Origin of the sequence: Pseudarthrobacter sp. YAF2, assembly GCF_052113345.1 — a bacterium.
Taxonomy (GTDB): domain Bacteria; phylum Actinomycetota; class Actinomycetes; order Actinomycetales; family Micrococcaceae; genus Arthrobacter.
Genome location: NZ_JBFRDA010000027.1, coordinates 1 through 40,604 on the forward strand (window position 1 = coordinate 1; position 40,604 = coordinate 40,604).

Annotated in this window: 29 protein-coding genes and 1 pseudogene; 14 read left to right on the forward strand and 16 right to left on the reverse strand. The window is 67.6% G+C overall.

Annotation, left to right across the window (positions count from 1 at the left end; translation table 11 throughout):
• Positions 1–331, forward strand: a 331-nt coding sequence (locus AB4Y79_RS20550) for a hypothetical protein (protein WP_441865879.1), incomplete at its 5' end; no start/stop codon positions are given.
• Between the two features lie 16 nt (positions 332–347).
• On the opposite strand, the gene AB4Y79_RS20555 is transcribed toward AB4Y79_RS20550, so the two are convergent.
• The 4 genes from AB4Y79_RS20555 to AB4Y79_RS20570 are packed head-to-tail and all read right to left on the reverse strand — an operon-like array spanning position 348 to position 5,775.
• Positions 348–1,076, reverse strand: a complete 729-nt coding sequence (locus AB4Y79_RS20555; RefSeq protein WP_441865881.1) for a thymidine kinase — start codon at positions 1,074–1,076, stop codon at positions 348–350.
• A complete protein-coding gene (locus tag AB4Y79_RS20560; protein ID WP_441865883.1) occupies positions 1,069–2,304 on the reverse strand; it encodes an alkaline phosphatase family protein in 1,236 nt (411 codons plus the stop codon). Before AB4Y79_RS20560 ends, AB4Y79_RS20555 begins: the two co-directional genes overlap by 8 nt.
• Position 2,305: 1 nt before the next feature.
• A complete protein-coding gene (locus AB4Y79_RS20565) occupies positions 2,306–3,049 on the reverse strand; it encodes a DUF5998 family protein (protein WP_308931295.1) in 744 nt (247 codons plus the stop codon).
• A gap of 41 nt (positions 3,050–3,090) precedes the next feature.
• A complete protein-coding gene (locus AB4Y79_RS20570) occupies positions 3,091–5,775 on the reverse strand; it encodes a bifunctional acetate--CoA ligase family protein/GNAT family N-acetyltransferase (RefSeq protein ID WP_441865886.1) in 2,685 nt (894 codons plus the stop codon).
• Positions 5,776–5,851: 76 nt separating this feature from the next.
• Here AB4Y79_RS20570 and AB4Y79_RS20575 point away from each other — a divergent pair, with 76 nt between their 5' ends.
• On the forward strand, positions 5,852–8,368 hold the full coding sequence (locus AB4Y79_RS20575; RefSeq protein ID WP_441865888.1) for a DNA gyrase/topoisomerase IV subunit A: 2,517 nt from the start codon (positions 5,852–5,854) through the stop codon (positions 8,366–8,368).
• 27 nt (positions 8,369–8,395) lie between these two features.
• Here the strand turns inward: AB4Y79_RS20575 and AB4Y79_RS20580 are convergent, their stop codons facing one another.
• A complete protein-coding gene (locus AB4Y79_RS20580) occupies positions 8,396–9,178 on the reverse strand; it encodes an ABC transporter permease subunit (RefSeq protein WP_441865890.1) in 783 nt (260 codons plus the stop codon).
• A gap of 7 nt (positions 9,179–9,185) precedes the next feature.
• Entirely contained in the window at positions 9,186–10,172 is a 987-nt protein-coding gene (locus tag AB4Y79_RS20585) for an ABC transporter ATP-binding protein (RefSeq protein WP_441865892.1), read from the reverse strand.
• 70 nt (positions 10,173–10,242) lie between these two features.
• Here AB4Y79_RS20585 and AB4Y79_RS20590 point away from each other — a divergent pair, with 70 nt between their 5' ends.
• Complete coding sequence (locus tag AB4Y79_RS20590) at positions 10,243–10,761, forward strand: DinB family protein (protein WP_441865894.1); 519 nt, start codon at positions 10,243–10,245, stop codon at positions 10,759–10,761.
• Between the two features lie 49 nt (positions 10,762–10,810).
• Here AB4Y79_RS20590 and cydD read toward each other — a convergent pair whose 3' ends face one another.
• The 3 genes from cydD to AB4Y79_RS20605 are packed head-to-tail and all read right to left on the reverse strand — an operon-like array spanning position 10,811 to position 16,981.
• Positions 10,811–14,281 (reverse strand): thiol reductant ABC exporter subunit CydD, encoded by a 3,471-nt coding sequence (gene cydD, locus AB4Y79_RS20595; protein WP_441865896.1) that lies wholly within the window; start codon positions 14,279–14,281, stop codon positions 10,811–10,813.
• A gap of 1 nt (position 14,282) precedes the next feature.
• The gene (cydB, locus tag AB4Y79_RS20600; RefSeq protein ID WP_441865898.1) at positions 14,283–15,332 is read right to left on the reverse strand and encodes a cytochrome d ubiquinol oxidase subunit II; all 1,050 of its coding nucleotides are present in this window, start codon (positions 15,330–15,332) and stop codon (positions 14,283–14,285) included.
• Positions 15,333–15,376: 44 nt separating this feature from the next.
• Positions 15,377–16,981, reverse strand: a complete 1,605-nt coding sequence (locus AB4Y79_RS20605; protein ID WP_441865900.1) for a cytochrome ubiquinol oxidase subunit I — start codon at positions 16,979–16,981, stop codon at positions 15,377–15,379.
• Positions 16,982–17,242: 261 nt separating this feature from the next.
• Here AB4Y79_RS20605 and AB4Y79_RS20610 point away from each other — a divergent pair, with 261 nt between their 5' ends.
• Both AB4Y79_RS20610 and AB4Y79_RS20615 read left to right on the forward strand, forming a co-directional pair.
• The gene (locus tag AB4Y79_RS20610) at positions 17,243–17,626 is read left to right on the forward strand and encodes a BlaI/MecI/CopY family transcriptional regulator (RefSeq protein ID WP_441865902.1); all 384 of its coding nucleotides are present in this window, start codon (positions 17,243–17,245) and stop codon (positions 17,624–17,626) included.
• A 6-nt stretch (positions 17,627–17,632) separates the two neighbouring features.
• Positions 17,633–18,625 carry a M56 family metallopeptidase gene (locus AB4Y79_RS20615; protein ID WP_441865904.1) on the forward strand — a complete coding sequence of 331 codons (993 nt, stop codon included), beginning with the start codon at positions 17,633–17,635 and terminating at the stop codon, positions 18,623–18,625.
• 89 nt (positions 18,626–18,714) lie between these two features.
• Here the strand turns inward: AB4Y79_RS20615 and AB4Y79_RS20620 are convergent, their stop codons facing one another.
• Positions 18,715–20,823, reverse strand: coding sequence for a DNA gyrase/topoisomerase IV subunit B (locus AB4Y79_RS20620; RefSeq protein WP_441865906.1), 2,109 nt, complete (start codon positions 20,821–20,823; stop codon positions 18,715–18,717).
• 256 nt (positions 20,824–21,079) lie between these two features.
• On the opposite strand from AB4Y79_RS20620, the gene AB4Y79_RS20625 reads away from it, so the two are divergent.
• On the forward strand, positions 21,080–21,301 hold the full coding sequence (locus AB4Y79_RS20625; RefSeq protein WP_013600696.1) for a DUF7455 domain-containing protein: 222 nt from the start codon (positions 21,080–21,082) through the stop codon (positions 21,299–21,301).
• 162 nt (positions 21,302–21,463) lie between these two features.
• Here the strand turns inward: AB4Y79_RS20625 and AB4Y79_RS20630 are convergent, their stop codons facing one another.
• The 4 genes from AB4Y79_RS20630 to AB4Y79_RS20645 all read right to left on the reverse strand — a co-directional run bounded on the left by AB4Y79_RS20630 (position 21,464) and on the right by AB4Y79_RS20645 (position 26,843).
• Positions 21,464–22,777, reverse strand: a complete 1,314-nt coding sequence (locus tag AB4Y79_RS20630; protein ID WP_441865909.1) for an RNA polymerase sigma factor — start codon at positions 22,775–22,777, stop codon at positions 21,464–21,466.
• Positions 22,778–23,082: 305 nt separating this feature from the next.
• Complete coding sequence (locus AB4Y79_RS20635; protein WP_441865911.1) at positions 23,083–24,411, reverse strand: DUF4192 family protein; 1,329 nt, start codon at positions 24,409–24,411, stop codon at positions 23,083–23,085.
• 95 nt (positions 24,412–24,506) lie between these two features.
• Complete coding sequence (locus AB4Y79_RS20640) at positions 24,507–25,853, reverse strand: MFS transporter (protein WP_441865913.1); 1,347 nt, start codon at positions 25,851–25,853, stop codon at positions 24,507–24,509.
• 51 nt (positions 25,854–25,904) lie between these two features.
• Positions 25,905–26,843 (reverse strand): proteasome assembly chaperone family protein, encoded by a 939-nt coding sequence (locus tag AB4Y79_RS20645; protein WP_441865915.1) that lies wholly within the window; start codon positions 26,841–26,843, stop codon positions 25,905–25,907.
• Between the two features lie 256 nt (positions 26,844–27,099).
• Here AB4Y79_RS20645 and AB4Y79_RS20650 point away from each other — a divergent pair, with 256 nt between their 5' ends.
• The 5 genes from AB4Y79_RS20650 (at position 27,100) to AB4Y79_RS20670 (ending at position 33,207) form a co-directional block, all read left to right on the forward strand.
• Positions 27,100–28,623 carry a leucyl aminopeptidase gene (locus tag AB4Y79_RS20650; protein ID WP_441865917.1) on the forward strand — a complete coding sequence of 508 codons (1,524 nt, stop codon included), beginning with the start codon at positions 27,100–27,102 and terminating at the stop codon, positions 28,621–28,623.
• 254 nt (positions 28,624–28,877) lie between these two features.
• On the forward strand, positions 28,878–30,260 hold the full coding sequence (lpdA, locus tag AB4Y79_RS20655; protein WP_308931312.1) for a dihydrolipoyl dehydrogenase: 1,383 nt from the start codon (positions 28,878–28,880) through the stop codon (positions 30,258–30,260).
• A gap of 114 nt (positions 30,261–30,374) precedes the next feature.
• The gene (gene sucB, locus AB4Y79_RS20660; RefSeq protein ID WP_441865920.1) at positions 30,375–32,105 is read left to right on the forward strand and encodes a 2-oxoglutarate dehydrogenase, E2 component, dihydrolipoamide succinyltransferase; all 1,731 of its coding nucleotides are present in this window, start codon (positions 30,375–30,377) and stop codon (positions 32,103–32,105) included.
• Between the two features lie 154 nt (positions 32,106–32,259).
• A complete protein-coding gene (locus AB4Y79_RS20665; protein WP_441865922.1) occupies positions 32,260–32,628 on the forward strand; it encodes a hypothetical protein in 369 nt (122 codons plus the stop codon).
• A gap of 150 nt (positions 32,629–32,778) precedes the next feature.
• Positions 32,779–33,207, forward strand: coding sequence for an OsmC family protein (locus tag AB4Y79_RS20670; protein WP_308931315.1), 429 nt, complete (start codon positions 32,779–32,781; stop codon positions 33,205–33,207).
• 84 nt (positions 33,208–33,291) lie between these two features.
• Here AB4Y79_RS20670 and AB4Y79_RS20675 read toward each other — a convergent pair whose 3' ends face one another.
• A complete protein-coding gene (locus AB4Y79_RS20675) occupies positions 33,292–36,834 on the reverse strand; it encodes a S41 family peptidase (protein WP_441865924.1) in 3,543 nt (1,180 codons plus the stop codon).
• Between the two features lie 73 nt (positions 36,835–36,907).
• Here AB4Y79_RS20675 and AB4Y79_RS20680 point away from each other — a divergent pair, with 73 nt between their 5' ends.
• Complete coding sequence (locus AB4Y79_RS20680; protein WP_441865926.1) at positions 36,908–37,810, forward strand: TIGR01777 family oxidoreductase; 903 nt, start codon at positions 36,908–36,910, stop codon at positions 37,808–37,810.
• A 43-nt stretch (positions 37,811–37,853) separates the two neighbouring features.
• Here the strand turns inward: AB4Y79_RS20680 and AB4Y79_RS20685 are convergent, their stop codons facing one another.
• Entirely contained in the window at positions 37,854–39,512 is a 1,659-nt protein-coding gene (locus AB4Y79_RS20685) for a protein kinase domain-containing protein (protein ID WP_441865928.1), read from the reverse strand.
• A gap of 137 nt (positions 39,513–39,649) precedes the next feature.
• Between AB4Y79_RS20685 and lipB the strand changes: the two genes are divergently transcribed.
• A complete protein-coding gene (lipB, locus tag AB4Y79_RS20690) occupies positions 39,650–40,318 on the forward strand; it encodes a lipoyl(octanoyl) transferase LipB (RefSeq protein ID WP_441865930.1) in 669 nt (222 codons plus the stop codon).
• Positions 40,315–40,604 (forward strand): annotated as a pseudogene (locus AB4Y79_RS20695) (lipoyl synthase); the annotation flags it as partial. The gene lipB and the pseudogene AB4Y79_RS20695, both read left to right, overlap by 4 nt.

Consider the following 40,604-nt stretch of genomic DNA (forward strand, 5'->3'; position numbering starts at 1 on the left):
CCAGTACGCACCCGATCTCCGCCGCGACCGCCATCTCCTGCGCCACCACCGGCACCCCCGGCCCCGCAACAACACCGGCAGCATCCGCATACCCCACCGCAGCCCTGGCTTTCAGACCAGCGACCCTGGCCTCCACCTCACGGACACCGGCCAAGACTTCCAGGCACCCATCCGCCAACCCCGCCAACGGATCAGCAACCGAAAACGACTCCGCACCACACCCGTCGACCTCAGCAAGAAGCACGGCAAGGGCAGCACGGATATCCTCAAACGCCCCCACCACCGCCGCTTTCCCCATACACCAATCATCACCAAGGGGTACGACATTTAAGGCCGCCAGGACCATGCTAGATCCCGCGGGGCTCCCCCGGCCCGCCTGAACCGCGCCAGAGGCAGGCGTCCACCTCGAAGGGCAGCAATTGATCCTGCTGTGCCATCAACTTGGCGCCGTGCGCGGTCACCCTGCGCATGAAATGCCGCCGGCACAGCGTCTCGTACCCCACCACGGGGACGTGCCCGGCTTCCGGGGCGGCTGCGTCAGCCACCATGTCCACGTCGCCGACCACCACCTGCGCACCTTCGGTGACCATGACGCCGTCGACCGTCCTGGCGTTGTGCGTGGCCCGGCGGCCGCACCAGCACAGCGCCTCCACCTGGAGCACCTGTACCCGGTCCGCCAGCTCGATGAGGCGTTGGGACCCGGGAAACAGCCGGGTGCGGAAGTCGGCGGTGATGCCGAAAGCGAAGACGTCGACGTCGATCTCATCCACCACCTTGGCCAGCTGCTCCACCTGCTGAGGGGTGTAGAACTGGGCTTCGTCACAGATGAGGTAGTCCACCCGCCGGCCTTGGGTGCGGCGGACCATGACTTCCTCCCAGAAGTCCGTGGTGTCCAGCACCTCTACGGCGTCCGTCTCCAGGCCCAGCCGGCTGGAGATCCGGGATTCGCCGGCGCGGTCGTTGCGGCTGAACCGCACGCCGCCGCGGCCGCGTGCCCGGTGGTTGTAGTCCATCTGCAGGGCCAGCGTTGATTTTCCGCAGTCCATGGTCCCGGAGAAGAAAATGAGTTCAGCCACGCCGGCGGCTCCTTCCGTCGGCCGTGAAGCAGAGCAGCGGGACCTCCCGCTCGGCCTTGGTCAGGGAGCCGTGCTGGCCCACCACTTCCATGGCGGTCGGCCGCATGCGCCGGCCGTCATAAAGGGCGACGGCGTCCCGCGCCGCGATCATCACGTCACCGATCCTGCCTTCAACGGCAGGCCGGACGTCACCAAAAAGGCCTCCGGCGATTGCCTCGTCCCGGGTGAAGGCCCACACCCGGTCGCCGAACCGTGCCTTCCAGGCAGCCAGCAGCCGTTCCCGGCCGGCAGTACCTTCACGGTGCATGTCTTCCAGGTACAGGTGGACCATCCGGGGTTCGCCGGCCGTATGCCGGACACCGTCAACCAGGGCGGAGTCGGCGGAGAAGTCGATGCGCTGTGATTCGGGAATGTCCAGCATCCCGTGGTCCGCGGTGAGCAGGATCGTGGTCCCGGCGGGCAATGAGGAGTTGAGCCGCTTGACCGTGGCGTCGAGCTCCTCCAGTTGGTGTTCCCACTGCTCCGACCGGCAGCCGTAGCGGTGGCCGGCCTTGTCCAGCTCGTTCACATAGAAGTACATGAGGGACGGGCCGGCGGCCGCCATGGCATCGGCGGCAGCCCCGGTGCGCGCATGGGCGGTTGTTCCGGAGATGAACCTGCCCCCGCGCAGGGCGGCGCGGGTCATGGGCGAGCCGTCGAACTGGGCGAGGCTGACGGTACTGACGTCCACCTGCCCGGCCACCCGCTCAAATACGGTGGGGAACGGCTGCCACGTGGCCGGGTCAACACCAGGGTCCCAGTTCCCCAGGAGGTTGACTACCTTGTCCTGCCCGGGGTCCAGGACGTCGTAGCCCACCATGCCGTGCTGGCCGGCCGGCAGCCCGGTCCCAAAGCTGGCCAACGCCGCCGCTGTGGTGGAAGGAAAAGCCGAGTCCAGCCACACGGGAACATCGCCCTGCCCTGCCTGCACCACGGAACGCAGGAAGGGTGTGTGCGCGGCTTTCTGCTTCAGGAGGTTCCTGCCCAGCCCGTCGGCGAGGACCACGCAGACGCGGCTTGCAGCGGGGAGTCCCAGGGTGTTGTCGAAGCCTTCCAGCCCCAAACTCGCTGCGGCGCTGGTGAGGACTTCGGCGACGGAGCGGCGCCCATAAGCGGGGGCGGGCGGAAGATCGGGACTCTGCCCGGAGGCGGCGGGAGTGTGTACGGCTTGGTGGCTGGCTTCCGGCATCTCAGCGCTGCTGGTGCCCGCGGCTGAGCCGGTTTCCGAACACCCCGGACCGCGGACGGGGTGCCATGGACTGCACGTGGGGTACGGGAGCTGCCGAGCCGGTGTTGACGGCGCGCAGGGCACGCGCAAAAAGCTTGGCGTCCTGCACGGCCTGCAGCCCGTCGGCCTCAGCGCTGATGCGGAGCACGATGTCTTCCTGCGCGATGGTCCCGGTGTAGCCGTGGTCCGCTTCGCACTGCGGGTCCCCGCAGCTGGCGGGCCCCATGTCCAGCCGCTGGCCGCCGGACCACGCAATGGACAGGGTCAGTTCGCGCACGGGATCCGAGGGCTTGTAGTTTTGCGGCTGGGCGTACATGTAGCTCAGGACCACCGAACGGATCTGTGCCACAGGAACCGATTCGGTGGAGATTTGCGCGACGATCTGCTCCCCCGCCTCGTCCAGCTGCTGGTCGTCCACGTGGGTGATCACCAGCATGTCCGCCGTCAGCACCAGCACGGTGATGTGGCGCCGCACCTCTGCCCGGTCAAAGTGGGTTTCCAGGTGCACCAGATGGGCCACACAGTCCCGGCCGTCCAACGCGTCGTCAACGACGTCGGAGACCAGGCGCGGGTAGAACCCGGCCTTCTGCAGCGCGTCTTCGAGGCTCTGGCCCTGGAGTCCGTGGTTGTGTGAGCTGTGCTGGCGGAGTGCCTGGTTTTCATTGCCGGGCGTTTCGGGCGCCGACGCGGGAGGCTGGAAGCTCATGCCCCCATTTTCACAGATCGGCCGGTCACTTGCTAACCGCCTCAGCCCAGCATTGCCCTGCGGGCACTGTCCGTCCGCTGCGCCGCGTTGCCAATCCGCACGTCAGCGGCGAGGATCGCGGCCCCGGATGTCCCACACAGGACGGGGTTGAATTCCACGAGTGCGATCTCCGGATGGCTGTCCTTCATCCAGGCCAGCCTGGCGGCCAGGTCCTCCAGCGCCTGCACGTCAACAGCCGGGAGCCCCTGGTAGCCGAACAGCTTCCGTGATGCCCTGGGCGCACGGATGAAGTCGTGGACGTCAGCCGCGGAGAGCGGCGGAACCCGGTGGGCCCAGTCGTCGAGGAGGTTCACGGCGTCCCCGGCGAGGCCGAACGAGATCACCGGGCCAAGCAATGGGTCTTCGATGGCCCGGAAGGTGCAAGCCTGACCGACCGATGCCATGGACTGGACTTCAAGGGCCGGGTCTCCGTAGGCGGCGAGCGCACGCCGCATCTGCACCACGTTCTGGCGCAGCGATTCGGCGTCCTCGATACCAAGGCGTACCCCGCCCAGGTCCAGCCGGTGCCGGAGGGCGGGGTCCGTGGTCTTCAGCACCACGGGCCAGCCGAGGGCCTCCGCTGCCTGCACGGCCTCATCCGGCGTCGTAAAGGCGGCCGATGGCAGGACGGAGATGCCGTAATGCCCCAGCAGGGAAGCGGCTGCTGCCGGCTCCAGTTGCTTGAGCTGTTCACCCGTGACGTCCCGGAGCAGTTCGTCGAGTTCCGCTTCCGCCTTGCGCGGATCGCACCCTGCCGGTTCCACGAACTGTCCCTGGTCGCGGGCAGCCCATTCCGCATACCGCACCACGGCGGCGAGCGCCGCAACGGCGGCACCGGGGTTGGAGAAACAGGGGACGGTGCACCCATCGGCGCCTGCCAGGCCCTCCACATTGATGGCGGGGTCCAGGATGCCGGTGAAGGCTGCCATCACCGGTTTTCCTGCCTCTGCCGCACACTCCGCCAGGACCCGGGCCACGGCGTCAACGGTCAAGCCCCTGGCCGGCAGGAGGGCTGCGATGGCGGCGTGCACGGAATCCGAGCCCAAGGCGTCAAGCAGTGCCGTCCGCAGGGCGGGCAGCGCCACCGACTGGCCGGTGTCGAGGTCAAGCCCGGACACCACCCGGGCCACGCCCAGCCCGTGCGCCACGGCACTGTCCGCCACCACGTTGCCGAGGGCCTGGGAGTTGCTGAAGATGGCGACGTCGGGCCCGGCCGGAAGAGGCTGGCCGGACACCACCTGGGCGACGTCCACGAGCTCTTCCACGGTTTCCACGCGGATCACGCCCGACTGGCGCAGCATGGCGTCCAGGGCGCCGGCCGGTGCCTGGGTGGTCCGGACGGCGTGTCCGGGCGGCAGCCGCAACCCCATGGTGTCCGATTTGGCGACAATGACCGGCTTGGTGCGGGCCAGGCGCCTGGCGATCCGGGAGAACTTGCGCGGGTTGCCAATCGATTCCAGATACAGGCCCACGGCGGTGGTATCGGCGTCGTCCTCCCAGTACTGCATCATGTCGTTGCCGGAAACGTCTGCCCTGTTGCCGGCCGAGAGCAGGCTGGAGAGTCCCAGCCGGCGCCGGCTGGACGCGGCGTACAGCGAGACGCCGATCGCCGCCGACTGGCTGAACAGGCCCAGGCCGCCGCGCAGCGGCATGGTGGGCGCCATCGACGCATTCAGCGACACGTCCGGGTGCGTATTGGCGATGCCCAGCGACGCCGGCCCGATCACGCGCATCCCGTTGGCCCTGGCTTGGCGCACCAGGGCGCGCTGCCGCAGCAGGCCGCGTTCGCCGTCGTCCGCGAAGCCTGCCGTGGCAATCACCACGCCCTTGACCCCGGCGGCCGCGCAGTCTTCCACGACGCCGGCCACCTCCTCATAAGGCACGGCGATGATGGCCAGCTGGACGGGTTCGGGAACCTCGGACAGCTTGCCGTAAGGGATCATCCCGGCCAGTTCCAGCGCATCCGGGTTGATGGCGTAGACGGACCCGTGGAAGCCGCCCTCGATGATGTGCTCCAGCAGCTGGTATCCCACGGTTCCCCATTTGCGGCTGGCTCCGATGACGGCAACGGACGACGGCGTCAGCAGGTCCCGGACGCTCCTCGCCTCCGCGCGGTGCTCGCGGGATTCCATCACGGCGCGCGACTTCTCGGTGGGCTCCACGTTGAACTCAAGGCTGACGACGCCGTCGTCGAAATGCCGCTTGACGTCGTAGCCGGCGTCGGAGAACACCATCAGCATCTTCCGGTTCTCCGGCAACACCTCGGCGGTGAACTTGCGGATCCCGTTTTCGTGCGCAGCGGCCGCCAGGTGCTCCAGCAGGATGGAGCCGATGCCCCTGCCCTGGTGTGCGTCGGCAATGTTGAAGGCCACCTCCGCCTCCGTGGGATCGGTAAGCCGGTCATAGCGGCCGATGCCGATGATCTCACCGTGGATGGTGATGACGAACGCCACCCGGTCCTTGTAGTCCACTTCGGTGAAGCGCTTGAGCTCCTTGGCCGACAACCTGGCCTTGAACGCGAAGAAGCGCATGTAGATTGAATTTTGCGACTGCCCGGTGTGGAAGGCCTGGACGGCGTCGGCATCCGACGGGTGGATGGGCCGCAGGTGCGCAGTTCCGCCGTCACGCAGGACGACATCGGCCTCCCAATGTTCCGGATATTCGCCGTCCCCGGGCTGATCCACCATAGGCTTAGCCTAGCCAAGAACTAGCGCAGCATGCCCGAAACGCTGCCAGCACCCCCAGAAGGATTCACCAAACCCCATGGCCCGCCGCCAAAGTTCAAAACCCATCGTGGACGACAACTACACGGAAAACATCGTCGATATCGATGTCACGTCCGAAATGCAGGGCTCCTTCCTGGAGTACGCGTACTCGGTGATCTACTCCCGGGCGCTTCCGGATGCCCGCGACGGGCTCAAGCCGGTGCAGCGCCGCATCCTGTACATGATGAGCGACATGGGCCTTCGCCCGGACCGCGGCCACGTCAAGAGCGCCCGCGTGGTGGGCGAGGTCATGGGAAAGCTGCACCCGCACGGTGACGCCGCCATCTACGACGCCATGGTGCGCATGGCCCAGGACTTCTCCCTGCGGCTGCCCCTGATTGACGGGCACGGCAACTTCGGCTCGCTCGACGACGGCCCGGCAGCACCGCGGTACACCGAGGCCCGGCTGGCGGCAGCGGCCCTCACGCTCACCAACCACCTCGACGAAGACGTAGTGGACTTCGTCCCCAACTATGACAACCAGCTGACCCAGCCGGACGTCCTTCCCGCCGCCTTCCCCAACCTGCTGGTCAACGGCGCAACCGGCATCGCCGTCGGCATGGCCACCAACATGGCCCCGCACAACCTGGTGGAGGTGATATCGGCCGCCCGGCACCTGATCGCCCAACCGGACGCCACGCTGGAGGACCTCATGCGGTTCGTCCCGGGGCCGGACCTGCCAAGCGGTGGCAGGATCGTAGGCCTGGACGGCATCCGGGACGCGTATGCCACCGGCCGCGGCTCCTTCAAGACCCGGGCCAAAGTGGAAATCGAGCAGCTCACGGCCCGCCGCACCGGCCTGGTGGTCACCGAACTGCCTTACATGGTGGGCCCGGAAAAGGTGATCGAGAAGATCAAGGACGCGGTCAACGCCAAGAAGCTGACCGGTATCAGCGACATCGTGGACCTCACGGACCGCAAGCATGGACTGCGGTTGGTCATCGAACTCAAGAACGGATTCAACCCCAACGCGGTCCTGCAGCAGCTGTACCGCTACACGCCGATGGAGGACTCCTTCGGCATCAACAACGTCACGCTGGTTGACGGCCAGCCGCAGACCCTGGGCCTGGTGGACCTGCTGAGGGTCTACGTAGACCACCGGATCAACGTGGTGCGGCGCCGCACCACGTTCCGGCTGGGCAAGAAGAAGGACCGCCTGCACCTGGTGGAGGGCCTGCTCATTGCCATCGTGGACATCGATGAGGTCATCCAGGTCATCAGGTCCTCGGACGAGGCCGCCGCCGCCCGCGAACGGTTGATGTCCATCTATGACCTCACCGAGGTCCAGGCCAACTACATCCTGGAACTGCGCCTTCGCCAGCTCACCAAGTATTCCCGGATCGAGCTGGAAAAGGAGCAGGAGGAGCTCCGCCGCGAGATCGCGGAACTGCAGGCCATCCTGGACTCCGAGGAACTGCTCCGCACGGTGGTCTCCGACGAACTCGGTGCGATCGCCGAGGAACACGGCACCGCGCGGCGCACGGTACTGCTCGAATCGGAGGCCGTATCCCCCACCGTCGCTGCCGAGCTGGCAGCGGTCCCCGGCAAGAACGGCAAGGCGGCACCGCTGGCGCTGGAGATCGCCGACGACCCCTGCTGGGCCATCCTCACCGCGTCCGGGCAGGTGGCCCGGACCAGCAACCAGGAGCCCCTCGCCGAAGCAGGGCCCCGGAACAAACACGACGTGTACGCATCGGTGGTCAAGACCTCTGCCCGCGGCGAGATCGCGGCCGTCACCTCGCTGGGCCGGATGCTCCGTCTGCAGGTCATGGACATGCCCGTCCTGCCGCCGGTATCCGGGCTGCCCAACCTGGCCGGCGGCGTACCGGCCAAGGAGTTCCTCACCCTCGTCAAGGGCGAATCCCTGGTGGCGTTCGTCCGTCTGGATGAGGTCCTGGCCGTCGGCACCGCCCAAGGCGTGGTCAAGCGCGTCCAGCCGGACTACCCCTTGAACCGCGAAGACTGGGAAGTCATCACCCTCAAGGACAAGGATTTCGTGGTGGGTGTGTCTCCCGCCGCCGCTGACGACGCCGAACTGGTCTTCCTGACCAGCCAGGCCCAGCTGCTGAAGTTCCCCGCCGCCGTCGTCCGCCCCCAGGGGCGCACCGCAGGTGGCATGGCCGGCATCAAACTGGCTGCCGGGGACCAGGCGATCTTCTTCGGCGCTGTCCGGCCCAACGACGAGGCCGCCGTCGTGGTCACCATCGCGGGGACCAACGGCGCCCTCCCCGGCACTGCCCCGGGGACCGCAAAGGTCACCGCCTTCGATGAATATCCTGCCAAGGGACGTGCCACCGCGGGTGTCCGGGCACACCGGTTCCTGAAGGGCGAGGACACGCTGCTGCTGGCCTGGGCAGGACACGGCCCGGCCAAGGCGTCATCCGCCGCAGGCGTGGCGCGGTCGCTGCCGCAGGAGCATGGCCGCCGCGATGGTTCGGGCGTCCCGCTCTCCCAGGCCGTGGAGGCCGTGGGACCAACGATGGCGTGGACCGAGGAACCGGCACCCGAAAGCTAGCAGCCGCGGCCCGGGCACGCCAGGGCTTTACCCCGCGACGTCCCGGCGGCGGAAGCCGGCGACGGCGAGCGCCAGGAACACGGCGATGGTGGCTGCCGACACCACGACGCTGTCCCAGGCGGTGCCCTGCCGGAGCGGATCGTGGCCGATGTACTGGAAGAACGGCGATACCTGCCGGATCCGGTCGAAGGCGTCCACCATTGGGGCGAGCGCGTTCACGATGTAGGCGAGCACCGCCAGCACGGCGGGTATCCCGCGGCTGAGCCCGCTCCGTCCCGTGGCCGCTGACAGTGCCAGGGCAACGGAGCCAAAGACGACACCCAGGAGGGCAAGGTGCAGCATGGCGGCAGCCACCTTGTCCGCCGGCAGGACCAGGTCCACCATGCTGCCCTCGAGCACCAGCGAAACGCCCATGACGGCGGCCAACAGGAAGGTGCCGAACGCCATGGCCAGGAACTTGTCCAGCACCACCCTCCCGCGGCTCACGGGGTTGGAAAGCAGCAGGTCCATGGTGTGCCGGTCCTCTTCCCCGCCAATGGCACCCGCGCCGGCGCTGACGGCGTAGATCAAAACCGCGATCGGCCCCATAAAGGACATCAGCTCCACCTGGATGTATCCGGTGGGAGTGGACATGTCCGCGCTGGAGGTGGCGAACAGGGAACGGAACGCCTCCGGCATCTGGTCGATGAAGCCGCTGATGGAAGGCTGGGACTGGACGATTGGCCACACTGCGGCGTACATGGCCACGATAAGGGCCAGGGATACGGCCCACGCCAGCAGTGTCCTGCTTTGGTCCCGCAATGTCTTCATTAGGACGTTAGCCAGCATGGCGGACCCCCGTCACGGCTGTGTCCAGGGTGTTGCTGCCGCCCTGGTCCGACCCGTAGTAGCTCAGGAAGGTTTCCTCCAGCGGCGCCTCCGAGCACTCAAAGTCCTCCACGTCCCGGGCACTCACCAGCTTCAGGAGCGCATCCAGGGCAGACTGCGGGGCGTTGCAGCTGAGCAGGCGGCCATCCACCATCAGGTCCCGCACCCCCGGGACTCCAGTGAAGTCGGCCGGGGCCACTGCTGCGGCGAAACGGGCCCGCACCCGGTGCAGGGACCGCGCCGCGAGGTCCTGTAACCGTTCCACCGCCACGAGCTTTCCCGCCCGGACCACCCCGATCCTGTCGGCGACGCGTTCCACCTCACCCAGGACGTGCGAGGAGAACAGCGCCGACCCGCCGCCGGCCGTGTGCTCGCGGAGGATGGAATGGAACACCTGCTGGACCAGGGGATCGATCCCGCTGGTGGGTTCGTCCAGCACCAGCAGCCGCGGCCTGGACATCACCGCCAGGACAACGGCAAGCTTTTGCCGGTTTCCGCGCGACAGGGTCCGCGCCGGCCGGCTCAGGTCCAGGTCGAGCCGGTCCGCCACCTCGGCGGCACGCGGCGCATCGTCCCGGTGCCGCAGGTGGGCGCAGTAGGCCACGTGCTGGTGGCCGGTCAGGCGGTCGTAGAGCGCGGGCTCCCCGGGGACATAGCCCACAAGGCGGTGGACGTCCCGGGCCTGCAGCCAGGCATCCAGCCCCAGCACCGACGCGGTGCCGGACGTGGGCCGCAGCATTCCCATCAGGAGCCGGATGGTGGTGGTCTTGCCTGCCCCGTTCGGGCCCAGGTAGCCGAACACCTCGCCGGGCCCGATGGTGAGGGTCACGTCGTCGAGCGCTGTGTTCCGGCCGAACCGCTTGGTCAGGCCGGACAGCTGCACCATGCTCTCCGCATCCATCCGGGAATCCACATCCGGCTGGCCGTCCGCGCTCATGCTGCAAGGCTATGCAGGCGCTTCCCGGCGTCCCAGAGTCTTTCGGCCCGGAGGCCCATAGACTGCTCTCATGCCTATCGTTCCTGATGAAAAGGACTGGACCTGGGTCTTGTCCCGGCCCTGCCCGGAATGTTCCTTCGACGCTTCCACCACGACCCCGGCAACCGTTCCCGGCGTCATCGAGAGCATGCTGCCCCGGTGGCGGGCCGTCCTGCGCCGGCCGGATGCCGCTGAGCGCCCCGACGACCAAACGTGGTCACCGCTGGAATACGCCTGCCATGTACGGGACGTCTTCAGCCTCTTCGACCACCGGCTCAACCTGATGCTGGCCGAGGACGGCGCCCGCTTCGACAACTGGGACCAGGACCTGACAGCGGCGGAAAAGGACTATGCCAATGCCGACCCGGCCGAGGTGAGTGCCCAACTGGCCGCCGAAGGACACCAGGCTGCGGATTCCTTTGCCGGTGTCCGGGAAGAGGACTGGGGACGGAAGGGGCTGCGCAGCAACGGATCCGGGTTCACCGTCCTGACGCTCGCCCAATACTTCCTGCACGACGTCGTCCATCACCTGCACGACGTCGACGGCTAGCAGCAAGGGCAACTGGGCCCGGGCACCTGCCGGAGCGCCGGCAACATGCTCAGCGTGAGACTGCCAGGCGGTCCGCGGGCCGCCCGGCAGCGGCCGGAAGTTCCAGCCGGGCGTCGTCGGCGGCAATGTCAGCCCCGTTGTGGGTGACCAGGATGACCGTACGGTCCCGCAGCCCCCTGCGAAGGTCTGCCAGCATGGCCGCGGCCGCTTCGGCGTCCAGGTGGGCGGTGGGTTCGTCCAGCAGGATCACGTCCGCACCGGTCAGCAAAGTCCGCGCCACAGCCAGTCGCTGGCGCTCGCCGCCGCTGAGGAAGGCACCGCCAGGGCCGATCCGGGTGTCCAGTCCGGCAGGCAGCCCGTCCACCAGCCCGTCAAGTCCGACGGCGGCCAGCACGGCATCCAATTCACCGTCACCAGCCGGCAGTTCACCGTTCCCCGCGGGCCTCCCCAACAGCAGGTTGCCACGGATGGTGGAATCGAAGAGGTGGGCCTCCTGCGGGCACCAGGCCGCACGTCCGGAGACCTGCGCCCGCCCCGCCGCCGGCGCCAGGAATCCAAGCAGGACCGAGAGCAGGGTGGATTTTCCCGAACCGGACGGACCGGTGACAACCAACCAGCGCCCGGGCTCTGCCACGGCGTCCAGCCCTGTGAAGACCGGGGGTCCATCCGGCCATGCTGCGGCCAGGTCCACCAGGGCAATGCCCGGGGCACCGCCGTCCCGGCCGGGGACGGCTTGCAGCCCGCCGGTGTCGCGGTCCGGGGAAGCCACGCGCGCACCGCGTCCTGACGGACCGCCGTCGAGGGCGCCGGACTCCCCCACCCGCCGCAGAACCTTGCGGAGTGCCGGGAACTGGCGTACCGCCGTCGTCATGGCTGCGTACGGTTCCACCAGCGCCAGCAACAAGAGGACCACCACGGCTGCCGTGGCCGGGGCAACCCGGCCCGCGAGGACGTCGGGGGCCGCCAGCCAGGCAGCGGCCAGTGCTGCGGCTCCGCAGCCGGCGGTGGCAACGGCGTGTCCCAGCCCGTCCGCCCAGGCGGAGCGCCTTGAGGCGTGCGTGGCGCCCCGGTCCTCCGCCCGGAGTGCCTCGAGCACATGCGGCGCCAGGCCGTTTGCGTGCAGTTCGGCGCGGGCGTCCAATGCGGCTGCTATCCGCCGCAGGACGCCGGAGCGCAGGGACTGCTCAGCGGCGGCCGACCGCCGGTCCCCCCACAGGGCCGCCGCAGGCGCGAGCAGCAGGCCGGCGGCAGCCGCGCCCATCACGGCGGGCAGGGCAGCGGGCAGCAGGACCCCGGTGGTGGCCAGGGCCAGGACGGACACCGCGAGCGCGGTAAAGGGCGGCAAGACCACGCGCGGCAGGAGGTCGCGGATGGTGTCGACGTCGTCAATCACCGTTCCCAGCACGTTGCCGCCCTGCAGGAGCCGGCGCAGGGACAGGGCCCTGCGGCTCAGGGATTCCCAGAGCCTGCCGCGGAGGCGCGTGAGGGCGGCGAAGACCGCATCGTGGAGCAGCAGCCGTTCCCAGTAGCGCAGTACGGCACGGCCGATACCAAAGAACCGGACGCCCACGATGGCGGTCAGGAGGTAGAGGATGGGCGGCTGTTCGCTGGCCCGGATGATGAGCCAGCCCGAGAGTCCGGACAGCGCGACGGCGAAGATGGCCGCCAGGGTGCCGACGATGGCCGCCGCCGCGAATTTGCCGCGGACCGGCGCCAGGAGGGCCGCGAGGAGTCCGGCGGCCCCGGAGGCGGCCCGGGTGGTGCGGTTCTCCGATTCACCTGCCGGGCCGCTGCGGTCGGTGGCCCGGCCGTTGGACGCGGGGTTGCCGGACGCGGGGTCGCTGGAAGCGGAGTTGCCGGTGGAGGTGCTGGCGAACAGGCCCGGGGTGGGTGCGGGCACCTGCGGTTCCACAGCCTGTCCGGGGCGTTCCACCGGAACCAGCAGGTCCGCAAGGTGCCGGGTGCGCTGGTTGTGGGCCACCAGGATGACGGTGACCTGGCCGCGGAGCTTGCGAATGGCGTCTTCCACGATGGCCGCGGAGGCGTCGTCCAGGTGCGCAGTTGGCTCATCGAGCAGCAGGATCGATGCCCCTGCATCAATCCTGGCCAGTCCCCGGGCAAGCGCCACCCGGCGCAGCTCGCCCGGGCTCAGCTCCGCCTGGTGCTTGGCCGCCAGGTGGCCTGCGCCGGCCCGCTCCAGGCAGCTGCGCGCAGCCTCCTCGGCCGCAAACCGGTCCGGGCCGTGGCCCGGGTCCCGTGTGAGGTACAGCAGCACCTCGTCCAACACGGTCCCGGCCACCATCACAGGGTGTTGCGGCACCCAGGCAATGGCGCCGCGGTCCAGGCCCCTGATCGATCCGGAGATGCTGGTGCCGTTGCCGGCGCCGATGGTCCCGGCCAGCACGCCGAGGATGGTGCTCTTGCCTGAGCCGCTGGGGCCGTCCAGCGCGGTGATCCGGTCCTGCGGTGCGGTGAAGGTGAGGGGGCCGACGGCGGTTCCGGCCCGCCCTGCGTAGCGCACCGTCAGGCCGGTGACTTCGAGGGGGGCGCCCGGCCTGCCGGCTTTGGCAGCAGGCAGCGGTGCCGTCTCGTCTGCTCCGGTCACCGCCGCGGCTTCGGTCAGCGCCACCCGGCCGTCGTCGCTGGCGTGGTGGGCGGTGCCCAGCTCGCGGAGCGGGAGGTAGCAGTCCGGTGCCAGGATCAGTGCCAGCAGGCCCGCCTCCAGCGGCATGTCGCCGTGGACCAGGCGGACGCCGATGAACACCGCCACCACTGCCACCGAGATGGTGGCGATGAGTTCCAGGGCCAGCGCGGAGAGGAACGCGGTGCGGAGGGTGCCCATGGTGCGGGAGCGGTATTCCTCGGACATCTCTTCCAGGGCCTTGCGCTGGGCAGTGGCGCGGCCCAGGCCCACCAGGACCGGCAGGCCCTTTGCGAGTTCGAGCATGTGCGCGGACAACCGTGCCAGCGACGCCTGGGCCTGGCGCACGCTGTCCTCGGTGTAGCGGCCTATCAGCACCATGAACACCGGGATCAGCGGCACCGTGAGCACGATGACCACCGCGCTCACCCAGTCCGCGAAGAGGATCCGAGCCCCCAGCAGCAGCGGGATGGACGCGCAGTTGACCAGTGCCGGCAGGAACTGGGTGTAGTAGCTGTCCAGTGCGTCCAGGCCGCGGGTTGCCAGCACCGCCAGGCCGCCGTCGCCGGGCCCGGATCCGCGGACGCCGGTGCGGAGGGCATGCTCCAGCAGCCCGGCGCGCAGCTCTTCCTTCACCCCCAAGGCGGCGCGGCGGGCAGCGACCGCCTGTCCCCAGACGGTCAGGGACCTCAGCAGGACGCCGATCAGTCCGGCGGTGATCTGGGTCCCCCACGCGGGGCTCCCGGCAACCAGTCCGGCCAGGACGGACGCCACGGCCTGGCCGACCAGGACCAGGGACAATGCCTTGAGCGCTGCGAGGACCCCCAGCCAGTAGATGGCGGAACGGGTGGCCGGGCCGGCGGGGAACGTTGGCCGCACGTCAGCCCTTGGTGGTGAACGCCTTGGCGGCCACCGCCGGGAGGAAGCTGTGGGCTTCCGGGATGTGGTCGGCGCTGACGCGGCGGCGGAACACCCAGTAAGTCCAGGCCTGGTAAGCGATCACCAGGGGAAGGCCAAAGGCGGCGACGATGCTCATCAGGCCCAGGGTGTAATCCGAGGAGGAGGCGTTGGAGATGGTCAGGTCAAAGGCGCTGTCCAGCGTGGAGGGCAGCACCACCGGAAACACGGCGCCGAAGATGGCAGCGGTTCCCAGCACCAGGAAAGCGCCCATTGCCAGGAACGCCCGGCCCTCGGAGCCGGCCCGGGCCAGCAGCCACGCGATAACGGCCGCAGCCACTGCCAGCAGGACGGCGGCCCAGGTCCAGGGCTTGCCGTCCATGAACTGGACGGCAAGGGCCCACGCTGCGATCGGCAGCAGCAGGAACGGCAGGAACCGCACGAACCACCGGCGCGCACGGTGCCGTACCTCGCCGTCGGTCTTCAGGGCCAGGAACGCCAGGGCGTGCAGCAGCGAGAACCCCACCACGGCCGCACCGCCCAGCAGGGCGTAGCCGCTGAACCAGGCCAGGGCGCCACCTACCCGGTCGCCGTTGGCGTTCAGCGGCAGGCCGGTGGTGGTCAGGGCCAGGGCGGCGCCCACGCCGAAGGCCGCGAAGAAGGACCCCAGCGCAATCGCCCAGTCCCACCGGTTCCGCCAGCTGTCGGTGTCCACCTTGCCGCGGTATTCGAAGGCCACGGCACGGAAGATCAGGGCCAGCAGGACCACCAGCAGGGGCAGGTAGAGCGCGGAGAACAGGGAGGCGTACCAGAGCGGGAAGGCCGCGAAGGTTGCGCCGCCGGCGGTCAGGAGCCACACCTCGTTGCCGTCCCAGACGGGTCCGACTGTATTCAGGAGCACCCGGCGCTCGGTGTTGTTGCGGGCGAAGATCTTCATCAGCATCCCGACGCCCAGGTCGAAGCCCTCCAGGAAGAGGTAGCCGGTCCAGAGCACCGCGATGGCGATGAACCAGATGGTGGGAAGCAGTTCCATTGTTCGTTTCCTCTGCTCTTTGGAACCCGTAGGGCCCGGTGCGGCTAGTAGGCGAAGGCCAGGACGTCGTCGGCGGGCTTGGCTTCCCCGGTGCCGCCGGCGCCGGGGGTTTGGTCTTCATTTTCGTCCGCCGGCGCGTGGGCGAGTTCGGGCATCGCGGAGACCACGCCGCCCCGGATGTACTTCACCAGCAGTTTCACTTCCACCACCAGCAGGACGGCGTAGACGGCGGTCAACGCCACCAGGGAAGCGATGAGCTCCCCCGCGGAGACGCCCGGTGAAACGGCGGCAGCGGTGAACATGAACACCTGGTCGATGCCGCTGGGGTCCGGGTTGGGGGCCACGACGAACGGCTGGCGGCCCATCTCGGTGAAGATCCAGCCGGCGGCGTTGGCGCCGAACGGTGCCAGGATGCCGAACACTGCCAGGCGCATCAGCCAGCGTGATTCCGGCACCGTCCCCTTGCGGGTGATCCAGAGTGCCACCAGCGCAGCCAGGGCGGCGAGTCCGCCAAAGCCGATCATCATCCGGAAGCCCCAGTAGGTGACTTCCATGACGGGGACGTACTGGATCTCCTGGCCGGCGCGGTCCCCGTAGATCGGGTTGTCCGGCAGGGTGGTTCCGTATTTCTCCTTGTACTCGGGCAGCAGGCTGTTGACGCCCTTCACCTCGGTGGTGAAGTCACCCTTGGCCAGGAAGGAGAGGATGCCGGGGACTTCGATCACTGCCACGACGTCGTCGCAGTTCTTGGAGCCCACGTTGCCGACGCTTAGGACGGAGAAGCCCGTGCCGTCGTGGCAGGCGGCCTCGGCGGCCGCCATCTTCATGGGCTGCTGCTGGAACATGAGCTTGCCCTGGAGGTCGCCGGTGACGGCGGTGCCCGCGAACGAGATCATGGCCACCACGGCGCCGATGCGCAGGGACCGGATCCACACGCTGTAGTCGGTGCGGTCGCGGCCGGGGATGCGGGCGTCCGCACCGGGGATGACCCGGCCGTCGGCACCCACGGCGTCGACGCCGTCGTGCCGCCTCCGCCACAGGTGGTACCAGGCGATGCCAAGGAGGAAGCCGCCGGCAACGGCGAGGGCGCCGAACAGGGTGTGCGGGACGGCCACCAGGGCAGTGTTGTTGGTGAACACGGCCCAGGCATCGGTCATGACGGGCCGGCCGTTCACCATTTCCACGCCCACCGGGTGCTGCATCCAGCTGTTGGCCACGATGATGAAGTAGGCGGAGAGGGCTGAGCCGATGACGGCCACCCAGAGGCACGCGAGGTGGATGGCCGGCTTGAGCTGTTTCCAGCCGAAGATCCACAGCCCCAGGAAAGTGGACTCGACGAAGAAGGCCAGGAGGGCTTCCAGTGCCAGTGGGGCGCCGAAGACGTCGCCCACGAACCGGCTGTACTCGCTCCACGCCATACCGAACTGGAACTCCTGCACGATGCCGGTGGCGACCCCCATGATGAAGTTGATGAGGAAGAGCTTCCCCCAGAACTTGGTCATCCGCAGGTACTCAGGCTTGCCGGTCCGGTGCCAGGCGGTCTGGATCACGGCTACCACCAGGCCCAGGCCGATGGTCAGGGGCACCATCATGAAGTGGTAGACGGTGGTGATGCCGAATTGCCAGCGTGCGATTTCCAAGGCGTCCATGGCAGTCCCTACTGTTAGCAGTGCAGTTTTCTACGCTCCGTAGAATTCTAACTTCTACACAGTGTAGAACATTGGAGGTGGCGTCGAAAAACCGGCTGCCCCTCCCCTAGGATGGCGTGTCACTGCCCGACGCGCCAGATGTTCTACCATATGTAGAAAGAAGTACTGTTTCGGGGTAAATTTAGTTCTGTAGTTGAACAACCGCGTGACGTCACCGGCGCTGCGAAAGCGTACGGTGCGGGGAAATAAAGGAAAAGTGAAATGGCTAGTCTTGGTGAACTGGAACGGGCGGTCATGGACCTGCTCTGGGCGGGCCACGAAGCGGCTACGGCCAATAACCTGAGGGACCAGCTGGCGCGTGCGTCGGCGGCACAGGGCGGGGCGGGCCACGAAGGCAAGGAACTGGCTGTCACAACGGTACTCACCGTCCTCTCCCGCCTGGAAAAGAAAGGGCTGGTGGAACGCGAACGCGGCACCCGCCCGCACCGGTACCAGGCAGTATCCAGCCGCGCCGACCACACTGCCGAACTCATGCACGAGGTCCTTGGTTCAGCACCTGACCGCGAGGCTGTCCTCGCCCGCTTCATTGGATCCGTCTCCGAAGGTGAAGCCGCTACGCTGCGCAAACTGCTTGGCCACCTCTAGCAGACCATGTTCTGGGCCTCGTACCTGCTGGCGGTCTTTGCGATAGTCCTTGCCTGGCCGGTTCCGATCCTCCTGTCACGGGCACAATGGCCGGCTAGGTCGCCGTTCACGGCCATGCTGCTGTGGCAGGCGATCGCCCTTGCAGGTGGCTTGTCCATGATCGGCGCCATGCTGGTCTACGGCCTGGAACCGATCGGCGACAACCTGGTTGCCGGCCTCCGGGCCCTTGCCGGCATGGTGCTTTTCAGCGCCCCCACCACCGCACTGGGGTTCTGGCACATCTTCGCCTTGTCCGCCGCGGCCCTGCTGACCGCCCACCTGGTTTTCACCCTGCTGCTCACGTACTACAAGATCCAGCGGCAGCGGCGCCGGCACCGCGAGCTCCTGGCCCTGCTGGCCTCACCGTCCGGGCAGGGCACCGGAACGCTGGTCATCAGCCACGATTCCCCGGTGGCGTACTGCCTGCCGGGAGGGGCCCGCTCGGTGACCGTCCTGTCGGACGGCTTAATGGCCGCCCTCGAACCTGCCGAACTGCGCGCAGTGCTCATTCACGAGAACGCGCACCTGAGCCAACGGCACCACCTGCTGCTCTGGGCCTTCGCCGCCTGGCGGCAGGCGCTGCCCTGGCTGCCCACCACCCGGCTTGCACAGGAGTCGGTCAACTCACTCATCGAAATGCTGGCCGACGATGTCGCCCTGCGGACCGAAAGCAAAGCAACCCTGATCAAGGCCATCGCCATCGTCGCCAGCGGCTCGGCGGCCAATTCCGGCACCGGTGACATTCGGCCGTCCTCACCCAGCCTGGCGTTGTCCGGGCTGGAGGCCGCCTCGGTGGGTCCGGGCTCGGACGCGGTCCGGACCGCGGCATCAAGGGTCAGCCGCCTGTTGACGCCGCAGCCCCAGTTGCCGGCCGCCGTCCGCAGTGCCGTCCTGGCCGGCTGCATCCTGCTGCTCGCCCTGCCGACGGCGCTGCTCGTGGTTCCGGGACTGCTCGGCTGACCTGCCGCCGTCCCGGTGGTTGAGCCTGTCGAAACCCGGGCACCGTCAGCCGCATCCCGGTGGTTGAGCCTGTCGAAACCCGGGCACCGTCAGGCGTCGATGCGCTCCCGGTCCAGGCTGGACGCTCCGGCGATAATGAAGTCCTTGCGCGGGGACACGTCCGAACCCATCAGGAGGTCGAAGATCTCCTCTGCCTGCTGGGCGTTCTCGATGCCCACCTTCCGCAGGGTCCGGTGGCGGGGGTCCATGGTGGTCTCGGCCAGCTGTTCGGCGTCCATTTCACCCAGGCCCTTGTACCGCTGGATCGGCTCCTTGTACCGCTTCCCTTCCTTGGCCAGGCGCGCGAGCAGCACATGGAGCTCGGCCTCGGAGTAGGTGTAGATCATCTCGTTGGCCTTCTGGCCGGCGTTGATGACCTCCACCCGGTGCAGCGGCGGTACCGCGGCGAAGACCCGGCCTTCGAGGATCATGGGCCGCATGTACCGGAAGAAGAGGGTCAGCAGCAGGGTCCGGATATGGGCGCCGTCCACGTCGGCGTCGGTCATGAGGATGACTTTCCCGTACCGGGCGGCGGTGATGTCGAAACTGCGGCCGGAGCCGGCGCCCACCACCTGGATGAGGGCTGCGCATTCGGCGTTGGACAGCATGTCCCCCACCGATGCCTTCTGGACGTTCAGGATCTTGCCGCGGATGGGCAGCAGGGCCTGGAAGTCGGACGAGCGGGCGAGTTTGGCGGTACCGAGGGCCGAGTCGCCTTCGACAATGAACAGTTCAGAGCGTTCGACGTCGTCCGTGCGGCAGTCAGCGAGCTTGGTGGGCATCGAGGAGGTTTCCAGGGCGTTCTTGCGCCGCTGCGTCTCCTTGTGCACGCGAGCCGAGATGCGGGACTTCATTTCGCTGACGATCTTTTCCAGCAGCAGGGCCGACTGTGCTTTGTCGTTCCGGTTGCTGGAAGTGAGCTTTGCGGAGATCTCCCGTTCCACCACCCGGGAAACGATGGCGCGGACGGCGCTGGTGCCCAGGATTTCCTTGGTCTGGCCCTCGAACTGCGGCTCGGCGAGGCGGACGGTCAGGACTGCGGTGAGGCCGGCAAAGATGTCGTCCTTGTCGATCTTGTCGTTGCCGGCCTTGAGCTTGCGGGCGTTGGTCTCCACGGCTTTACGGAACGTCTTGACCAGGGCCTGTTCGAATCCGGACTGGTGCGTGCCGCCCTTCGGGGTGGCAATGATGTTAACGTAGCTGCGGACGGTGCTGTCATAGCCGATGCCCCAGCGAAGGGCCACATCCACTTCGCAGTCCCGCTCGACCTCTGCCAGCTGGCTGTGACCCCGCTCGTCCAGGACAGGGACGGTTTCCTTGAACTTGCCGGAACCGTGCAGCCGCCACACGTCGGTAACGGCCGGGTCGGCGGCCAGGAATTCCACGAACTCGGAGATGCCGCCGTCGTGGTGGAACACCTCCTCATGCGGGCCCGCCTCACCGGGGGTTCCCGGGAGCTTGCGTTCGTCGCGCACGGTGAGCTTGAGTCCTGGGACCAGGAATGAGGTCTGCCGGGCACGGGCCGCGAGGTCTTCGTAGGAGAATTTCGCGTCCGGGGTGAAGATCTGCCGGTCCGCCCAGTAGCGGATCCGGGTTCCCGTGACGCCGCGCTTGGCCCTGCCCGTGACGTCAAGAACAGAGTCGTTGACGAACGGCGTGAACGGCGCTGCCGGATCCAGCCTGGACCCGGTGTCCTTGAACCGGCCGGGTTCGCCGCGCCGGAACGACATCTTGTAGGTCTTCCCGCCCCGGTCCACCTCCACATCCAGGCGTGCAGAGAGGGCGTTGACCACTGACGCGCCGACGCCGTGGAGGCCGCCGGATGCGGTGTACGACCCGCCGCCGAACTTTCCGCCCGCGTGCAGCTTGGTGAAGACCACTTCGACGCCGGTGAGCCCCGTCTTGGGTTCCTTGTCGATCGGAATGCCGCGCCCGTCGTCGTGGATTTCAACGGAGTTGTCCGCGTGCAGGATGATGCGGATGTCGTGGCCGAAGCCGGCCAGGGCCTCGTCCACCGAGTTGTCGATGATCTCCCAAAGGCAATGCATGAGGCCGCGCGAGTCGGTTGAGCCGATGTACATGCCCGGACGTTTGCGGACAGCTTCGAGCCCTTCCAGGACGGAGAGGTGCCGGGCGGTGTACTCAGAGCTTGGTGCCACTGGTGATGAACTCCTTCAGGGACGCGGGTGCGGGACTGGAACCGCTCCCTCTAGGGTAGTCGGCGGCAGCGACAGGAGCCGGGTGCCACACCCGCCGGCCGGTGTGCGGCGCGCCACGGGCCGGGCCCCGGCAGGGCACTGGGTCATTCTTGACCCAACCTTGCGGATACGCGCACAGCGAACTTGCCCCATCCTTGCGATGGATTGGATACGAATACTGGTTATATAGATGTACTGATCTACTAAGGAGGCCGACATGACAACAGCAGTGGCAGACCGCACGCTTAACGCACTGGACCGGTGCGACCGTTGCGGAGCTCAGGCATATGTCCGGGTTGTACTCGAGTCCTCCGGCGGTGAGCTGCTGTTCTGCGGCCACCACGCCCGTGCAGTGGAGGCAACGCTGAAGCCGTTGAGCTCCGACTGGCACGACGAGACGGGAAAGCTTCACGAGAAAGCTGCCGTCGAAATCGACTAGATGAGGCATCGGTAACAACGAACCCGGTGGGACCTATCCAAATGGATGGGTCCCACCGGCGTTTAACCACTCTTCCGGTGACACGCACCGGTTAAACGGCCGGGCCGTCCCGGGCCCACCGGGGGGTGGGATCGGGACGGCCCGTTTCGTTGCGCCGGAGACTTAGTCCAGGTAATCGCGCAGCACCTGCGACCTCGAGGGGTGGCGGAGCTTGGACATGGTCTTCGATTCGATCTGGCGGATCCGCTCGCGGGTGACGCCGTAGACCTTGCCGATTTCGTCTAAAGTCTTCGGCTGTCCGTCGGTCAGGCCAAACCGCATGGCCACGACGCCGGCTTCGCGTTCGGAGAGCGTATCCAGCACCGAGTGCAGCTGCTCCTGCAAAAGGGTGAAGCTCACAGCGTCCGCAGGGACCACCGCCTCGGAGTCCTCGATCAGGTCGCCGAACTCGGAATCGCCGTCCTCACCGAGGGGGGTGTGCAGCGAAATGGGTTCGCGGCCGTACTTCTGGACTTCGACAACCTTTTCCGGGGTCATGTCCAGTTCCAGGGCCAGTTCCTCGGGCGTGGGTTCGCGTCCGAGGTCCTGCAGCATCTGGCGCTGGACGCGTGCCAGCTTGTTGATGACCTCAACCATGTGCACCGGGATGCGGATGGTGCGGGCCTGGTCGGCCATGGCGCGGGTGATCGCCTGCCGGATCCACCAGGTGGCGTACGTGGAGAACTTGAAGCCCTTGGTGTAGTCGAACTTCTCCACCGCGCGGATCAGGCCCAGGTTGCCTTCCTGGATGAGGTCCAGGAAGAGCATGCCGCGGCCGGTGTAGCGCTTGGCCAAGGAAACCACCAGGCGGAGGTTGGCCTCCAGGAGGTGGTTCTTGGCGCGCTTGCCGTCATGGATGATGAATTCGAGTTCGCGCTTGTACTTGGGGTCCATGGTGTCCCCGTCGGCAGCGATTTTCTCCTCGGCGAACAGTCCGGCTTCGATCCGGAGCGCCAGGTCGACTTCCTGCTCGGCGTTGAGCAGTGCCACCTTGCCGATTTGCTTGAGGTAGTCCTTGACGGGGTCGGCGGTGGCGCCGGCGGACATGACCTGCTGGACCGGGGCGTCGTCGTCGTCTGCGTCGGAGTAGACAAAGCCCTTGCCGCTGCCGGCGGCTCCCTTGACGGGATCGGCGTCGGCGTCCTCGGCCGCGTCGGGGCCTTCGAGGACGATGTCGTCAATGTCCTCCTCGACCTCCTCGACGTCGTCCGGGTCAACGTCCCCGGCGGACTTTCCAGCAGCCTCTGCTGCAGCCTTGGCGCCGGGCTTGGGCCCGCGCTTCTTCGGCTCGCGCTTGCCGTCCGCTGCAGCTTCGCCGGACGAAGCCTTATTGGCTGCCCGCGTAGCTGCCCGCTTGGCGTTGGTCGCGGCCTGCTTCTCCTCAGGGGACACGACGTCCTGGGCGGCAGAATCCTTCTTCGTGGAAGACGGGGTCACAGAAAACCTTTCTAGCGGTGGTCTGTGGAATCACCATACGGGCAACACCACTATGACCCTGTCAAGTCCGTGATGAAAACCAAGCGCCACCACGGCCGGCAGAGTCACTTAAGACAACTCCCGGAGCGGCTGTAATGTTCCCTCGCGGGCACGGTTACAAGCACTCGATACACGGACCCAACCGGGTCTCGGCATCCATTGTCTCATGATTTGGCCGAATCCGGCCTCTCGTGCCGCCATCCGTTACCGCTGCCCCGCCTCCAGCACCCCCGCCGGGTGGGCTCCGTGACCACCGACGCCGGTTGTCAGCCAGCCGCTCCCCCGCCTGGCGCCAAGGGATCTCCGCGGAACTTCTGCCAGGCCGCTTCCTTCCGCGCCGCCCAGCCGCAGAGCGTTCCGCGGGCCACGATGTCCAGCAGCAATTCCGCCAGCCGGTACCCGGGCTCAAGGTGCAGTGCCTCCCCCAGGTAGGCGGCCGAGTACGATCCGCGGCCACGGCACCAGGCCACCCAGCCCCTGCCGGTCAAGGCTGCAGCTCCCGCCCGTCCGCCCGGCCCTGCCAGTTGTTCGAGGACGCAGTCCAACACTTCCAGGGCCGCCCAGTCAGGCACCTCCGGGGCGGTTCCCATCAGGATCTCGCCGTACCCGGCCGCCGGGCAGCCGGCGGGAGTCAGCGCACGTGGCTCACTGTCCCGGTCCAACCGTGCGGGCGCCGTGGCTGCGCCGAGCCCCGATTTCCGCAACCGTGCTGAAGTGTCCCGCCATGTGGCAGGAGCGGCCAGCGGCGGGGACACGGCGGAATCGCCGCCGGCACCCGGATCATTGATGTCGTCCAGGACGCCGAAATGTTCCGCCCCTGCCTCCGCCGCGTTCCTGCCCGCCGCCGCCATGACCAGGACGGCGTCGCGCCAGGTCGGAACGGCGAGGGTGGCGCGAAGGAAGGCATCGCGCTCAGCGTCCGGGATCCAGGCAGCCCCGTCTGGCCGGGCCAGGATCATTTCCCAGAAGTCGAGCACGGCGCTGAATTGTGCCCTGCTCCGGGTCCGCGCAGCCAGTTCCTCCATCCAGATGTCCTCCCCTTCCAGGACGGAGGCCACATACATGGCAGGGAGCGGCGGCCCGGGCGCGGTGCGGGTTTTCGGCGCTGCCCCAATGCTGCTGCCCCGGTACACCATCTCGGTATTCAGCATGCTGTCCCTGATCTGCTGCACCGGGCGGCCGGGCAGCGGGCAACAGGAAGAATCCCGGCAAAGCGCGTCCCGCCAGTACTCGTCGCCCACGAACCAGGCGTCGCGGACGGGCATGCCGGCCTGGTCCAGGACTGATTGCACCTCGCGGACCAGTTGGTCGTACGCGGTGGGCGGTGCCGCCCCGGCGTCGGTGGTGAAGATGGCCAGCAGCGAGCCGTCGGCACCGACGTCCGACTGCAGGTAGCGGCGGACGGCCCGGGCGAACCCTGACGGATCCACCTGCGCTTCCAGACCGGGAAGGTCAAGCCGCAGCGTAGCTCCCAGTGTTGTGCCGCGCATGGTCATGGCCACGAGGCTTGATGCCGGCCAGTATCCCAACGAATGCGGGATAAAGCCGAGGATGTCTTCGGGGCCGCGCACTGTCAATCGTTCTGAAGCTGTCATGGCTCCAGCATTCGCTCCCGGCAGCGCAGCGCGCAGTGGGCAGCTCAGCTATGTGGGAAACCTCCGCGGTGGAGGACCAGTGCTGTCCGGCGACCTTAGTCGTCGGTGCGTGCCGCCTGCCGGCGGCGCGCCAGGCTCTCGCGGCGCTGCCGGGCAAGGGCGCTGCGCAGCGGTGGCACGACGATCCCCTGCGCCGCCATCTGCCGGCGCACCTTCCGCCGGGAGGCGACGATGGCGGCCGAGCCAACCGCCAGCAGCACGAATTGGACGCTCAGGGCCAGCCGGAACGGGTCCAGGCCGTACAGGACTCCCTGCGAGAACCCGGTGGCATAGAGCAGGTCCAGCACCAGGCCGATCAGGAAGATCGAGACCAGGGCGGCAATGAAACCGCCGACGTTGACAATGCCTGTGGCAGTTCCGATCCGGTGGGCCGGGTTGAAAGTCCGCGCGAAGTCGAAGCCGATCATCGAACCGGGGCCGCCAATCGCGAGCACAACCACCAGCATTGCCAGCAGCCACAGCGGGGCGCGCCCCGGCAACAGCAGCACCGCAGCCCAGGCCGCGGCTGTGGTACCGGCAATGAGCAGGACCATCGTGGAGCGGCGCAGCGGGTGGCGCGAGACGAAACGGCCAATGAACGGGCCAACCGCCATGGCGGCAGCAACATACAGCGCCATCAGGGCTGCGACGGTCCCGGCATCCAGCCCCTGCCCGGAGATCAGGAACGGGTAGCCCCAGGTCATGGCGAACACGGTGCCGCTGAACTGGATGGTGAAGTGGCTCCACATTCCCAGCCTGGTCCCGGGCTGGCGCCAGGCACGGGCCAGCGAGACGCCGGTGGCTTTCAGCCCCTGCCGGGCATCCGGGCGTTCGGTGCCCGGGGGTACGTCCTGCAGCAGCAGGAGGACCAGTACGACGGCGAGGGCTGACATCCCGGCCAGCATCAGGAAGGCGGGGGTCCAGCCCGACAGGTGCAGGACGAAAGCGAAGGGAAGCACGCTGAAGAGCTGTCCCAACTGGCCGGACATGCCGGTCAGCTGGGTGACCAGCGGGACGCGGGCCGGCGCAAACCACAGCGGGATGAGCCGGATCACCGAGATGAAGGTCATGGCATCGCCGGCACCCACCAGCACGCGCCCCAGGACGCCGCCCGGGATGCTTTCGGCAAAGGCAAGCTGCAACTGGCCGAGCCCCATCAGGACAGCGCCGCCGGCGATCATGGCCCGCGAGCCGAACCTGTCCACCAGCAAGCCAACGGGGATCTGCAATCCGGCGTAGACCAGCAACTGCAGGACCGTGAAGAAGGAGATAGCAGAGGCGCTGGCGTGGAAGCGCTCGGTGGCCTCAAGTCCCACCACCCCGAAGGAGGTCCGTTGCGCCACGGCCACCAGGTACCCAAAAATTCCAACGGTCCAAATAAGCCAGGCGCGGGGTGCAGTCACAACTTCATTATGCCCGGACGGGCCCGGCTCCCCCGAAGCCGTGACGCGCCGCTACTGCCTTGGATTTTCCCTGGCCAGATAAGCCTCCACCGCGGCGCCGAGGTCGTCGGCGTCGGGAAGCTCGTCGTTCTCGTTGGCCAGGAGCGAACGCCGCACCATGCCGTCCGCCTTCTCGTCGTAGCGCGTTTCAAGGCGGGAAACCACCTGCTGGACTTCCTCGGAGGCCTCGATCTGCTCGGCGATCTGGCGGCTGACGTCCCGGCCCGATTCGCGCAGCCTGTCGGTTGGCAGCATGAGCGAGGTCGCAGCACCCAGATATTCGAGGCCGGCGACGGCGGCCGTGGGGTACTCGGCCTCGGCGAGATAGTGCGGAACGTGGATGACGTAACCGGCGACGTTGCGTCCGGCTTCGACGAGGCGCAGCTCCAGGATGTGGCCGACGGCGGCTGGAACTTCCACCGTAGGCTTCCACACCGAGATGCCTTCGATCAGCTCAGGCCGGTTTCCGTGCACGGTGACGCCAACGGGACGGGTATGCGGAACCGGCATGGGGATCGAGTGGATCCACGTGACCAGGTTGACATCGAGTTTCTCCACGATGTTCACCACGGCGCGGGCAAACCGCTCCCATTGCAGGTCCGGTTCGAATCCTGCCAGGAGGAGGAACGGCTTTCCCAGGCCGTCAACGAGGCGGTAGAGGGCCAGCCGCGGCTCCTGGTAGTCCTGGATGTGGTCTTCCACGAAGCTCAGGTGCGGCCGGCGGGACCGGTAGTCGATCAGCTGGTCGGCATCGAAGACGGCGACGGGCTGGGCATCGAGGGTGTCCAGCAGCTCGGCGTTGATCTGCTTCACCACGTGGCCTGCGTCGGCGAAACCGGTGAATCCCATGACCATGTTCAGCCCCTGGAGGTCGGGGCTGTGGAACAGCTCGATGTTGCTGGCGTAGAGCGCGTCGGGGTCCAGCAGGGAGCCGGAAATCCGTTCAAGCACGGCGTGTTCCTTTCAGCGGTTCAGGTGGACATCTTGCATAACGCAGCGGGGGTTCCGGGCATTCCGACACCACGTGTGGTGCAGGTCTCAGGAAATTCTTCCGCCTTGGTGCGGAAGGGCTACGATCGGAACTGGCCTGCCAGGCGGGCTTGCACGCACCCGGAGCGGTCCAACAACGGCCGGAACCGGGCCACCATGGCAGAGCGCCCAACATGCATCCCTGCCCGAACGTTTCGAGAATTGAGGACTCATCCCTGTGGTCAAGAATACTGAAATCAACCTTAGTACCGTCTCGCGGGACTTGAAGAAGAGCCCCAGCGACGCAGTGGTCATCGGGGTGGGGCAGGGAACCGACGGACCCGTCCTCTTGGACAACCCGTTGACGGCAAAGTCCGCTGAAGCCATCACGGACTCCCTCAAGGCGCTCGGCGTCACCGGAGCCGCAGACCAGCTGGTGCGCCTGCCGGGCCTGCCGGAAACCGGAGCCGGAATCCTGGTCCTCGCCGGGGTGGGCAAGGTCGCGGCCATGGAGCCCCTGTCAGGCGAGTCGCTTCGCCGCGCCGCGGGCTCGGCGGTCCGGCAGCTTGCGGGCCTGGCCACAGTCACCTTGGCGTTTCCGACGGCGACGGTGCAGGACGTCGCGGCTGTCGCCGAGGGTGCAGCGCTGGGCGCCTATGCCTTTACCGAGTTCCGGTCTTCAACGGACGGGCTTAAGGATCCTGTCCGCAACGCCGTGATCTTCACCGGGCTGGCCGGCAACGGCGGTGTGGACTCCGCGCTGAAGCGGGCCGGCCTGGTGGCCAAGGCAGTGAACGCAACACGGTCCCTGGTCAACACCCCGCCCAGCCACCTGTACCCGGAATCGTTCGCAGAGGCCGCCAAGGACCTGGCCAAGGGCCTGCCCGTGAAGGTGACCGTGTGGGACGAAAAGCGCCTGGAAAAGGAAGGCTTCGGCGGCATCATGGGCGTTGGCAAGGGCTCCTCGCGCCAGCCGCGGCTGGTCAAGGTCGAGTACTCCCCCGCCAAGGCCACGTCGAAGATCGCGCTCGTCGGCAAGGGCATCACGTTCGATACCGGCGGTATTTCCCTTAAGCCGGCCCTGAACATGGGCGACATGAAGAGCGACATGGCGGGCGCCGCCGTCGTCCTTAACACTGTCCTGGCCATCGCCGGGCTGGGCCTGCCCGTGAAGGCGACCGCCTGGCTGTGCATCGCCGAGAACATGCCCGGCGGTAGCGCCTCCCGCCCCGCCGATGTCCTGACCATGTTCGGCGGCAAGACCGTGGAAGTGCTTAATACGGATGCCGAAGGCCGCCTGGTCATGGCGGACGGCATCGTCGCCGCCAGCGGCGAATACCCGGACGCCATTATCGACGTCGCCACCCTCACCGGCGCGCAGCTCATTGCACTCGGCAACCGCACCGCCGGCATCATGGGCTCGGACAGCGTCACGGGCCCGCTCAAGGCTGCGGCCGACCGCGCCGGCGAACTGGTCTGGCCCATGCCCCTGCCGGAGGAACTGCGCCCCAGCCTGGACTCCCAGGTGGCGGACCTTGCCAACATCGGCGAACGGCATGGCGGAATGATGACCGCAGCGGTGTTCCTGCGCGAGTTCGTGGGTAAGGACAAGGCGGGCGCACAAATCCCCTGGGCGCACATCGACATTGCCGGGCCGTCGTTCAACAACGGCAGCCCGTACGGTTACACCCACAAGCAGGGCACCGGCTGCACCGTCCGGACCCTGGTTGCGTACGTCGAGGACATCCTCGCCGCGGCCTGATCACGGGCTGATGCACGGTGCCACGCGGCTTTGCGGCGGGGGTGATCCCTCCACCACAAAGCCGCGTGACACTGGCCACAAGCGCTCCACAAACGCGCCGCCAAGGTGGAGCATGGATAGGTGGTTCGCTAAGGTGAACCACGGTAGTCACAAATGCAAGAGAGTTGCCCTGCTGACATAATCACGGCAGTGCAAGTTCCAAGACCAGATGATGCGCGCTGATCGCGTCATCGTTCACGCGAGGGAGCGTTTTAGTGGCCGATCAGGCAACTGCGCAAGAATTCGACATCCTGGTACTCGGTGGCGGCAGCGGCGGGTACGCCGCGGCGCTGCGGGCGGTACAGCTGGGCCTTACCGTCGGCCTCGTGGAGAAGGGCAAGCTGGGCGGCACCTGCCTCCACAACGGCTGCATCCCCACCAAGGCCCTGCTGCACTCAGCAGAGCTGGCCGACCACGCCCGTGACTCCGCCAAGTACGGCGTGAACGTCACCCTCGACAGCATCGACATCAACGCTGTCAACGCCTACAAGGACGGCATTATCGCCGGCAAATACAAGGGCCTGCAGGGACTCATCAAGTCCAAGGGCATCACCGTCATCGAGGGCGAAGGCAAGCTGCAGGGCACCGACACCGTCGTCGTGAACGGCACCGCCTACAAGGGCAAGAACATCGTCCTGGCCACCGGATCGTACTCCCGCACCCTGCCCGGCCTGGAAATCGGCGGCAAGGTCATCACGTCGGACCAGGCCCTCACCATGGACTACATCCCCAAGAGCGCCATTATCCTCGGCGGCGGCGTCATCGGCGTCGAATTCGCCTCGGTCTGGAAGTCGTTCGGCGTGGACGTCACCATCGTCGAAGGACTCCCCTCCCTCGTTCCCAACGAGGACGCGACCATCGTGAAGAACTTCGAGCGCGCCTTCAAGAAGCGCGGCATCAAGTTCTCCACCGGCATTTTCTTCCAGGGCGTCGAGCAGAATGACGACGGCGTGAAGGTCACCCTCGTGGACGGCAAGACCTTCGAAGCCGACCTGCTGCTCGTGGCCGTTGGCCGCGGCCCCGTCACCGCCAACCTGGGCTACGAGGACGCCGGCATCACCATTGACCGCGGCTTCGTGATCACCAACGAGCGCCTGCACACGGGCGTCGGCAACATCTACGCCGTGGGCGACATCGTTCCCGGCGTGCAGCTGGCGCACCGCGGTTACCAGCAGGGCATCTTCGTTGCCGAGGAAATCGCGGGCCTGAAGCCGGTGGTCGTTGAGGACATCAACATCCCCAAGGTCACCTACTCCGAACCCGAAATCGCCACCGTTGGCTACACCGAAAAGGCTGCCAAGGAAAAGTTCGGCGAAGACCAGGTGCAGACGCAGGAGTACAACCTCGCCGGCAACGGCAAGAGCTCCATCCTGGGCACCTCCGGTCTGGTCAAGCTGGTCCGCCAGAAGGACGGCCCCGTGGTGGGTGTCCACATGATCGGTGCACGCATGGGCGAGCAGGTGGGCGAGGCCCAGCTGATCGTGAACTGGGAAGCCTACCCGGAGGACGTGGCCCAGCTGGTGCACGCCCACCCCACCCAGAACGAGGCCCTCGGCGAAGCCCACCTGGCGCTGGCCGGCAAGCCGCTGCACGGCTGATTTTCCACAGTATTACCAGGCCCGGTGCACCCGGCCGCGCAGACCGCGTGCACTAGGCTTCCACCATGGCAGCAATCATTCGCACTAAAGATCAATAAGGAGAACGGGGACGACATGTCTGAATCCGTTAACTTGCCCGCCCTCGGTGAGAGTGTCACCGAAGGAACCGTCACCCGCTGGCTCAAGCAGGTAGGTGACCGGGTAGAGGTGGACGAGCCGCTGCTCGAAGTCTCCACCGACAAAGTAGACACTGAAATCCCCTCTCCTGTAGCTGGCGTGATTGAAGAAATCCTGGTCGCTGAAGATGAGACCGCCGAGGTAGGCGCACCGCTGGTGCGTATTGGCGACGGCTCCGGCGGCGGTTCGGCGCCTGCCGAAGAAGCACCCGCCCAGGAAGCCCCCGCGCAGGAAGCTCCAGCCCAGGCTGAGGCGGCCCCCGCGCAGGAAGCACCTGCCGAGGAAGCTCCCGCCCAGGCAGCACCGGCTGCCGGCGGCGGCGACAGCCACGAGGTCACCCTGCCCGCGCTGGGCGAAAGCGTCACCGAAGGCACCGTCACCCGCTGGCTGAAGGCCGTGGGCGACTCCGTTGAGGTGGACGAGCCGCTGCTGGAAGTTTCCACTGACAAGGTGGACACCGAGATTCCGTCTCCGGTGGCAGGCACGCTGCAGGAAATCCGGGTCAACGAGGACGAGACCGCCGAGGTCGGCTCCGTGCTCGCCGTTATCGGCTCCGGCGCTCCCGCTGCTGCGGCCCCGGCTCCGGCTGCCGCACCCGCACCCGAGGCCCCCAAGCAGGAAGCCCCCAAGCAGGAAGCTCCTGCGCAGGCCGCAGCTCCCGCACCTGCTCCCGCCCCTGCTGCTGCTCCCGCGCCGGCTGCCGCACCTGCTGCTTCGGCAGCCCCGGCCGGTGGCTCCGAGTCCGGCTATGTCACCCCCCTGGTCCGCAAGCTGGCCAACCAGCACGGCGTTGACATCTCTTCGCTGTCCGGCACCGGCGTCGGCGGCCGCATCCGCAAGCAGGACGTCATTGCCGCGGCAGAGGCAAAAGCCGCTCCCGCCGCAAGTCCGGCCGCAGCCCCTGCAGCGTCCGCTCCGGCCGCTTCCGGTGCTGCTGCCTCCTCCCTGCGCGGCACCAGCCAGAAGGCTCCCCGCATCCGCCAGGTCATCGCCCGGCGCATGCGTGAATCGCTGGAGATCTCCACGCAGCTGACCCAGGTCCATGAGGTGGACATGACCAAGGTCGCCAAGCTGCGTGCCCGGGCCAAGAACTCCTTCCAGGCCCAGAACGGTGTCAAGCTGACGTTCCTGCCCTTCATCGCCAAGGCCGTGGCCGAGGCCCTCAAGCAGCACCCGAAGCTCAACGCTGCGTACGACGAGGAAAAGCAGGAAATCACTTACCACAACGCCGAGCACCTGGCGATCGCCGTCGACACCGACAAGGGCCTGCTGGTACCGGTCATCGCCGATGCCGGCAACCTGAACCTTGCAGGACTGGCAGGCAAGATCGCGGATGTCGCTTCCCGCACCCGCGACGGCAAGATCGGCCCGGACGAGCTGTCGGGCGGCACGTTCAGCATCACCAACATCGGTTCCGTTGGCGCCCTGTTCGACACCCCGATCATCAACCAGCCGCAGGTGGGCATCCTGGGCACCGGCGCCATCGTCAAGCGCGCCGTTGTGGTTGCGGACGAGAACGGTGACGACTCGATCGCCATCCGCTCCATGATGTACCTTTCCCTGACGTACGACCACCGCCTGGTGGACGGCGCCGACGCGGGCCGTTTCCTCCAGACCTTGAAGGCACGCCTGGAAGAGGGCGCGTTCGAAGCGGACCTGGGGCTGTAACGCCGACGGATTCAACGACGGCGGTGCCGGCGTGGGTGGGAAACCGCCCGCTGCCGGCGCCGCCGTCGCCGTTTAACCCGTGGCGCTATACCCACCGCCCGGCGCCAGCGTGGTTTTGCTACGTGGCGTAGAACTGACTGGCTAAGCTGGGTCCATGACCATACTTTTCTACATCCTGCTTTTCCTGCACATCGTCGGCGCCTCCATGGTGGTGGGTATCTGGATCGCCAACATGAAGACGCCCTCGGTCCACCCCCGTCAGCGTGACGGTGCCTTCGTCCAGTTGATAACCGGCATCGCCATGATGGGGCTCCTTCCGGTCCTCCACGGCCAGAACCCGGCCGAGTTCGATCCGAACTACGCCAAGTTGGGCATCAAGTTCGCTGTCGGCCTCGTGGTGGTAGTCCTGGCCGTCATTGGGACACGCAAGGTCAAGAACGGGCAGCCCGTCTCCACCGGCCTCGCCCACGGCGTGGGCGGCCTGGCCCTGGTCAACGTGGCCGTCGCCACCATTTGGCAGTAGGCCCGCAGGAGCCGGCGCGTCCGGCCGTCCGGTCATAATCCTCTGAGAGCGGACAACCCGTGCACCCGGCAGGCGTGGTCCCTAGGATGGGAAACAGCGGGCCCGGCCGCGGGTGCCCGGCCCGAAATCGAATCGACGTTGAGGAGAGACATGGCGACAACACGCAACGCGCACACTGTATGGACCGGAAGCCTGACCGAAGGCTCAGGCAACACCACACTGGACAGCTCCGGACTGGGTACCTTCGATGTCACCTGGAAGGCGCGTACCGAGGCCGCCGGCGGAAAGACGAGCCCGGAAGAGCTGATCGCCGCTGCACACTCGGCATGCTTCTCTATGGCATTCAGTCACGAACTGAGCCAGGCCGGCTTCACGCCCGAGGAAGTCAACACGAAGTCTGAGGTCGGCTTCCAGCCGGGTACCGGCATCACGGGCAGCCACCTGACCCTGACCGCCCGCATTCCGGGCATCTCGGAGGAGGACTTCCAGCGGATCGCCGAGGCCGCGAAGAAGGGCTGCCCTGTGTCCCAGGCCCTCACCGGCATCGAGATCACCCTGGATGCCACACTGCAGGCCTAGGCCGCGACGGCATATACACGCGAAAAGGCCCTGCCCCGCCGGACATCCGGCGGGGCAGGGCCTTTCGTTTGCCCGCGGGAAACTTTAGGCCGGGGCCTCAGCCTGGCTCCCCTGCCGGCGGGCGGGCAGCGGCGCAGGCTTCAGGCGGCGGTAACCCGAACGGACCGGCGGACGGTCGGTGGGCAGTTCCTGGATCATTTCCTTCAGCGCGCCGATGCCGTACTCAAGCTGGGGATCGCGGCCGGCGGCGTAGGCGTGCGGCGGGTAGGTCACCTCGATATCCGGATCAACGCCGTAGTTTTCCACGCTCCAGCCGACCCCGCCGCCGAACCAGGTGGCATACCTGGGCTGGGTGACACCCGTGCCGTCTGCCAGGGAGAAGCGGTTGTCGATGCCCACCACACCGCCCCAGGTCCGCGTCCCAATCACGGGTCCAATTCCCCGCAGCTTGGAGACCTGGGTGATGATGTCGCCGTCGGACCCGGCGAATTCGTCGGCGAGGATGATCACCGGCCCGCGCGGCGCGTGGTGCGGATACGTCCGGGGCTTTTCCCCGCGCGGCATGCTCCAGCCGGTGACCTTGCGGCCGATCAGTTCGGCGACGAGCTGGGACGTGTGCCCGCCGCGGTTCCGGCGCACATCGACGATCAGGCCGTCCAGCGCGGTTTCCGTGTCCAGGTCCCGGTGCAGCTGCGCCCAGCCATTGGCCATCATGTCCGGAATATGGAGGTAGCCGAATGTCCCGTTGGAGGCCTCCCGGACGGTACGCCGGTTGCCGGCAACCCATTCCTGGTACCGCAACCGTTCTTCGTCCTTGACCGGGACGACGGCGACCCGCCGCTGGGTGCCCGCTGCCCCGCCGTGTCCGGGGCCGTTGAGCAGGGTCAGCTCCACCGCGCGGCCGGCTGCGCCCACCAACTGCATGGCAGGCGTGACGGCCTGTGACAGGGGGACGCCGTCAATAGCCAGCAGGATATCCCCGGCCTTGGCGCCGACGCCCGGCCGGGTCAGCGGCGAGGTCGCGAGGGGGTCGGAGGACTCGCCGGCCAGGATGCGGGTGATCTCCCAGCCGTGCGGCGTGTGCGTGAGGTCTGCGCCGAGCCGGCCCTGCCCGCGGCTGCCGCGTTCGGTGACGGCGGCCGGGCGCACGTAGGCATGGGAGGTGCCGAGCTCGCCGTGCAACTCCCAGAGCAGGTCCACCAGGTCGTCGTGTGAGCCCAGGCGGCCCACCAGGGGCCGGTACCGGGCACGGATCGATTCCCAGTCCTGGCCGGCCATGTCCTCGGTCCAGAAGAAGTCGCGCTGCAGGCGCCAGGCTTCGTCGAACGCCTGTCCCCAGACGCTGAGCGGGTCCAGCAGGACCCTGATCCGGCCCAGGTCCACCTTGACGGCCTTGCCGGATTCCTCATCCGCCTTAGCATCGGATGGGACGGCAGTGACTTGCTTGTCCGAGACCAGGACCACCTTGCTGCGGTCCCCGGACAAGCGGTAGCTGTCCACTGCGTCCACCAGCGTGGCCGGCTTGCGGCGGGCGATGTCGTACCGGACCAGGCTGGGGCGGGCGTCCTTGTCCTCCTGGCTGGCCTTGCCGTCGCCGGTCACGCCGGCCAGGACGGAGTCGAGCCACAGGAGGGCGCCGTCAACGGCCTTCAATGAGCTGTAGTTGCCTTGGGGTACGGGAACCCCGATGACGCGGTGCGCCAGGCCCTCCGCGTCGACGTGGACGGCCGCACCACCGTGCGGCCCTTCGCTTGCGTCCGTGCCGCCCGTTCCCGCTTCGGTTGCCGGCTCCTCGCCGGCCGGATCCACCGACGGGCCAAAGGGCGACGGCGTGTCAGCCGCGAGTGCCACAAGGTAGGGCTTGATGGGGCTGGGGAAGGAGAGGTCGAACGAGTGCCCGTCATAGACGGGGTCGAAGCTGCGGTTGGACAGGAACGCCAGGAACTTGCCGTCCGGGGTGAATGATGGGGAATCGTCACGGAAGCGCCCATCCGTGACATCCACGGGGTCCGCGTCGAGGTTGTCCACGGTGGCCAGGCGCAGGCGGCTTCGCGAGCCGAAGGACGTGACCGGCTCAGACCACGCCAGCCAGCGCGAGTCCGCGGACCAGGCCAGCTCGGAGATACTGCCTTCGCCGATGCTGGCGACGCGCGTGAGGATTCCGGTGCGGGTATCGGCCACATGGACGTCGCCAAACGAGGTACCCAGGGCCACCCACCGGCCGTCCGGGCTGGCTTCGAGCGAGCTGGCCCGCGACGGCGTGGGGACCGCGATGCCGGTGTCCGCCGCATCTGCCCGGGCTTCCGCCGCGGCAGTTGAGTCTTCCGGTGCCACGTCCGCCTGGTGGTCGTCGTCAGCGGGAACATGCTGGGTGCCGCCCGCAAGCACTGCGGCACCGGAGGCCGGGACCGGCTGCGGCAGGCTGACTGTTTCCGGCCCCTCCCCGCCGGCTCGTCCGGCACCGGCGGAGTCGCCCGCGGTGGAACCCGACGCAGCATTTGCATCGCGTGCTTCCGCCTGCTGGGTCCCGTGCGGGACAGGTGCGGCGATGTCCTTGATGTGCAGCGCCTCGACGCCGTCGTGGTCGGCAATGTAGGCGATGCGGCCGTCGCCCAGCGGCCTGGGCAGCCGTCCGCGGACGCCGGGGGTTGCCTCGATGATTCGGGACGGCCCGTCTTTGTGGCGTACCCAGTGGATGGTTCCGTGCGACTCGACGGCGCTGGCGGCACCAGTGGTATCGGGTGCCACAGCGCCCAGGTGCTTGGCTGCATCGAGGAGTGCCGGGCGCCTGGTCTGCGAGGCGGAGCCCAGGGAGATGTCCAGCTTGACAGCGTCCGACCCAAGATCGTTCAGGACCCAGAGCTCGCCGGCGGATTCAAAGATGACCCGTTTGCCGTCGGTGGCGGCGTGCCGGACATAGAAGTCCTGGTGGTCGGTGTGCCGGCGCAGGTCCTCTCCGTTGGGCAGCACCGAGTAGAGGTTGCCGTAGCCCTCATGGTCGGAAAGGAAGGCGATCCGGCCATCGACCCAGAGGGGATCGGCGAGGTTGCCGTCCAGGTCCGGCAGCAGCCGCTCAAACTCGCCGTTGCCGTCGTTATCGATCCACAATTTTCCGGCCGTGCCGCCGCGGTACCGCTTCCACCATGCCGGTTCGCGGGACAGCACCGTCCCCAGCACCACCGGGCGTTCGTCGCCTACTTCGGGGCCGAAGGCCACGGACTCGACCGGACCGTACGGCAGCTCCTGGGCCCACCCGCCGTCCAACGGGACGCTGTAGGCGTAGGTGTGCCGGCTTTCAGCCTGCCGGAACGCACTGGTGACCACCACGGAACCGCCGGCGGTGAACCCCTTGACCCTTGTGCTGCTGTGCCCAAAGTACGTGAGCTGCCGGTACCCGCCGCCGTCGACCTGTGCCGAGACAACCTCCGGCGCTGTTCCCTGCACCACTGTCCACACCAGCCGCTTGCCGTCCGGCGTGAACCGGGGGTTGCGGGCGGGAAGCTGGAGGGACGAGACGCGCCAGGCCCGGCCGCCGTCCAGCGGCGCGATCCAGACGTCGTCCTCGGCCACGAAAGTGACCAGGTCGCCGTGCAGATGCGGGAAACGGAAGTAGCTCGAGGAAGTCATCGTTCGATCATAGTCAACCGCCGCGTGCCCCTGCGGGAGGTGCCGGAGCCGCGCTGCCGTGGTGAGATGGACCATGCATATCGTCATGGCCGGCGCCTCGGGGCTCATCGGCACCTCCATGTCCGCAGCCTTCCGCGATGCCGGCCACTCGGTGGTGACGCTGGTCCGCCGGACGCCCGCCGCCGCGTCCGAGATCAGATGGGATCCGACGGCCGGCGTCCTGGACCCCGGCGCCCTTGCCGGCGCGGACGCCGTCGTCAACCTGGCCGGAGCCGGCATTGGCGACAGGCCCTGGACGCGGCGGAGGGTCGAGGAACTGTTCAGTTCACGGCTGGCACCCACCCGTACCCTGGTGCAGGCCATGGGTCAGCTGGAAACGCCGCCGGCCACCTTTATCAGCCAATCGGCGTCAGGTTACTACGGTGACGCCGGCAATACGGTCCTGCGCGAGGACGCACCTGCCGGTTCAGGCACCTTGGCGCAGATCTGCGTCGAGTGGGAACGGGAAGCCAACCTGGCGCCCCAGGGCGTTCGCGTGGTGACGCCCCGCACCGGAGTAGTGTTCAGCCGTTCCGGCGGGGCACTGGGCAAGCTGCTCCCCCTGTTGCGGCTGGGCGTCGGCGGCCCGTTCGGCAACGGCCGCCAGTTCTGGCCGTGGGTGACGCTTCCGGACGTCTCAGCTGCCTTCCTGTTCCTCCTCGAATCCCGGGTAAAAGGGCCGGTGAACGTGGCGGCACCGGAGCAGGCGGACGTCAACGCGATCGTTGCGGCAATCGCCCATGCCCTCCACCGCCCCGCCGTGCTGCGGGTTCCGGCACCGGTCCTGCGGACGGTGATGCCCGGGCTCGCCGAGGAGCTTCTGCTGTTCAGCCAGCGGATGGAACCTGGGGTCCTGTCGGCAGCCGGCTTCCAGTGGCAGCAAGGGAACCTCGACTCTGCGGCCCGCTGGGTCGCAGGGAAGGACAGCGGCAGCTGACCGGGAGCACCGAGGCCGGACGGCCGGGAATCCGTCACCCGCTTCACCCGCCCGGAAGGATGTCGCTGATCCTCCACTGGCCGTCCACGGACACCAGGACCAACCTCAGGCGCTGGGCTGGGCTGGCCGCTCCTGCCGCCAGCACCTCGTCCTCCGCACTCATGGCCTGGTAGCCGGACGAGGCTGAGGTCAGACGGACCACGGCACGGCCCTGCGTCGATCCGGGTTCGGGCGCGACGTCCGAGACCGTGGTGGCGAAACCGTCGAGGCGCTGCCCCGAGGCACCCAGTTGTCCGGCAATATCCTGGTCTGCCGCGGCGGCGGGCGAACCGGGCGCGTTGACGGCGGACAGCAGTTCCACGCTGCCGGTATTAAGGGCGTAGTCGCGCAGCGCTGCGAGCCCCCGCACAGCCACCAAGGGGTCGGCAGCCGCGGCCTGCTGCCGGGCCTCGCCAAGCACGCCGGCAGGGCCGTTTCCGCCGTCATGGCCTGACGTGGCTGGAACAGACGATGCGTGGGCAGCGGAGTCCACCGGCATGCCCGGTGCAGCCTCGCCGCGCCAGGGTCCTGCACCACCGGAAGCGGACAGCCACCATATTCCCACCGCCACGGCCACTGCCGGCAAGGCGACCCGGGCCGGGAGCCGCGGGATTCGTGATGCCTGGGTCCCGGCTGGTCCGGCCGCATGTTTTCCATGTGATGCTGGCTCGACCCTGGTGCTGGGAAAGGGTCGGTTCCGTGCCTGCGATCCGGGCCCGGACCAGCGTAAGGTTGAGGCCCGCCGGCTCAGGCTCCGGAGTTTCGTACCCAGGGCCGTACCCTTCGAAGAGGCGGGCATATTTCGGCGGGTGAGCAACTCCGGCAGGACCGTGGGATGGACGGCGCCCGAGAGGTCCAGCGGCAGTGGGGCCGCGCTGCGGTAGACGGCAGTACCAAGCGCCACAGCAGTGGGCCGCAGCCTGCGGTCCTCGTTCAAGCCCTGTTCGAGGGCTGCGGCAAGCTCCTTCGGGACGCCGGGAACCAGCAGGGACAACGGCGGGCGGTCCAGCGTACGGCCGGGCACTTCGCCCGTCAGGCAAAACCAGCCGAGCGCTGCCAGCGAAAAGACATCACGCTCGGGCTGAAGCCCCGCGCGGACGGCATCTACAGGTGACGGGTCAAGGAAGCCGGCGGTTCCAGCCGTCAACGCACCGCCCGGATCGCCGAGCATCCGGGCCACGCCGACGTCGGACAGCATCGGTTTTCCTTGCCCGGTGAACAGAACGTTCCCGGGTGAAACGTCCGAGTGCGTGAATCCTTGTCCGTGCAGGTAGCCCACGGCCTGCGCAATGGGCGTCAGCACGGTTACGCTCTCCCCCACGCTCAACCTGCCCCGGGAAGCCACCAACTGCGCCAGCGAGCCACCGGCGGCGTAGTCCATGGTCAGGGCCGTCCCGGTCCGCGGCGCCACCATACGCAGGGCGTCGTGGGCCCTGATGAGGTGCGGGTGGTCCAGGACCGAAAGAATGCGGATCTCCCTCCGCACCTCTTCCTCCCGCACGCCCGGCCCCGGGACCCCCGTACCTGAGGTGCGGAAGCACTTGAGCGCATACGCCCTGCCCGTACGTTGTTCCGTGGCCAGCCACACATCCGCGCTGCCGCCGCGGCCCAACAGCCGGCCGACGTCGTAGCCCGGAACCTCTGGCGCTTGTGCAACATCCATAGTCCATGTCTAGCGGAATCCAGGCAGGGCTGCAGAAGTTATCCACAGGCTCTGGCCGCGGCAGTCACATTGGGTGCCTGCGGTGAGCTTGGACACTAAACCGGGCCGGAACGGCTGCGGGGTCTAAGCTGGATCCCATGACTCTTGAGTTTTCACAGCTGGGTCTTGCCCCCGACTTCGTTGACTACATGGAAGGCTGGGAAGCCCAGCGCGAACTCCATGACAAAGTTGTCGCCGGAGTTGCCCCCAGTACAGTCCTGCTCCTGGAGCACGCAGCCGTCTACACGGCCGGCAAGCTCACCGAGGACCACGAGCGGCCGTTTGACGGCACCCCGGTCGTCGCCGTGGACCGCGGCGGCAAACTCACCTGGCACGGCCCCGGGCAGTTGGTCGCCTACCCCATCCTGAAGCTGAAGAACCGCGCCGGCATCCGCGACTACGTGGAGCGCCTCGAAGACATCATGATCACGGTCATGGCGGACTACGGCATCAATGCAGAACGCATCAAGGGACGGGCGGGCGTCTGGATCAAGGCAGACGCCAATGGCCCCGACCGCAAGATTGCCGCTATCGGCATCCGGGTCCTGAACGGCGTCACCATGCACGGCATTGCCATCAACTGCAGCAACGACCTTGCCCCCTATGGCCAGATCATCGCCTGCGGCATCACCGACGCAGGCGTGACCACCATGTCTTTGGAAACAGGACAGGACATCCGTCCGGCCCACATCGTGGACCGGTTCGTGGAGGAATTCCACAAGCACGAAGAAGCATTGGTTTCGAGCCCTGAAGGAGCTCTACTGTGACATTGGCACCTGAAGGCCGGAAGATGCTGCGGATCGAGCAGCGCAATGCTGCGGTTCCGGTGGAGCGGAAGCCGGAATGGATCAAGGCCAAGGTCCAGATGGGCCCGGAGTTCGTCGGGCTGAAGAACCTGGTCAAGAAAGAAGGCCTGCACACCGTCTGCGAGGAAGCCGGCTGCCCGAACATCTTCGAATGCTGGGAAGACAAGGAAGCGACCTTCCTGATCGGCGGCTCCGAATGCACCCGCCGCTGCGACTTCTGCCAGATCGACACCGGCAAACCCTCCCC

What these genes read in the sequence shown, in the direction of transcription:
- AB4Y79_RS20560 (WP_441865883.1), bottom strand. Translation starts at nt 2,304, where the DNA reads ATGCCGGAAGCCAGCCACCAAGCCGTACACACTCCCGCCGCCTCCGGG.
- AB4Y79_RS20565 (WP_308931295.1), bottom strand. Translation starts at nt 3,049, where the DNA reads ATGAGCTTCCAGCCTCCCGCGTCGGCGCCCGAAACGCCCGGCAATGAA.
- AB4Y79_RS20570 (WP_441865886.1), bottom strand. Translation starts at nt 5,775, where the DNA reads ATGGTGGATCAGCCCGGGGACGGCGAATATCCGGAACATTGGGAGGCC.
- AB4Y79_RS20575 (WP_441865888.1), top strand. Translation starts at nt 5,852, where the DNA reads ATGGCCCGCCGCCAAAGTTCAAAACCCATCGTGGACGACAACTACACG.
- AB4Y79_RS20580 (WP_441865890.1), bottom strand. Translation starts at nt 9,178, where the DNA reads ATGAAGACATTGCGGGACCAAAGCAGGACACTGCTGGCGTGGGCCGTA.
- AB4Y79_RS20585 (WP_441865892.1), bottom strand. Translation starts at nt 10,172, where the DNA reads ATGAGCGCGGACGGCCAGCCGGATGTGGATTCCCGGATGGATGCGGAG.
- AB4Y79_RS20590 (WP_441865894.1), top strand. Translation starts at nt 10,243, where the DNA reads ATGCCTATCGTTCCTGATGAAAAGGACTGGACCTGGGTCTTGTCCCGG.
- cydB (WP_441865898.1), bottom strand. Translation starts at nt 15,332, where the DNA reads ATGGAACTGCTTCCCACCATCTGGTTCATCGCCATCGCGGTGCTCTGG.
- AB4Y79_RS20605 (WP_441865900.1), bottom strand. Translation starts at nt 16,981, where the DNA reads ATGGACGCCTTGGAAATCGCACGCTGGCAATTCGGCATCACCACCGTC.
- AB4Y79_RS20610 (WP_441865902.1), top strand. Translation starts at nt 17,243, where the DNA reads ATGGCTAGTCTTGGTGAACTGGAACGGGCGGTCATGGACCTGCTCTGG.
- AB4Y79_RS20615 (WP_441865904.1), top strand. Translation starts at nt 17,633, where the DNA reads ATGTTCTGGGCCTCGTACCTGCTGGCGGTCTTTGCGATAGTCCTTGCC.
- AB4Y79_RS20625 (WP_013600696.1), top strand. Translation starts at nt 21,080, where the DNA reads ATGACAACAGCAGTGGCAGACCGCACGCTTAACGCACTGGACCGGTGC.
- AB4Y79_RS20635 (WP_441865911.1), bottom strand. Translation starts at nt 24,411, where the DNA reads ATGACAGCTTCAGAACGATTGACAGTGCGCGGCCCCGAAGACATCCTC.
- sucB (WP_441865920.1), top strand. Translation starts at nt 30,375, where the DNA reads ATGTCTGAATCCGTTAACTTGCCCGCCCTCGGTGAGAGTGTCACCGAA.
- AB4Y79_RS20665 (WP_441865922.1), top strand. Translation starts at nt 32,260, where the DNA reads ATGACCATACTTTTCTACATCCTGCTTTTCCTGCACATCGTCGGCGCC.
- AB4Y79_RS20670 (WP_308931315.1), top strand. Translation starts at nt 32,779, where the DNA reads ATGGCGACAACACGCAACGCGCACACTGTATGGACCGGAAGCCTGACC.
- AB4Y79_RS20675 (WP_441865924.1), bottom strand. Translation starts at nt 36,834, where the DNA reads ATGACTTCCTCGAGCTACTTCCGTTTCCCGCATCTGCACGGCGACCTG.
- AB4Y79_RS20680 (WP_441865926.1), top strand. Translation starts at nt 36,908, where the DNA reads ATGCATATCGTCATGGCCGGCGCCTCGGGGCTCATCGGCACCTCCATG.
- AB4Y79_RS20685 (WP_441865928.1), bottom strand. Translation starts at nt 39,512, where the DNA reads ATGGATGTTGCACAAGCGCCAGAGGTTCCGGGCTACGACGTCGGCCGG.
- lipB (WP_441865930.1), top strand. Translation starts at nt 39,650, where the DNA reads ATGACTCTTGAGTTTTCACAGCTGGGTCTTGCCCCCGACTTCGTTGAC.